This is a genomic window from Acidovorax sp. 107, assembly GCF_003058055.1.
GTDB lineage: Bacteria > Pseudomonadota > Gammaproteobacteria > Burkholderiales > Burkholderiaceae_C > Acidovorax.
Genome location: NZ_QBTZ01000001.1, coordinates 2,728,767 through 2,784,745 on the forward strand (window position 1 = coordinate 2,728,767; position 55,979 = coordinate 2,784,745).

At 65.8% G+C, this 55,979-nt stretch carries 53 protein-coding genes (2 of these 53 cut by a window edge); 26 read left to right on the top strand and 27 right to left on the bottom strand.

The window, feature by feature from the left end:
- The 5 genes from ubiA to recG all read right to left on the bottom strand — a co-directional run.
- Positions 1-478, bottom strand: the 5' portion of a protein-coding gene (ubiA, locus tag C8C99_RS12815; RefSeq protein ID WP_108625944.1) for a 4-hydroxybenzoate octaprenyltransferase. It extends 416 nt beyond the left edge of the window; 478 of the gene's 894 nt are visible here — the first part of the coding sequence; the start codon lies at positions 476-478; its stop codon lies off the left edge, out of view.
- Positions 479-598: 120 nt separating this feature from the next.
- A complete protein-coding gene (locus tag C8C99_RS12820) occupies positions 599-1,117 on the bottom strand; it encodes a Dps family protein (protein WP_056647935.1) in 519 nt (172 codons plus the stop codon).
- Between the two features lie 184 nt (positions 1,118-1,301).
- A complete protein-coding gene (locus tag C8C99_RS12825; RefSeq protein WP_108625945.1) occupies positions 1,302-3,041 on the bottom strand; it encodes a dipeptidase in 1,740 nt (579 codons plus the stop codon).
- Positions 3,042-3,197: 156 nt separating this feature from the next.
- The gene (locus C8C99_RS12830; protein ID WP_108625946.1) at positions 3,198-4,163 is read right to left on the bottom strand and encodes a LysR substrate-binding domain-containing protein; all 966 of its coding nucleotides are present in this window, start codon (positions 4,161-4,163) and stop codon (positions 3,198-3,200) included.
- Positions 4,164-4,201: 38 nt separating this feature from the next.
- Positions 4,202-6,361 (bottom strand): ATP-dependent DNA helicase RecG, encoded by a 2,160-nt coding sequence (gene recG, locus C8C99_RS12835; RefSeq protein WP_056647926.1) that lies wholly within the window; start codon positions 6,359-6,361, stop codon positions 4,202-4,204.
- 111 nt (positions 6,362-6,472) lie between these two features.
- Between recG and C8C99_RS12840 the strand changes: the two genes are divergently transcribed.
- The 4 genes from C8C99_RS12840 to C8C99_RS12855 all read left to right on the top strand — a co-directional run bounded on the left by C8C99_RS12840 (position 6,473) and on the right by C8C99_RS12855 (position 10,879).
- Positions 6,473-7,753 carry an HD-GYP domain-containing protein gene (locus tag C8C99_RS12840; RefSeq protein WP_056647923.1) on the top strand — a complete coding sequence of 427 codons (1,281 nt, stop codon included), beginning with the start codon at positions 6,473-6,475 and terminating at the stop codon, positions 7,751-7,753.
- A 3-nt stretch (positions 7,754-7,756) separates the two neighbouring features.
- Positions 7,757-8,719 carry a 1-phosphofructokinase family hexose kinase gene (locus tag C8C99_RS12845; RefSeq protein WP_108625947.1) on the top strand — a complete coding sequence of 321 codons (963 nt, stop codon included), beginning with the start codon at positions 7,757-7,759 and terminating at the stop codon, positions 8,717-8,719.
- Positions 8,720-8,813: 94 nt separating this feature from the next.
- Positions 8,814-9,977: a tRNA preQ1(34) S-adenosylmethionine ribosyltransferase-isomerase QueA gene (gene queA, locus C8C99_RS12850; protein ID WP_108625948.1), complete on the top strand. Its 1,164-nt coding sequence runs from the start codon at positions 8,814-8,816 to the stop codon at positions 9,975-9,977.
- Positions 9,974-10,879 carry a DMT family transporter gene (locus C8C99_RS12855; RefSeq protein ID WP_233247216.1) on the top strand — a complete coding sequence of 302 codons (906 nt, stop codon included), beginning with the start codon at positions 9,974-9,976 and terminating at the stop codon, positions 10,877-10,879. Before queA ends, C8C99_RS12855 begins: the two co-directional genes overlap by 4 nt.
- 84 nt (positions 10,880-10,963) lie before the next feature.
- Here C8C99_RS12855 and C8C99_RS12860 read toward each other — a convergent pair whose 3' ends face one another.
- Complete coding sequence (locus C8C99_RS12860) at positions 10,964-12,565, bottom strand: gamma-glutamyltransferase family protein (protein ID WP_108625949.1); 1,602 nt, start codon at positions 12,563-12,565, stop codon at positions 10,964-10,966.
- Positions 12,566-12,703: 138 nt separating this feature from the next.
- On the bottom strand, positions 12,704-13,687 hold the full coding sequence (locus C8C99_RS12865) for a tripartite tricarboxylate transporter substrate binding protein (protein ID WP_108625950.1): 984 nt from the start codon (positions 13,685-13,687) through the stop codon (positions 12,704-12,706).
- A gap of 150 nt (positions 13,688-13,837) precedes the next feature.
- On the opposite strand from C8C99_RS12865, the gene C8C99_RS12870 reads away from it, so the two are divergent.
- Entirely contained in the window at positions 13,838-14,749 is a 912-nt protein-coding gene (locus tag C8C99_RS12870; RefSeq protein WP_108625951.1) for a LysR substrate-binding domain-containing protein, read from the top strand.
- A 16-nt stretch (positions 14,750-14,765) separates the two neighbouring features.
- Here C8C99_RS12870 and C8C99_RS12875 read toward each other — a convergent pair whose 3' ends face one another.
- From C8C99_RS12875 to trpE, 8 genes are all read right to left on the bottom strand, one after another.
- Positions 14,766-15,482 carry a uracil-DNA glycosylase gene (locus tag C8C99_RS12875; RefSeq protein WP_108625952.1) on the bottom strand — a complete coding sequence of 239 codons (717 nt, stop codon included), beginning with the start codon at positions 15,480-15,482 and terminating at the stop codon, positions 14,766-14,768.
- 70 nt (positions 15,483-15,552) lie between these two features.
- Positions 15,553-16,356, bottom strand: coding sequence for an indole-3-glycerol phosphate synthase TrpC (gene trpC, locus C8C99_RS12880; RefSeq protein WP_108625953.1), 804 nt, complete (start codon positions 16,354-16,356; stop codon positions 15,553-15,555).
- On the bottom strand, positions 16,346-16,498 hold the full coding sequence (locus tag C8C99_RS24040; RefSeq protein WP_015016050.1) for a hypothetical protein: 153 nt from the start codon (positions 16,496-16,498) through the stop codon (positions 16,346-16,348). The genes trpC and C8C99_RS24040 overlap by 11 nt, the downstream gene beginning before the upstream one ends.
- A 20-nt stretch (positions 16,499-16,518) precedes the next feature.
- A complete protein-coding gene (gene trpD / locus C8C99_RS12885; protein ID WP_108625954.1) occupies positions 16,519-17,556 on the bottom strand; it encodes an anthranilate phosphoribosyltransferase in 1,038 nt (345 codons plus the stop codon).
- A gap of 17 nt (positions 17,557-17,573) precedes the next feature.
- Entirely contained in the window at positions 17,574-18,245 is a 672-nt protein-coding gene (locus tag C8C99_RS12890) for a LysE family translocator (protein WP_108625955.1), read from the bottom strand.
- Complete coding sequence (locus tag C8C99_RS12895) at positions 18,242-18,829, bottom strand: aminodeoxychorismate/anthranilate synthase component II (protein ID WP_108625956.1); 588 nt, start codon at positions 18,827-18,829, stop codon at positions 18,242-18,244. Before C8C99_RS12895 ends, C8C99_RS12890 begins: the two co-directional genes overlap by 4 nt.
- Positions 18,826-19,161 (bottom strand): chorismate mutase, encoded by a 336-nt coding sequence (locus C8C99_RS12900; protein WP_108625957.1) that lies wholly within the window; start codon positions 19,159-19,161, stop codon positions 18,826-18,828. The genes C8C99_RS12895 and C8C99_RS12900 overlap by 4 nt, the downstream gene beginning before the upstream one ends.
- Positions 19,158-20,657 carry an anthranilate synthase component I gene (trpE, locus tag C8C99_RS12905; RefSeq protein WP_108625958.1) on the bottom strand — a complete coding sequence of 500 codons (1,500 nt, stop codon included), beginning with the start codon at positions 20,655-20,657 and terminating at the stop codon, positions 19,158-19,160. The genes C8C99_RS12900 and trpE overlap by 4 nt, the downstream gene beginning before the upstream one ends.
- A 362-nt stretch (positions 20,658-21,019) precedes the next feature.
- Between trpE and C8C99_RS12910 the strand changes: the two genes are divergently transcribed.
- Together C8C99_RS12910 and C8C99_RS12915 are read left to right on the top strand one after the other, a co-directional pair.
- Entirely contained in the window at positions 21,020-21,607 is a 588-nt protein-coding gene (locus tag C8C99_RS12910) for a chalcone isomerase family protein (protein WP_108625959.1), read from the top strand.
- Between the two features lie 288 nt (positions 21,608-21,895).
- Positions 21,896-23,545: a methyl-accepting chemotaxis protein gene (locus C8C99_RS12915; protein WP_108625960.1), complete on the top strand. Its 1,650-nt coding sequence runs from the start codon at positions 21,896-21,898 to the stop codon at positions 23,543-23,545.
- A gap of 46 nt (positions 23,546-23,591) precedes the next feature.
- Here the strand turns inward: C8C99_RS12915 and C8C99_RS12920 are convergent, their stop codons facing one another.
- The 3 genes from C8C99_RS12920 to C8C99_RS12930 form a co-directional block, all read right to left on the bottom strand.
- Positions 23,592-24,302 (bottom strand): phosphoglycolate phosphatase, encoded by a 711-nt coding sequence (locus tag C8C99_RS12920; RefSeq protein ID WP_056647881.1) that lies wholly within the window; start codon positions 24,300-24,302, stop codon positions 23,592-23,594.
- 78 nt (positions 24,303-24,380) lie between these two features.
- Positions 24,381-25,901: a hypothetical protein gene (locus C8C99_RS12925; RefSeq protein WP_056647880.1), complete on the bottom strand. Its 1,521-nt coding sequence runs from the start codon at positions 25,899-25,901 to the stop codon at positions 24,381-24,383.
- Positions 25,902-25,903: 2 nt separating this feature from the next.
- Complete coding sequence (locus tag C8C99_RS12930; protein WP_108625961.1) at positions 25,904-27,250, bottom strand: SPFH domain-containing protein; 1,347 nt, start codon at positions 27,248-27,250, stop codon at positions 25,904-25,906.
- Positions 27,251-27,478: 228 nt separating this feature from the next.
- Here C8C99_RS12930 and C8C99_RS12935 point away from each other — a divergent pair, with 228 nt between their 5' ends.
- Both C8C99_RS12935 and C8C99_RS12940 read left to right on the top strand, forming a co-directional pair.
- Positions 27,479-28,177, top strand: a complete 699-nt coding sequence (locus C8C99_RS12935) for a response regulator transcription factor (protein ID WP_056647878.1) — start codon at positions 27,479-27,481, stop codon at positions 28,175-28,177.
- Positions 28,174-30,372: a HAMP domain-containing sensor histidine kinase gene (locus C8C99_RS12940; protein WP_056647876.1), complete on the top strand. Its 2,199-nt coding sequence runs from the start codon at positions 28,174-28,176 to the stop codon at positions 30,370-30,372. Before C8C99_RS12935 ends, C8C99_RS12940 begins: the two co-directional genes overlap by 4 nt.
- 260 nt (positions 30,373-30,632) lie before the next feature.
- Here the strand turns inward: C8C99_RS12940 and C8C99_RS23915 are convergent, their stop codons facing one another.
- The 3 genes from C8C99_RS23915 to C8C99_RS12950 all read right to left on the bottom strand — a co-directional run bounded on the left by C8C99_RS23915 (position 30,633) and on the right by C8C99_RS12950 (position 33,097).
- A complete protein-coding gene (locus C8C99_RS23915) occupies positions 30,633-31,700 on the bottom strand; it encodes a DUF5666 domain-containing protein (protein WP_156391498.1) in 1,068 nt (355 codons plus the stop codon).
- Positions 31,697-32,035 (bottom strand): hypothetical protein, encoded by a 339-nt coding sequence (locus C8C99_RS12945; RefSeq protein ID WP_158274167.1) that lies wholly within the window; start codon positions 32,033-32,035, stop codon positions 31,697-31,699. The genes C8C99_RS23915 and C8C99_RS12945 overlap by 4 nt, the downstream gene beginning before the upstream one ends.
- A gap of 186 nt (positions 32,036-32,221) precedes the next feature.
- Positions 32,222-33,097, bottom strand: a complete 876-nt coding sequence (locus tag C8C99_RS12950; protein WP_056647868.1) for a DUF6502 family protein — start codon at positions 33,095-33,097, stop codon at positions 32,222-32,224.
- Positions 33,098-33,335: 238 nt separating this feature from the next.
- On the opposite strand from C8C99_RS12950, the gene C8C99_RS12955 reads away from it, so the two are divergent.
- The 6 genes from C8C99_RS12955 to C8C99_RS12980 are packed head-to-tail and all read left to right on the top strand — an operon-like array spanning position 33,336 to position 39,443.
- On the top strand, positions 33,336-33,743 hold the full coding sequence (locus C8C99_RS12955; RefSeq protein ID WP_056647866.1) for a type IV pilin protein: 408 nt from the start codon (positions 33,336-33,338) through the stop codon (positions 33,741-33,743).
- A 9-nt stretch (positions 33,744-33,752) separates the two neighbouring features.
- Positions 33,753-34,244 (top strand): GspH/FimT family pseudopilin, encoded by a 492-nt coding sequence (locus C8C99_RS12960; protein ID WP_056647863.1) that lies wholly within the window; start codon positions 33,753-33,755, stop codon positions 34,242-34,244.
- Positions 34,241-34,783 (top strand): type IV pilus modification protein PilV, encoded by a 543-nt coding sequence (gene pilV, locus C8C99_RS12965; protein WP_056647861.1) that lies wholly within the window; start codon positions 34,241-34,243, stop codon positions 34,781-34,783. The genes C8C99_RS12960 and pilV overlap by 4 nt, the downstream gene beginning before the upstream one ends.
- Positions 34,780-35,874: a PilW family protein gene (locus C8C99_RS12970; protein ID WP_233247217.1), complete on the top strand. Its 1,095-nt coding sequence runs from the start codon at positions 34,780-34,782 to the stop codon at positions 35,872-35,874. Before pilV ends, C8C99_RS12970 begins: the two co-directional genes overlap by 4 nt.
- A 6-nt stretch (positions 35,875-35,880) precedes the next feature.
- A complete protein-coding gene (locus C8C99_RS12975; RefSeq protein ID WP_082576976.1) occupies positions 35,881-36,402 on the top strand; it encodes a PilX N-terminal domain-containing pilus assembly protein in 522 nt (173 codons plus the stop codon).
- Between the two features lie 20 nt (positions 36,403-36,422).
- Positions 36,423-39,443, top strand: a complete 3,021-nt coding sequence (locus tag C8C99_RS12980; RefSeq protein WP_158274168.1) for a pilus assembly protein — start codon at positions 36,423-36,425, stop codon at positions 39,441-39,443.
- Positions 39,444-39,514: 71 nt separating this feature from the next.
- Here the strand turns inward: C8C99_RS12980 and rpe are convergent, their stop codons facing one another.
- Positions 39,515-40,198, bottom strand: a complete 684-nt coding sequence (gene rpe, locus C8C99_RS12985; protein ID WP_108625962.1) for a ribulose-phosphate 3-epimerase — start codon at positions 40,196-40,198, stop codon at positions 39,515-39,517.
- 89 nt (positions 40,199-40,287) lie between these two features.
- Here rpe and apaG point away from each other — a divergent pair, with 89 nt between their 5' ends.
- The 4 genes from apaG to C8C99_RS13005 all read left to right on the top strand — a co-directional run bounded on the left by apaG (position 40,288) and on the right by C8C99_RS13005 (position 45,329).
- Positions 40,288-40,695: a Co2+/Mg2+ efflux protein ApaG gene (gene apaG, locus C8C99_RS12990; protein WP_108627148.1), complete on the top strand. Its 408-nt coding sequence runs from the start codon at positions 40,288-40,290 to the stop codon at positions 40,693-40,695.
- 82 nt (positions 40,696-40,777) lie between these two features.
- Complete coding sequence (locus C8C99_RS12995) at positions 40,778-42,796, top strand: site-specific recombinase (protein ID WP_108625963.1); 2,019 nt, start codon at positions 40,778-40,780, stop codon at positions 42,794-42,796.
- Positions 42,797-42,955: 159 nt separating this feature from the next.
- Positions 42,956-44,215: a cation:proton antiporter gene (locus tag C8C99_RS13000; protein WP_108625964.1), complete on the top strand. Its 1,260-nt coding sequence runs from the start codon at positions 42,956-42,958 to the stop codon at positions 44,213-44,215.
- Positions 44,205-45,329, top strand: coding sequence for a YbdK family carboxylate-amine ligase (locus C8C99_RS13005; RefSeq protein WP_056647842.1), 1,125 nt, complete (start codon positions 44,205-44,207; stop codon positions 45,327-45,329). Before C8C99_RS13000 ends, C8C99_RS13005 begins: the two co-directional genes overlap by 11 nt.
- Positions 45,330-45,369: 40 nt before the next feature.
- Here the strand turns inward: C8C99_RS13005 and C8C99_RS23920 are convergent, their stop codons facing one another.
- Positions 45,370-45,768, bottom strand: a complete 399-nt coding sequence (locus C8C99_RS23920) for a tautomerase family protein (RefSeq protein WP_056647838.1) — start codon at positions 45,766-45,768, stop codon at positions 45,370-45,372.
- Positions 45,750-45,971, bottom strand: a complete 222-nt coding sequence (locus C8C99_RS23925) for a hypothetical protein (RefSeq protein WP_158274169.1) — start codon at positions 45,969-45,971, stop codon at positions 45,750-45,752. Before C8C99_RS23925 ends, C8C99_RS23920 begins: the two co-directional genes overlap by 19 nt.
- A gap of 112 nt (positions 45,972-46,083) precedes the next feature.
- Here C8C99_RS23925 and C8C99_RS13015 point away from each other — a divergent pair, with 112 nt between their 5' ends.
- The 4 genes from C8C99_RS13015 (at position 46,084) to C8C99_RS13030 (ending at position 48,897) form a co-directional block, all read left to right on the top strand.
- Complete coding sequence (locus C8C99_RS13015; protein WP_056647835.1) at positions 46,084-47,001, top strand: LysR family transcriptional regulator; 918 nt, start codon at positions 46,084-46,086, stop codon at positions 46,999-47,001.
- 36 nt (positions 47,002-47,037) lie between these two features.
- A complete protein-coding gene (gene thiL / locus C8C99_RS13020) occupies positions 47,038-48,012 on the top strand; it encodes a thiamine-phosphate kinase (RefSeq protein WP_056647832.1) in 975 nt (324 codons plus the stop codon).
- 119 nt (positions 48,013-48,131) lie between these two features.
- Complete coding sequence (locus C8C99_RS13025; protein WP_056648342.1) at positions 48,132-48,335, top strand: DUF2892 domain-containing protein; 204 nt, start codon at positions 48,132-48,134, stop codon at positions 48,333-48,335.
- Positions 48,336-48,345: 10 nt separating this feature from the next.
- Positions 48,346-48,897, top strand: coding sequence for an RNA polymerase sigma factor (locus tag C8C99_RS13030; RefSeq protein WP_056647829.1), 552 nt, complete (start codon positions 48,346-48,348; stop codon positions 48,895-48,897).
- Between the two features lie 28 nt (positions 48,898-48,925).
- On the opposite strand, the gene C8C99_RS13035 is transcribed toward C8C99_RS13030, so the two are convergent.
- The 3 genes from C8C99_RS13035 to C8C99_RS13045 form a co-directional block, all read right to left on the bottom strand.
- The gene (locus tag C8C99_RS13035; RefSeq protein WP_233247218.1) at positions 48,926-50,242 is read right to left on the bottom strand and encodes a ferric reductase-like transmembrane domain-containing protein; all 1,317 of its coding nucleotides are present in this window, start codon (positions 50,240-50,242) and stop codon (positions 48,926-48,928) included.
- Between the two features lie 171 nt (positions 50,243-50,413).
- Entirely contained in the window at positions 50,414-51,595 is a 1,182-nt protein-coding gene (locus C8C99_RS13040; RefSeq protein ID WP_108627150.1) for a twin-arginine translocation pathway signal protein, read from the bottom strand.
- A gap of 32 nt (positions 51,596-51,627) precedes the next feature.
- Complete coding sequence (locus C8C99_RS13045; protein WP_108625965.1) at positions 51,628-52,668, bottom strand: NAD-dependent epimerase/dehydratase family protein; 1,041 nt, start codon at positions 52,666-52,668, stop codon at positions 51,628-51,630.
- 143 nt (positions 52,669-52,811) lie between these two features.
- Here C8C99_RS13045 and C8C99_RS13050 point away from each other — a divergent pair, with 143 nt between their 5' ends.
- The 3 genes from C8C99_RS13050 to C8C99_RS13060 all read left to right on the top strand — a co-directional run.
- Positions 52,812-53,696: a LysR family transcriptional regulator gene (locus C8C99_RS13050; protein WP_108625966.1), complete on the top strand. Its 885-nt coding sequence runs from the start codon at positions 52,812-52,814 to the stop codon at positions 53,694-53,696.
- Positions 53,697-53,860: 164 nt separating this feature from the next.
- Positions 53,861-55,474, top strand: a complete 1,614-nt coding sequence (locus C8C99_RS13055) for a DUF4139 domain-containing protein (protein WP_108627151.1) — start codon at positions 53,861-53,863, stop codon at positions 55,472-55,474.
- Between the two features lie 105 nt (positions 55,475-55,579).
- Positions 55,580-55,979 carry the 5' portion of a universal stress protein gene (locus C8C99_RS13060; RefSeq protein ID WP_056647816.1) on the top strand. It continues 80 nt past the right edge of the window, so only the first 400 of its 480 coding nucleotides appear in the window; it begins with the start codon at positions 55,580-55,582; the stop codon falls past the right edge of the window.

Here is a 55,979-nt window from a genome sequence, read left to right on the forward strand (position 1 = left end):
ACGCGATGACGATGCCAAAGTTGAACGCAATGCCCAGCACCGCCTGGGGCATGGAAATGAGGCGCTTGGTGAACGGATAGGCAATGGCCACCAGCACGGCGGGCAACGACCACGCGATGGCGGCGGCGCTGGTGGTGAGCACCAGACTAAACGACACCAGCGCCAGCACCGCGCCCAGGCCCAGTGCCTCCTTCACGCTCACAGCACCCGTGGTCACGGGCCGCTGCGCGGTGCGCTTGACGTGCTTGTCAAAGTCGCGGTCGGCCACATCGTTCACGCAGCAGCCCGCGCTGCGCATGAGGATGGTGCCCAACACAAACACCGCCAGCAAATGCCAGCCCGGAAACCCGTCGGCCGCGATCCAGAGCGCGCTCAGCGTGGGCCACAGGCACACCAGCCAGCCGGCAGGGCGGTCCCAGCGGATCAGGTCGAGGTAGAGCGAAAGGCGGCTGCGGGGGGCTGTGGTGGTGGCGGTCATGGCGCGGGATTTTCCCAGATGCCCGGTACCCGGCGCCGGTTGCTCCATGGCACCCCATTGAAAACGCCCGGGAGCTTTGCAGCCACCGGGCGTTCGGTTCACCACGTGGTGACGGTCTTACTACTCTTCCAGCAGAGAGCGCAGCATCCAGGCCGTTTGCTCGTGCACCGTCAGGCGCTGGGTCAGCAGGTCAGCCGTGGGTTCGTCGCTGGCCTTGTCGGCCAGGGGGAACAGACTGCGCGCGGTGCGGGCCACGGCCTCGTGGCCTTCGACCAGCACACGCACCATGTCCAGCGCCTTGGGCGGCTTGGCGGGTGCGTCGGGCACCGTGGCCAGCTTGCCAAACTCGGCATACGAGCCGGGGGCCACATGGCCCAGCGAGCGGATGCGCTCGGCAATCGGGTCCACCGCGTTCCACAGCTCGGTGTACTGCGCCATGAACATGGTGTGCAGGGTGTTGAACATCGGGCCCGTCACGTTCCAGTGGAAGTTGTGGGTGGTGAGGTACAGGGTGTAGGTGTCGGCCAGCAGGCGCGACAGGCCCTGGGCGATGGCCGCGCGATCTTTGTCGCTGATGCCGATGTTGATGCTGGGGGCAGAGGTCTTGCCGGGTGCGGCTTTGCCAGGAGCTTTGGCCATGGAGGTCCTTCCGTGCTGAAAGATGAAACGCCCCGCGCTGGCTGGCCCGTGAGAGCGCTGCGCGCGGAGTCCGCAGCCACTGTAGCGCAAGGCGCCAACATCGCCCGTTCGTCGAGGCTGATGCCTTGCACCTGGGTCAAGAACCCGGGTCAAGAAAACACGCGGGCGGCTACCACCCGCAGGCTCACTGCATCTGCGGCAGGTTGCCGATGCGCACCAGCATCTCGGTGAACATCTGCATGTCCGCATCCAGGTCCACCACTTCCTTGAACTCCTTGGCGTTGTGGGCCGTGTACTTCTTGCCGGGCATGGCGGGGCCAAAGTTGATGGCATTGGGCATCAGCTTGGCAGTAGTGCTGCCGGCCGTTGGCACGGGCTGCGCGGGCAGGCCAGTGGTATCGCCAAAGGTGTTGAGCAGCGTGGCCAGCCAGGCGCCCTTGGGGTCGCGTGCCATCCAGTTGCCCTGGTTGTGGTCCACCTCAACCGCCACACCCGCCCGGGTGCCCCAGGCTTTGATGCGTTCGGTGGTGGCCTTGGCCAGGGCCTCGGGTGTGTTGCCACGGGGCATGCGCACGTTCACCAGCACATCGACCTTGCCGTCCTTCTCGCGGATCAGGTTGGGCGACATGGTCAGCGGACCCATGAAGTCGTCGCTGTAAGCCAGGCCCATGGTGCGGCCCAGGTAGTCCATGCCATACAGGTCGCCGATGTACTTCACAGCCTGGGCATAGCCATTGGCTGCCACGGCCACCCCGGATTGCTGCAGGAACAGTGCCAGGCGCGGCAGCGGGTTCACGCCTTCTTCGGGGCGCGAGCCGTGGGCCGAGACACCTGTGACCTTGACCAGCACGTCTGCGCCTTCACGCGTCACGTCGATGCTGAATTGGCCGCCCTGGCCGGTGTACTTGCCAACAAAGGCGTCCTTGGCAGCGCTGAGCTGGCGGGCCGTGGCCTCAGCGTTGCCGCCACGCAGGCGGGCCGTAGCGGTCTGAGGCACGGCATTGGCCGATGCGGCGCCAGCCATGGCCACGATGGTGGGCTGGCTGCCAGCAGCGGCGCCCAGTGCAAAGGTGGTGCGCAGCGCGCCAGAGCCCTTCTCGGCCACCACGGCGGGGTACTTGCTGTCGAGCACGATGTTGTACTCGGGCAGCGACGTCTTGGCGCGGTAGTACTTCATCGCGTCGCCGCCGGTTTCTTCGGTGGTCTCGATCATGAGGCGGATGGTGCGGGCCAGCGGCAGACCGCTGTCCTTCACGGCCTTCATCGCGAACAGCACGGTGGCGATGGAGCCCTTGTCGTCGATGGAGCCCCGGCCGTACAGGTTGCCAGCCACACGGGTCAGTTGGAAGGGGTCGAGCTTGGTGCCGTCGTCCAGCACCCATTCATCAGCCACCACAGGTACCACATCCGCATGGGTCAGGATGCCGAACTCTTCGGGGCCAGTGCCAGGCAGCTTCACTTCAAAGATGCGGTTGTCCACGTTGCGGTATTGCAGGCCGAACTCTTTGGCCATGCCTTCGACCAGGGTGCCAAAGGCAATGATGTGTTTGTCTTCGTGCGGCGGCACCTTGTCGGATCGCACGGTAGGGATGGCCACCATGCGCGCGGTCGCATCGATCACAGCGGCCTGGTTGCGCAGACGGTTGTGCAGGCCCAGCAGGCGGCCGATGTTGACCAGATCGTCACCGGCCAAGGGCTGCTTCGCCAGGTAGGCCGCCACGGCCGGGTGCAGCACGGGCTGCATCTGGGCCGCCAGCGCCAGAAACTGTCGGAAGTCCGCCGCAGCGGCTGCGGCGGGCGCTGCGGCAATGCGGTCGAGCGCCGGTTTCTTCAGTGTGGCGGCTGTGGGCGCCGTGGTGGGGGAGATGGACGAACATGCCGTCAAGGCGGCAGCCAGGGTGGCGGTGAGCCAAAGCTTCTTCATGGGAACCTTTTGTGTGGAGCGGGGCCGCAGCCGGACGCGGGTCAACGGACGCTGCGGAACATGCATACCCGGCTTGCGCAGGCCGGGTGGGCCAGCACAGGGGCGGCGCGAGTGTAGCGCCGATTCCCTGCAGCCCGTCGATGCCAGGCGGACTGCTCAGGACAGCCGGGTCACTCCCGGTAACTCGCACGCATAGATGGCATTGCGCAGTGCCGCGATGGCCTCGTAGCGCGTGAAGCTGCGGCGCCAGGCCAACACCACGCGGCGCATGGGCGGCGGGCCCCCGTCTTCCTCACGGATGGGCAGGTAGCGGATGTAAGTCTCGTCGCTCTTGCGGCGGCGCGACACCGTGAGCAGCGCGTCGCGCGGCACCGACAGGCGCGGCACCAGCGTCACGCCCATACCGGCGGCCACCATGTGCTTGATGGTCTCCAGCGACGACCCCTCGAACGACTTGCGGATGCCCTCGGCATTGCTCGCAAAGCGCGCGAACTCAGGGCAGACCTCCAGCACATGATCGCGAAAGCAGTGACCAGCGCCCAGCAGCAGCATGGTTTCGTTCTTCAGCTCGGCCGCCGTGACCGACTTCTTGGCCGCCAGCGGGTGCATGCTGGGCACTGCGGCCATGAAGGGCTCGTCGTACAGCGGCGCCATGGCCAGACCGGTGTCGGGGAAAGGCTCGGCCAGGATGGCGCAATCGATCTCGCCCGTGCGCAGCATCTCCAGCAGCTTGACGGTGAAGTTCTCCTGCAGCATCAGCGGCATCTGCGGTGTGCGCGTGATGGACTGGCGCACCAGCTCGGGCAACAGGTAGGGCCCGATGGTGTAGATCACGCCAAGCGTGAGCGGCCCGGCCAGCGGGTCCTTGCCGCGCTTGGCAATTTCCTTGATGGCCGCCGCCTGCTCCAGCACGCTTTGCGCCTGGCGCACGATGTCTTCGCCCAGTGGGGTGATGGTCACCTCGCCCGCGCTGCGCTCGAACAGTTTCACGTCCAGCTCTTCTTCGAGCTTCTTGATCGCCACCGAGAGCGTGGGTTGCGACACATAGCAGGCATCGGCCGCATGGCCAAAGTGCTTTTCGCGGGCCACCGCAACGATGTACTTGAGTTCGGTGAGGGTCATGGTGTGTTCCTGCGGGCCACGTCAGCGTTGTGAACGTCTCACGCCTTGAGATAGTCCGATTTTCCACCCAACCAGCGCGCCACGTGTTTGGCGGCCAAATCCGGGTGGCGGTCCAGCATCTGAGGGGCCAGCTCGCGCGCCCACTCCAGCAGATGGGTGTCGGTCGCCAGGTCGGCAAACCGCAGCAGCGCGTCGCCCGACTGGCGCGCGCCCAGAAACTCGCCGGGGCCACGAATCTCCAGGTCGCGCCGGGCGATCTCGAAGCCGTCGTTGGTCTCGGCCATGGCGCGCAAGCGCTCCTTGGCGGTTTCGCCCACGCGGCCGCTGTCGTTGGTGGCGTACAGCAGCACGCAGGCCGACGCCGCCGCGCCGCGCCCCACCCGGCCGCGCAACTGGTGCAGCTGGGAGAGGCCAAAGCGTTCGGCATGCTCGATGACCATGAGCGAGGCATTGGGCACATCCACCCCCACTTCGATCACGGTGGTGCTGACCAGCACACCCATCTGGCCGCTGGTGAAAAGCGCCATCACGGCCTTCTTCTCGGCGGTGGGCATGCGCGAATGCAGCAGGCCGACCATGCAGCCCGGCAAGGCCTCGCTCAGGTCTGCGTGCGTGGCGGTGGCGTTGGAGAGATCGAGCGCCTCGCTTTCTTCAATCAGCGGGCACACCCAGTACACCTGCCGGCCCGATTCCACCTGCGCGCCGATGCGCTCGATGACTTCGTCCTTGCGGCTGTCGGCAATCAGCTTGGTGACGATGGGCGTGCGGCCAGGGGGTAACTCGTCGATGACGGAGACATCCAGGTCGGCGTAGTAGCTCATTGCCAAGGTGCGCGGGATGGGCGTGGCGCTCATCATGAGCATGTGCGGCTCCATGCCGTGCGCTGCGAGCTTTTGCCGCAGCGCCAGCCGCTGCGCCACGCCAAAGCGGTGCTGCTCGTCGATGATGGCCAGCGCCAGGTTCTTGAACTGCACCTGCTCCTGGATCACCGCGTGGGTGCCCACCACCAGCGCGGCCTCGCCGCTGGCCACCAGCGCCAGCATGGCGGTGCGGTCCTTCTTCTTTTGCCCGCCCACCAGCCAGGCCACCTTGCGGCCGCGCGCGGCCAGCAGCGGCTCCAGCCAGCCGATCATCTTGGCGAAGTGCTGCTCGGCCAGGATTTCGGTGGGTGCCATCAACGCGCATTGCCAGCCCGCATCCATGGCCAGGCAGGCGGCCAGGGCAGACACCACGGTCTTGCCCGAGCCCACATCGCCCTGCAGCAGGCGGTGCATGGGCACCTGGCGGGCCAGATCGGCGGCAATCTCTTCGCCCACGCGGCGCTGGGCGGCGGTCAGATCAAACGGCAGCACGGCCAAGAGCTGTTCGTGCAGGGGCAGCGCGCCCTCCTTGGAGGGCTGCGGGCGCAGCACCGGGGCACGCAGGCGGTCACGCTCGCGGCGGGACTGGTATTGCGAGAGCTGCTGTGCCAGCAGCTCTTCGGCTTTCAGACGCTGCCAGGCGGGGTGGCTGTGGTCTTCGAGCGTGGACAAGGCCACGTCGGGGGTGGGGTGATGCAAAAAAGTGAGCGCCTCGCGCAAGCTGAACCGGCGCTGCAGACCATTGGGGCCATAAATTCTGGCCATCGGTGGCTCGGTGCCGGGGGGCAGGGTGTCCGACAGGTCCACCCGCGTCAACGCACTGACCACGGCGCGGCGCAGATAGGGCTGGGGCAGCCCGGCCGTGGTGGGGTACACCGGTGTCAGCGCTGCGGGCAGCTCGCCCCCGGCCACACGAAACGCCGGGTGCAACATCTGCCGCCCCCAGAACCCCCCTTTGACTTCGCCCCGGATGCGCAGGCGCGCGCCCACGGCCAGTGTCTTCTGGTGCGAAGGATAGAAGCTGAAAAACCGCAGCTCACAGCTGCCCGTGTCGTCCTCCACCTGCACCAGCAGCTGGCGGCGGGGTCGCAGTTGCACCTCGCTGGCGGTGACCGTGGCCTCGATCTGCACCATCTGCCCGTCGCGTGCGTTGGCCAGCGGGGTGATGCGGGTTTCGTCCTCGTAGCGCAGGGGCAGGTGCAGCGCCAGATCGATGTCACGGCGCAAGCCCAGCTTTTGCAGCGCCTTTTGTGCCACCGAGGCTGCACCCGGGCTGCGCGCTGCCGGTGCGGCAGCGGGCGCCCTGGTTTTGGCGAGGACTGGGGGGACGACGGACATGTGGAGCAAATTGCTAGGGAAAACGTGCGGAAATCGCAGCCTGAAAAGGCTACCATGGTTACCATTGCTAACGTCTGATCAGGGCGTGTTTTCGAGTCCCAGGCCATTGCCATGCTCAAGCGCATCCACATCCAACACCTTACCCTGGGCATGTACCTGCACGAGTTCTGCGGCTCGTGGATGGACCACCCCTTCTGGCGGGCCAAGTTCCTGCTCAAGGACCCCAAGGACCTGGCCAGCATCCAGGCCACGGCCATCCAGGAAATATGGATCGATACCGACAAGGGCCTGGATGTGGCCGTGGGCACCGCCTCGATGTCGCGCGAAGAGGTGGACGCACAGATCGAGACCGACTTCAGCCGCCTGGAGGACCTTCCACCCATCAAGGTGAAGCTGCCCTCCCCGCCCCTCCCGCCCAAGCGAGACCGCAAACCGGCGGACATGCACAGCGAACTCAGGATGGCCGCCGCCATCTGCGTGAAATCCAAGGAGGCCGTGGTCTCGATGTTCAACGAGGCCCGCATGGGCCGCGCGGTGGACTCGGCAGGTGCGCAAAGCCTGGTGGAGGAGATTTCGGACTCCGTCACCCGCAATCCGGGCGCGCTCATCAGCCTGGCACGGCTGAAGACGGCCGATGACTACACCTACATGCATTCGGTGGCCGTGTGCGCGCTGATGGTGGCGCTGGCCAAGCAGCTCAAGCTCAAGGAAGACCAGCAACGGCTCGCCGGCATGGCAGGCCTGCTGCACGACCTGGGCAAGGCCGCCATCCCGCTGACCGTGCTCAACAAGCCCGGCAAGCTCACCGACCAGGAGTTCTCCGTGGTGCGCAGCCACCCGGTGGAGGGCTACCACATGCTCAAGGAGGGCGGCAACGTGCCCGACGCAGTGCTGGACGCCTGCCTGCACCACCACGAGAAAGTGGATGGCTCGGGCTACCCGGACAAGCTGCTGGGCGACGGCATCAGCGTGATCGCCCGCATGACGGCCATCTGCGACGTGTACGACGCCATCACCTCCGACCGGCCCTACAAGCGTGGCTGGGACCCGGCCGAGTCGCTGCGGCGCATGGCCGAGTGGACCAAGGACCATTTCGACGCGCGCATCTTCCAGGCGTTTGTCAAAAGCATTGGCATCTACCCCGTGGGCTCGCTGGTGCGGCTGACCTCGGGCCGCATCGGGATCGTGACGGAACAATCGCCCACCGCGCTCACCACCCCCATCGTCAAGGTGTTCTTCTCGACCAAGTCCGACCTGCGCATCCCACCCGAGGTGGTGAACCTGGCCGCCCCGGACTGCTCCGAAAAGATCGTGGCACGCGAAGACCCCGAGAAGTGGCGCTTTCCCGACCTGGACGAGCTGTGGTCCGGCTTCTCCGACAAGGTCTGGTAGCCCATGCCCGCACTGATCACCCTGACACTCAATCCCGCCCTCGACCTGGCGACCACCACCGACCACGTGGCCCCCACGCACAAGCTGCGCTGCGGCCCGGTGCGGCGGTTTGCGGGCGGCGGCGGCATCAACGTGGCGCGGGTGCTGCACCGCCTGGGCGCGGATGTGTGCGCCTGGGCCCTGGCGGGCGGCGCGGCGGGCACGCAGGTGCAGCAGCTGCTGGCCGACGAGGGCGTGCCCACGCAGCTGCAGCGCATTGCGGGCGACACGCGCGAGAACTTTTCGGTGGTCGAAACCTTCACGGGCCAGGAGTTTCGGTTTGTACTGCCCGGCCCCACGCTGCAGGCCGGCGAGTGGCAGGCCTGCCTGGATGCGCTGGCAACCCACGCCCCACCACCCCGCTGGCTCATTGCCAGCGGCAGCCTGCCGCCCGGCACGCCCGACGACTTCTATGCCCAGCTGGTACGCGCTGTGTCCGCTGTATCTGGCCAAGGCGTGCGGGTGGCCGTTGACACCTCGGGCCCGCCGCTGGCGGCGGCATTGAAAGCCGGAGTGGCGCTGGTCAAACCCAGCCTGCGTGAGCTGCGCGACCTGTTGCAACAGCCGCTGGAGCACGCCACCGACTGGTGCACGGCTGCCCAGTCGCTGGTGCGCAGCGGCGCGGCCGACACCGTGGCCCTGTCGGTGGGCGAGCAAGGCGCCGTGCTGGCCACGCGGGAGGGGGTATGGCAGGCCCCCGCCCTCGACGTGCCCGCCACCACCGGCACCACGGGCGCGGGCGACTGCTTTTTGGCCGCGCTGGTCTGGGCGCTGGACCGGGGTGATGCGCCTGCCGAGGCGCTGCGCTGGGGCGTGGCCGCAGGCGCCGCCGCGCTGCTGCACCCGGGCACCACCCTGTCCCAAGCCAATGACGTGCAGCGGCTGGTGCGCAGCGTGCCCGCACCGGTGGCGTTCACCACCGATTGAAAGCACCGCGCCTGCAGAGCCCTGCAGCCCCGTGGGACAATCGCGCCCTCTGTAATTTTTACCTTGGCACGGGCCCGTTCGGCCCTCAAGCACGATGACTGATCTCTCCAGCGGCGCAGCCAATGCGCCCCTCGCCTCCGGCAGCCCTTCCACACCCCGCGTGTTCACCCTCAGCGACTTCGACTTCTCGCTGCCCCCCGAACTCATTGCCCAGCACCCCGCGCCCGAGCGCAGCGCCTCGCGCCTGCTCGATGGCCGCGCCATGCAGCCGGTGGACCGCATCTTTCGCGAGCTGCCCGGCCTGCTGCGCGAAGGCGACCTGCTGGTCTTCAACGACACGCGCGTGGTCAAGGCGCGCATCTTTGGCGAGAAGGCCAGCGGCGGCAAGCTGGAGCTGCTGATCGAGCGCGTGCTGCCCGCCGAGGCGGGCAACCCGGGCAACGAAGTCGTGGCCCACATGAAGGTCAGCAAGAAGCCCCTGCCCGGCAGCGTGGTGCACATGGCCGGAGGCCGCCAGGCAGGCGGCTTTGACGCGCAGCTGCTGGGCCGCTGGCCCACCGAAGACGGCCCGCTGTTCCGCTTTGCACTGCACGGCCCGGCGGGCGAATCGCCCTGGGAGCTGATGGACCGCCATGGCCACCTGCCGCTGCCTCCCTACATCGAGCGCCACCAGAACAGCGACCACGACCCCGACGAGGCCGAGGACAGCCAGCGCTACCAGACCGTGTTTGCCCGGAACCCTGGCGCCGTGGCAGCCCCCACGGCCGCGCTGCACTTTGACGAAGGCGTGCTGGCCGACCTGGCCGCGCGCGGCATCGAGCGCGCCAGCGTCACGCTGCATGTGGGCGCAGGCACCTTCCAGCCCTGCAAGACCGAGAACCTGGCCGAGCACCAGATGCACAGCGAGTGGTATGAGATACCGCTGGCCACGCTCGCGGCGCTGGAGCGCTGCCGCCAGCGCGGCGGCCGCGTGGTGGCCGTGGGCACCACCACCGTGCGCACGCTGGAGTCGTGGGCCAAGACAGGCCAGGCCACGGGCGACACCAACATCTTCATCACGCCGGGCTTTGCGTTCCAGGTGGTGGATGTGCTGATCACCAACTTCCACCTGCCCAAGAGCACGCTGATGATGCTGGTGAGCGCGTTTGCGGGCTACGCCCACATCATGGGCCTGTACCGGCACGCGATTGCGCAGCAGTACCGCTTCTTCAGCTATGGCGACGCGATGCTGCTGGAACGCGCACGCAGCACGCCGTGAGCCCCCCAGGCCCTGCGTTGTCGACCACCCCTGCGGCCCGCCGGCGTGCGGCGCTGGCAGGCATCGCGCTGGCCGTGGTGGCCTGCGCGTTCTTTGCGCTGCTGGACACCGCCAGCAAGCTGGTCAGCGCGGGCGTGCCCATCGTCATGGCGCTGTGGATGCGCTATGTGTTCCAGTCGCTGCTGACCACGGCCTTTGTGCTGCAGCGCGCGGGGCGCTCTGCGCTGCGCACCACACAACCCCGCTTCCAGGCCCTGCGCGGTGCGCTGTTCGCCATGACCAGCCTGTTCGGCTTCATCAGCCTCACGGCCCTGCCGCTGGCAGAGTTCACGGCCATCGTGGCGACGGTGCCGCTGTGCGTGACGGTGGTGGCTGCCCTGTGGCTGCACCAGCCCGTGAGCCCTTTGCGCTGGCTGCTGGCGGTGGCTGGCCTGGCGGGCACGCTCGCCATCATCCGACCCGGCGGCGAGGCCTTTACCTGGGCGCTGCTGTGGCCGCTGTGCATGCTAGCAGCGGGCACGGGCTACCAGGTACTCAGCAGCAAGATGGCCGGGCACGAGAGCCCCGCCACCACGCAGCTCTACACCAGCTGGATCGCCACCGCGCTGGTGTCGCTGGGCGTGCCGTTCTTCTGGCAGCCGGTGAGCGACCCGTGGATGTGGGCGGGCATGTTCACCATGGGTCTGTCGAGCGCGGTGGGCCACATGCTGCTGCTCAACGCCTATGCGCGCACCACGCCGGTGACGATTGCGCCGTTTCTGTATTCACAGATCGGGTTTGCCATGCTGGCGGGCTGGCTGGTGTACCGCCATGTGCCGGACGCATGGTCGCTGGCGGGCATGGCGGCCATCGTGCTCAGCGGCGCAGCCAGCGCCTGGCTGACCGTGCGCGAGACACGTTAAGCATCAAAACAGCCGATAGCGCTGGTGCAATATGCCTGAGCAGCTATCCATTCAATAGCACCACACTCGCCATCTGAGGATGGATCAGAACGCCACCGCGTGTCCGTCCTTGCGCGGGTCCGAACCTGCGATGTAGCTGTTGCCGTTGCGCAGCACCAGCTGGGCGCCGCCAAAGGCGAACACGCCGTTGCCCTCTTCCACCGTCACCTCGTGCCCACGTGCGCGCAGCGCGGCGACCACAGCAGGGTCAAAGCCCGGCTCCACCGCCACCCCCTTGCCACCCGTCACGCGCCAGCGGGGCGCATCGGCCGCGGCCTGCGGGTTCTGGCCGTAGCGCAGCACGCGCAGCGCCATCTGCGTGTGGCCCTGGCTTTGCATGGGGCCGCCCATCACGCCAAAGGCCATCTGCGGCGTGCCATCGGCATGCATGGCAAAGGCCGGGATGATGGTGTGCGAGGGGCGCTTGCGCGGCGCCACCTGGTTGGCGTGGCCCGGGATCAGGTTGAAGCCGTGGCCCCGGTTCTGCAGGCTGATGCCCGTGCCCGGCACCACCACGCCCGAGCCAAAGCCCATGTAGTTGGACTGGATGAACGAGACCATCATGCCGGACGCATCGGCCGCTGCCAAGTACACCGTGCCACCGGGGCGTGGCGCGCCGTAGCCAGGGTCGCCAGCGCGCGTGGTGTCGATCAGCGCAGCGCGGCTGCGCAGGTAGTCGGGGTGCAGCAGCGCATCGGGCTTGACGTGCATGGCCTCGATGTCGGCGTTGTACTGGTGCAGGTCGGCAAACGCGAGCTTCATGGCCTCGATGCTGGCGTGCACGGTTTCCACGTCGTCCAGCGGATGCTTGCCAATGCCATGTGCGTCGAGCATGCCCAGCGCCATCAGCGCCGCAATGCCCTGCCCGTTGGGCGGAATCTCGTGGATGACCGAGTCACCAAACCGCTGCTGGATGGTGCCCACCCAGTCGGCCTGGTGGGCGGCGAGGTCGGCCATCGTCATGGCGCCGCCGTTGGCTTGCGCATGGGCGGCGATGCGCTCGGCAATCACGCCGCGGTAGAAGGCCTCACCCTCGGTTTCGGCAATCAGCTCCAGCGTGCGGGCGTGGGCCTCGCTGCGGAAGACTTCACCTGCCTTAGGCACCCGACCGTTCGGCATGAAGCACTCGGCAAATCCGGGCTGCGTGCCCAGCTTGGCCGCGCCCAGCGCCCACAGGCGGGCGATGGTGGGCGACACCGGAAAGCCGTTGCGCGCGTAGTCGATGGCGGGCTGCGCCAGTTGCGCAAACGGCAGCTTGCCCAGGCGCTTGGACAGCGCCACCCAGGCCGACACGGCGCCCGGCACGGTCACGGCATTCCAGCCCGTTTCAGGAATGCCGCCCAGCTTCTCGAAGTATTCAGGCGTCCACGCCGCAGGCGAGCGGCCCGAGGCGTTCAGGCCGTGCAGCTCCTTGCCATCCCACACGATGGCAAACCCATCGCTGCCCAGGCCGCAGCCCGTGGGCTCCACCACCGTGAGCGCCATGGCAGCGGCAATGGCGGCATCCACCGCGTTGCCACCCGCCAGCAGCATGCGCAGGCCCGCCTGCGCGGCCAGCGGCTGCGAGGTGGAGACCACGTTGCGGCCCATGACCGCACTGCGGTTTGAGGCGTAGGGAAGGGACCAGTCGAGAGAATTGGAATTCATAAAGCGTGTGTCTCCAGGGCCCATGTCCGGTGAGCCAGACACGGGTAGATCAGGCATGGCGCAGGCGAGAGACGCCGAGGAAGGGCCGCCCCCCGCACCGAGGGCGTCGTCCCCCTTGGGGGAAGGCGACTCAGGGGGTTAATCGATATTTATTTTGTGCTGGCGAATCACCGTCGCCCACCGGTTGCTGTCGGCCTGCACCATCGCCGCGAACTGCGCGGGCGTGCGGGGCGCTGCAGGCTCCACGCCCAGCTTGGCCAGGCTCTCGGCCACTTCGGGCGCCTGCACGGCCTTGGCAAAGGCCTTGTGCACCTTCTCGACCAGCGCGGGCGATGCGCCCGCAGGCAGGTACACACCGAACCAGGTCACCGACGAATAACCGGGCAGACCGGACTCGGCCAGCGTGGGCAGCTCGGGCGCCAGGGTGCTGCGCTTTTCGCTGGTCACGGCCAGCGCGCGCAGGCGGCCGGCCTTGGCGTGGGGCATGCCGGTGGGCAGCGAGTCAAACAGCACATGCGTCTGCCCGGCGATCAGATCAGGGATGGCCAGGGCCGTGCCCTTGTAGGGAATGTGGGTCATCTCCACACCCGCCTGGGCGCTGAAGGCCGCTGTGTTCAGGTGCACGATGGTGCCGTTGCCGCTGGTGGCGTAGTTGAGCTTGCCGGGGTGGGCCTTGGCATACGCAATCAGTTCGCCCACGGTCTTGACGGGCAGCGAGTTGGTGACCAGCAGCACGCTGGGTGCGTCGGCCACATGGGCCACGGGCGTGAAGTCCTTGCGCGGGTCGTAGGCCAGCTTGGGCATGAGGTGGGGCGAGATGGCGTGCGTGCTGCTGGTGGTCAGTAGCAGCGTGTAGCCGTCGGGTGCGGCCTTGGCCGCCTCGGCCGTGCCCAGGGTGCCGCCCGCGCCGGGCTTGTTGTCCACCACCAGTTGCTGGCCCAGGTCGGCCGCCACGCGTTGGGTGACCACGCGCGCCACCAGGTCGGTCGCGCCGCTGGCCGGGAAGGGCACGATCACCCGCACGGGGCGGTCTGGCCAGTTGGCTTGCGCGTGCGCGGCAGATGCCAGCACCAGCAGGCCGGCCAGGCCCCAGACACCACGGCCCCAGGAAAGTAGACGCATACAGAGCACTCCCGCAAAGAAATCGGACACAACAAAGGATGGAACCATCTTAGGAAGCTGCGCCTTGCTTGACCACCAGCATTTCAGCAACCTGCTTTGCCGTCACGGCAAACCGGCGCATACTGCGGGCTTCCCTCTGCCCCTTCCCCCATGCGCCCCCACCTGCTGCAAGACACCACCCTGCGCTACTTTCTTGCAGTGGCGCAGAGCGGCTCGCTGACCGAGGCCTCGGCCCGCCTGCATGTGGCCGCCTCGGCGCTGAGCCGCCAGATCGCCGGGCTGGAGGCCCAATTGGGCACCCCTCTTTTCGAGCGCCACCCGCGCGGCATGGTGCTGACGGCGGCGGGCGAGATCCTGGCGGTGCACGCACGCCGCACCCTGCTGGACGCCGAGCGCGCGCTGGGCGAGATCGGTGCGCTGCAGGGCCTGCGGGCCGGGCAGGTGCGCCTGGCCACGTCCGACGCGTTTGCCAACGAGCTGGTGCCGCGCCTGTGCGTGGAGTTCCAGCGCACGTATACAGGCGTGCAGTTCAGCGTGATCGCCTTACCCACGGCCCAGGTGCCCGACGCCGTGCGCAGCGGTGCGGCCGACATCGGCCTGTGTTTCAGCCGCGCGCCGCACAAGGACATCGACGTGGCCTACCGCCAGAGCGCGCCGGTGCTGGCCCTGCTGCCGCCCGGCCACCCCCTGGCCAGCGCAGGCAGCGTGACCCTGGCGCAGATGGCCGGGTACCCCCTGGCGCTGCCCCCGACGGAGACCACAGTGCGCCAGATGATCGACATCGTCTGCAGCCGCCAGGGCCTGCAACTGGAGGCCGTGCTCATCAGCAACCACGCCAAGACGGTGGTCAACTTTGTGCAGCTGGGCGGCGGGCTGTCGGTAGCCAGCGAGATCGCCGTGCGCCATCTGGTGGCCGAAGGCGCCATCGTGGCCCTGCCCATCAGCGACCCCGGCATGGACCTGCGCGACATCGAAATCCAGACCCTGGCCGGGCGCAGCCTGCCGGTGGCGGCGCAGGCGTTTCTGGAGTTGCTCAAGGAGCGGCTGCCCAGCCCCTGGTGAGGGGAAGCAAGGCCGCTCAGTAGCCGTGCTGCTGGCGGAAATCCCGCGCCTGGCTGAAATGCCCGTTGCCGATGAAAGGCACGGGCGGGCGCAGTGCCGACAGGGGCGAGGGGTGGTTGGATGTGAGCACCAGGTGCCCCCGATCGGTGGGAATCCACGCGCGCTTGGATTGGGCATGCGAGCCCCAGAGCATGAACACCACCGGGCGCGGCCCCTCGGCCACGTGGCGGATGACGGTGTCTGTCAGCTCCTCCCAGCCCTTGCCTGCATGGCTGGCGGCCTGGCCCTCTTCCACCGTGAGGCAGGTGTTGAGCAGCAGCACGCCGTTTTTGGCCCACTTGACCAGACTGCCGCCCGGGTTCGGGAAGGGGGGGAAAGCCACTCCCAGGTCGCGTTGCATCTCTTTGAAGATGTTCTGCAGCGAGGGCGGCAGGCGCACGCCCGGTGCGACGGAAAACGCCAGCCCCTCGGCCTGGCCCCGGCCGTGGTACGGGTCCTGTCCCAGGATGACCACGCGCACCTCCTCGGGCGGCGTCAGCTCCAGCGCGCGCAGCGGCTGGGGCGGAAAAATCGCCGCCCCCGCCTGCAACCGTGCCTGCAAAAACGCGAGCAACGCCTGCCCGCGCGCACCGGCAAAAAACGCATCCACCAAGGACTGCCAGCCAGGGGCCACCGGCCAGTCGGCGGGTTGGGCCGTCTGGAGTTGCGTGGCGGGCATTTCAGAGGGATTCATGGCGAAATGAGCTGGTAGCGCAGGTGAGATATGCGCCAGCAGCTATCAAAAACATAGTGATCGATCACTGTCAAGCAAACAGCTTGGCCAGCGCCAGGCCGGGGTCGTCGGCGCGCATGAAGGCCTCGCCCACCAGGAAGGCGTGAACGCCCGCGTCGCGCATGGTCTTCACGTCGGCAGGCTTCAGGATGCCCGACTCGGTGACCAGCAGGCGGTCTGCGGGCACGTCCTTGAGCATGCCCAAGGTCGTGTCCAGCGTGACTTCGAACGTGCGCAGGTTGCGGTTGTTGATGCCGACCAGCGGGGTCTTGAGCTTCAGCGCGCGCTCCAGCTCGGCGCGGTCATGCACCTCCACCAGCACCGCCATGTCCAGGCTGTGGGCGATGGCCTCGAAGTCGGCCATCTGGGCATCGTCCAGGCAGGCAGCGATCAGCAGGATGGCATCAGCGCCCATGGCGCGCGATTCGTAGATCTGGTACGCGTCCACCATGAAGTCCTTGCGCAGCACGGGCAACAACGTGCTGGCGCGGGCCTGCTTCAGGTAGTCGGGCTGGCCCTGGAAGAACTGCCGGTCGGTCAGCACCGACAGGCAGGCCGCGCTGACCTTGCCATCGCCTTCCATGTAGCTCTGGGCGATATCGGCCGGCTCGAAGTTGGCACGCAGCACGCCCTTGCTGGGGCTGGCCTTCTTGACTTCGGCGATCACGGCGGCCTGGCCCTTGGCGATCTTGGCGCGCAGCGCGCCTTCAAAGTCGCGCGTGAGCACGCGGCTCTCGGCATCGGCGCGCATGGCGTCAAAAGGCAGGCGCTTTTTGGCGGCGGCCACTTCTTCGTGCTTGACGGCCACGATCTTGTTGAGGATGTCACTGCTCATGGTGGGCTGCCTTGTCGGTTTCAGTGGGCTCGGCAGAGCCCTGTTTCAGAATGCGGGTGAACACGCGGTGCATCACGACCCCGGCCACGATGAACAGGGCAGAGACGCCCAGTGCAATCCAGGTGCCAGGGTCGTGCCACATGGCTAGGTCAGGCCGTCGTATCAGACCGTTGTGGCCAGCGCGTGCGTGCGCGTGACCACCTGCTCCAGCTTGGCCAGCGCGGCGCCGGAGGCAATCGCGGCGCGTGCCTTGGCAATGCCAGTCTGGATGGAGTCGGCCACATTGGCGGCGTACAAGGCCACGCCTGCGTTCAGGCAAACAATGTCCTGCGCAGCGCCGGGCTCGCCCTTGAGCACGCCGATCAACATCTCACGCGACTGCTCGGGCGTTTCGACCTTGAGGGCGCGGTTGCTCGCCATCGGCAGGCCAAAGTCCTCGGGGTGGATTTCGTACTCGGTGATCTGGCCGTTTTTCAGTTCGCCCACCAGCGTGGCGGCGCCCAGGCTGACTTCGTCCATGCCGTCACGGCCATACACCACCAACGCATGCTCGGCGCCCAGGCGCTGCAGCGCGCGCACCTGGATACCGACGAGGTCGGGGTGGAACACACCCATCAAGATGTTGGGGGCACCTGCCGGGTTCGTCAGCGGGCCCAGGATGTTGAAGATGGTGCGCACGCCCAACTCCTTGCGCACCGGGGCCACGTTCTTCATGGCGGGGTGGTGGTTGGGCGCGAACATGAAGCCGATGCCGACTTCAGCGATGCACTGGGCGATCTGCTCGGGCTTGAGGTTGATGTGGATGCCCAGGGCTTCCATCACATCGGCGCTGCCGCTCTTGCTCGACACGCCGCGCCCGCCATGTTTGCTGACCTTGGCGCCCGCTGCGGCGGCCACGAACATCGAGCAGGTGGAGATGTTGAAGGTGTTGGCACCGTCACCGCCCGTGCCCACGATGTCCACCATGTGGGTCGCGTCTTGGACGTGCACCTTGGTGCTGAACTCGCGCATCACCTGCGCGGCGGCGGTGATCTCGCCGATGGTCTCCTTCTTCACGCGCAGGCCGGTGATGATGGACGCCGTCATGACGGGCGAGAGCTCGCCGTTCATGATGAGCCGCATCAGGTGCAGCATCTCATCGTGGAAGATTTCGCGGTGCTCGATGGTGCGCTGCAGCGCTTCCTGGGGGGTAATGGGCATGGAATGTCTCCTGGTATTTAAGCAGAGGGCTGGTCTGTGAAGGCCAGCTTGAGCCCGAAGCCGATGAACATGGCGCCCGCCACGCGGTCCAGCCAGTGCATGCCGCGCTGGATCACCCCGGCGCGGCGCGCCATCCACGACGCGGCCAGTGCCCAGCCCACGTTGACGGGGATGGCGTTGACGTTAAACAGCACGCCCAGCAGCACAAAGGCCAGCGCCTTGTTGTCCGCGCCCGGCGCGATGAACTGCGGCACGAAGGCCAGGAAGAAGATGGCGACCTTGGGGTTGAGCACATTGGTCCAGAAGCCGCCGAGGAACACCTTGGAGAGCGGCGTGTGATGCACTGGCGCCGCCTGCGCCGCCATCAGCGCTGCACTGTTGCCCCCATCGGCCCCGGGCTTGGACAGCAGCATGCGCACGCCCATCCACATCAGGTACGCCGCACCGATCCACTTGAGCACGGTGAACGCCGTGGCCGATGCGGCCAGCAGCGCGCCCACGCCCACAGCGGCCGCAAAGATGTGCACGAAGCACCCGGCCGTGATACCCAGCCCCGCCACGATGCCCGCGCGCGTGCCGGACTTGAGTGCGTTGGTCACGATGTAGAGCACATCAGGCCCGGGCGTGAGGTTGAGCAGCCAACCGGCGGCGATGAACATCACTAACTGGTGGGCGTCGATGAAGTTCATGCGCGCTGCTCCAGAAAGTTCTTGAGCATGGCGTGACCATGTTCGGTGAGGATGCTTTCGGGGTGGAACTGCACGCCCTCGATCGCCAACGTCTTGTGGCGCACGCCCATGATCTCGCCGTCATCCGTCCAGGCCGTCACCTCCAGCACATCCGGGCAGGTGGCGCGCTCGATTGCCAGCGAGTGGTAGCGGTTGACCGTGAACTTTTCCGGCAAGCCCGCAAACACGCCCTTTTGCGTGGTGGTGATGACGCTGGTCTTGCCGTGCATCAACTCCTGAGCGCGGACGATGGTGCCGCCGAAGGCTGCGCCAATGGCCTGGTGGCCCAGGCACACGCCCAGGATGGGCAGCTTGCCGGCAAAGTGCTGGATCGCGGCGACCGAGATGCCGGCCTCGGCGGGGGAACAAGGACCGGGCGAAATCACCAGGCGGTCAAGCTGCCCAGCATTCAGTCGCGCCTCGATCTCAGCCACGGTGATTTCGTCGTTGCGGAACACCTCCACATCGGCACCCAGCTCGCCAAAGTACTGGACGATGTTGTAGGTGAAGCTGTCGTAGTTATCGACCATCAAGAGTTTTGTCATGCGGCGCTCCCAGCAAGGGCGGGCTCGCGCAGACGGACGAACTCGCGGTGTTCATAGGCAATGCAGGCTTCCATGAGGCTGCGGTAGATGGCTTCCATCACATCGGCGTCGCCGCCTTCGGCCTGGGCACGTTCGCGCACGCGGGCCACGATGGCTTCGATGCGGGCTTCGTCGCGCACTTGTTCCACGCCTTGCTTGATGCGGGCGGCCTGGGTCATGTAGCCCACGCGCTCCACCAACAGGGGCACCAGCACGTCGTCCAGCGCGTTCACTTCGCGGCGCACGTCCTGCATGGTGGTGCAGGGTTTGACCTTCTCAATCGCGGGGGTCATTCCAGGCCCTCCTCGACGAGTTCTGCCGCGCGCAGCAGCGCGCGGGCCTTGTGCTCGGTTTCTTTCCATTCCAGCTCGGGCACCGAATCGGCCACCACACCCGCGGCAGCCTGCACATAGAGCGTGCCGTTCTTGATGATGCCGGTGCGGATGGCAATGGCCACGTCCATGTCGCCCGCATAGCTCAGGTAGCCACACGCGCCGCCGTACAGGCCGCGCTTGGTGGGCTCTAGCTGGTCAATCAGTTCCATGGCGTGCACCTTGGGCGCGCCGGTCAGCGTGCCTGCGGGGAAGGTGGCCTTGAGCACGTCCATGCTGGTCATGCCGTCGTGCAGGATGCCTTCCACGTTGCTCACGATGTGCATCACATGGCTGTAGCGCTCCACAGCAAAGGCCTCGGTCACCTTCACGGTGCCGGTCTTGGCGATGCGACCGATGTCGTTGCGTGCCAGGTCGATGAGCATCACGTGCTCGGCACGCTCCTTGGGATCGTTGATGAGTTCGACCTCGGTGGCCTTGTCCTTCTCGGGCGTGGCGCCGCGTGGGCGGGTGCCCGCCAGGGGGCGGATGGTGACCTTGGTGCCTTCATCGGTCTTTTCCTGCCGCACCAGGATCTCAGGGCTGGCGCCCACCACGTGGAAGTCGCCAAAGTCGTAGAAGTACATGTACGGCGACGGGTTCAGCGAACGCAGGGCGCGGTACAGCGACAAAGGCGACTCGGTGTAGCGCTTGTGGATGCGCTGGCCGACCTGCACCTGCATGAAGTCACCGGCGGCAATCAGCTCCTTGGCGCGCTCCACGGCGGCTAGGTAGTCGGCCTTGGCAAAGTCGCGCTGGGCGGGGTGGCTTTCGGTGGCCTTGACCACGGGGGCGCTCACCGAATATTTGAGCTGCTCCTTGAGGTCGCGCAGGCGCTTCTTGGCCTTGGCGTAGGCCTCGGGCTGGGCCGGGTCGGCATACACGATGAGGTAAAGCTTGCCCGAGAGGTTGTCGATGACCGCCAGCTCCTCGCACTGCAGCAGCAGGATGTCGGGGCAGCCCAGTGTGTCGGGCGGGCAGGTGGTTTCGAGCTTTTTCTCGATGTAGCGCACCGCGTCGTAGCCAAAGTAGCCCGCCAGACCGCCACAAAAGCGCGGCAAGCCGGGGCGCAGGGCCACCTTGAAGCGCTTTTGGTAGGCCTCGATGAAATCGAGCGGGTTGCCTTGGGCAGTCTCGACCACCTGGCCGTCGGTCACCACCTCGGTCTTGGCCTGGTCGCCAAAGCCGCTGGCGCGCAGCAAGGTGCGTGCGGGCAGGCCGATGAAGCTGTAGCGCCCGAAGCGCTCGCCGCCCACCACCGATTCGAGCAGGAAGCTGTGCTTGCCGCCGTCCTTGGTGTGCGCCAGCTTCAGGTAGAGCGAGAGCGGGGTTTCCAGGTCCGCAAAGGCCTCAGCCATGAGCGGAATGCGGTTGTAGCCTTCGCTGGCCAGGCTTTTGAATTCAAGTTCTGTGATCACGGGGAAAGCTCCCAGCTGTCGCAGCGCGTGTCCCTGTGCATGAAAGCGGGGCGCTGCGGTCCATTCAATCGGCCTCACCGCATCGGGGCGGAGGCCACGGGTGCACGCTGGGGCGGCTGCCCAGGTGCCATCAGGCGTTCAAAGCGACAGGCTGACGCCAGGGCCAGGCTCCCCGGTCGCTGCAACCTGTGATGAACACGTGGTGAATGAACATGGGCCAAAGTGTAGCAAAGCTTTTTTGGCGCCCCGATTTGACGCCCCGCAACGCGAGATCACACAACCACTCGAAAACCCTGTTGCGTGCCCCCAGGAGCACTGCAACAATTTGAAACGAACGACCGTTCTTTTTTTAGGAGTTGCACATGAAGTTTCTCCAGCGATGTGCCGCAGCAGCAGTGGCATGCCTATTGGCGACCAGTGCCATTGCCCAGCCCATCACCGTGGCCGACGTCAAGTATGAAGAGACAGCGAGCCTGAGTGGCAGCAGCCTTCAGCTCAATGGCGCCGGGGTTCGTTACAAAGCCGTGTTCAAGGTGTACACGGCCGGCCTGTACCTCGAAAAGAAAGCCAGCACACCCGCCGAAATCATGGCCCAGAAAGGCCCCAAGCGCCTGACCATCACCATGCTGCGCGAAATCGACTCCACCGAACTGGGCAAACTGTTCTCGCGCGGTATGGAGGACAACATGGACCGCGCGGCGTTCTCCAAACTCATCCCGGGCGTGCTGCGCATGAGCCAGATCTTCTCGGACCACAAGAAGCTGGTGGCGGGAGACCAGTTCCAGATCGACTGGATTCCCGGCACGGGCACCATCATCACCGTCAAGGGCAAGCCGCAGGGAGAGCCCTTCAAGGAGCCCGAGTTCTTCAATGCACTGCTGGGCATCTGGCTGGGCAACGCACCGGCGGACTGGAAGCTCAAGGACGCCTTGCTCGGCAAGCCCGCCTGATTCTGGACACCGGGCAAACCCCGACGCTCACCGGCTCGGCGCTGTCGCACGCCCGACAGACGCCCCTCCTACCGGGGAGTAGCCTTTGCCCGATCCATGGCACCTTTCTGATCGCCCCTTTTTTTCACCCCTTGTTCTCTTGACGTAACAACGGACCTTGCACTGCGCGCCATCCGCGGCACGCGAGGTCACGGCTGAACCGAGCTTCTCGCGCTATCCGCGCACCGCTGCGAGCCGCCTGTCACGCATCCTCCTCCGCCCCAGACACCTTTCGCGCCAGACACCACCATGAAACTCAGCCACCTCTCCGTCGGCCTGCGCCTGGGCGCATCGTTTGGCGCCATCCTGCTCATCACGGCCCTTATCGCCGCCACGGGTATGTGGCGCATTGCCAGCCTGCAAAGCGCCAGCGAGCGCGTCGCCACGCAAGAGATCGAACAGCAGACCCTGGTGGAAGATTGGGCGTCAGACATCCGCCTGAACTGGGTGCGCACCGAGGCCTTCCTCAAGGCCATCGACCGCGACTACATGGACAAGCTCACCACCGACACCCAGGCGACGGCCAAGGGCATGGAAGCCAAGGTCAAGCGCATTGAAGCCCTGGTGCAAGGCGACCGGGCCAAGGGTCTTTTGGCCGCGATTGCCACGGCCCGGCAGGCCTACAACGACAAGCTCAACGAAATCCGGGAACTGCACCGCGGTGGCGAACCCAACGTGCCCGCCCTGGTAGACAAGGACCTGCGCCCGCTGGCCGACAAATACCTGCAGTCGCTGGACGATCTGCGCAAGACCATGGCCGCCCAGCTGGCCGAAAGCCAGGCCGACACCTCCACCCTGGCCAAGGCCAGCCAGGTGCTGCTGGGCGTGGGCACACTGGTGGCCGTGGCGCTCGGCGCATTGATGGGCCTGACGGTCACCCGTTCCATCGTGCGCCCCTTGCAGCAGGGCCAGCACGCCGCCGAAAGCATTGCCGATGGCGACCTGACGCACCCTATCGCCGCCAGCGGCAACGACGAGACCGGCCAGTTGCTGCAGGCGCTGGCCACCATGCAATCACGCCTGGCCACCATCGTGGGCAACGTACGCTACAGCGCCGAAGGCGTGGCCACGGCCAGCGCCGAGATCGCGACAGGCAACAACGACCTGAGTGCCCGCACCGAACAGCAGGCCAGCGCGCTGGAAGAAACGGCCGCATCGATGGAAGAACTGGGTTCCACCGTGCGCCAGAACGCCGACAACGCCCGCACCGCCAACCAGTTGGCCATGAGCGCATCCACCGTCGCCCAGCAAGGCGGCGACGTGGTGGCAGAGGTGGTGGACACCATGAAGGGCATTAACGACAGCAGCCGCAAGATCGCCGACATCATCAGCGTGATCGACGGCATCGCCTTCCAGACCAACATCCTGGCGCTGAACGCTGCCGTCGAGGCTGCGCGCGCGGGCGAACAGGGTCGGGGCTTTGCCGTGGTGGCGGGCGAGGTGCGCAGCCTGGCGCAGCGCAGCGCCGAGGCCGCCAAAGAGATCAAGGGCCTGATTGGCACCAGCGTGGAGCGCGTGGAGCGTGGCACGGCCCTGGTGGACAAGGCCGGCGCCACCATGACCGAGGTGGTCAGCGCCATCCGCCGCGTGACCGACATCATGGGTGAGATCAGCGCCGCCAGCAGCGAACAGAGCCAGGGCGTCTCGCAAGTCGGCGAAGCCATCACGCAGATGGACCAGGCCACGCAGCAAAACGCTGCCTTGGTGGAACAAAGCGCCGCAGCCGCCGACAGCCTCAAAACCCAGGCAGGCCAGCTGGTGGATGCCGTGGCGGTGTTCCGCCTTTCGGACAACGCCACGCGCCACAACAGCTCCGCACCCGCCCCAGTGCGCAGCAGCGCCCCCGCAGCATCGCGTCTGGACTATCGCAACGTGGCGCCGCGCCAGCTGACCGCCTGAACGCCAGCACCCCGCAATCCGCAATCCGCAATCCGACCAGGCAAGCTCAGGTCAGCTGCGCCAGCGAATCCACAAAACCATCGGCATTCACAGCCCGCACGGGCTGGCCGTGGTTGTAGCCGTAGGTGACCAGCACCACCGGACACCCGGCAGCCCGCGCGGCCTGCGCATCATTGCTGGAGTCGCCCACCATGAGCGTGCGCGCGGGGTCTATGCCCAAGGCTTCGCAGGTCTTGAGCAGTGGCAACGGGTCTGGCTTTTTGCGCTCGAACGAGTCGCCACCGAAGACCTTCTCGAAATACCCGTCAAGGCCTTTCAACTGCAGCAGGGGCAGCGCGAAGTCCCGGGGCTTGTTGGTCAGACACGCCAGCCGCAGGCCCCGGCCCTGCAAAGCCTGCAGCCCCGCCTTCACGCCGTCATACACCCCGGCGTACTGACCATTGATGGCGAGATAGTGGCGCTGGTAGCTGGCCCAGGCAGAAGGGTAGAGCGCTTCAATTTCCGTAGCAATGGAGGCATGGTTGACCTGCACCAGCACGTGATGCAGCACTGAGCGCAACAGATGTTCCGACCCTTTGCCCACCATGTGCTCGATCGTCTGGGCCGCAATCGACGGCAGCTCCAGTTCACGCAGCATGCGGTTCAAGGCCTCATTGAAGTCACCCATGGTGTCCACCATGGTTCCGTCCAGGTCGATGATGGCGGCGTCCACACGGGCGAGCAAGGTGGACAGCAAAGGCGTAACGGCAGCGGGCATGAAACAGGCATTCAGTGAAAGAGACGGGGCCAAGTTTACGGACCCCGTCAAATCCTCCCCCTGCCTACCTCGCTTCATTCAACGCAAGCTGAGCGTTTCGCGCTTCCATGCCGGGTCTTGCCAGCGCTGGAACAGGGGCAGCGCGGCCACATCGCCGGTCACGCGCTCGGTGGTCAGGCCCTCCAGCCGCACCACTTCAAAGCTCTTGCGGTAGCGGCCCTGGCCCCGGGCTTCGCGGGCCACCAGCATTTGCTGGCCGCCAGGCACCCAGCCGGCCCATTCGGCCACGCCGGTCTCGGGCGTGGCGGCGGCGGGTGGCAGCACATCGGCCAGCCAACCGCCTTCGGTTTTGCGTAGCACCCACAGCTCGCGCCAGCCTTCCATCGGCTGCGCCGCCAGGGCCACGGCCGTGCCTTCGCGGTTGGTGCTGGCTGATGCGGCCCATACCACGCCGTAGGTGCAGCGGCGCAGCAGCGGGGCCTGGGCGCTGTGCTGCGCGTCCACCAGCAGCACACAGGTTTCGCCAGGGGCGCCGGGTTCGGTCAGCAGTGTGGGGCGGGCACCTACGGCTGCCACAGGGGCCACCGCCGGCACCAAGGCCCAACGCACGGCGCTCACGCGCATGGCGGCGTCGTTGTAAGCGGCCAGGTCTTCGTCGGGCAGCTCGGCCTTGCTCACGCCACTGAGTTCCGTCAGGGCACGCGCAGCGGCAGCGGCCACCGCTGGGTCGGCAGCGTTCTTGCGTGCCTGCTGAAAGGCGGCAGCACCCCACACGCTGGCGCGGCGCATTTGCACGCGGTTGCGCAGGTAGCCGGGCAGATTGGCCACGTCCACGCGCTCCAGCACGTCAGCCTGCCAGGTGGTGACCTTGGCGCGCTCGTGCGCAGGCAGGTCGGGGTTGATGCACTCGGGGCGGGTCAGCGCCAGGGCGGCGCGGGCGCGCTGCTCAGCATCGGCCACGGGCATGGCCAGCAGGCGGCGAAAGGCCTCGCCCTCGTAGCAGACCTGCATGCGGCCTTCGACCTCGTAGGTGGCAAAGCGCACGCCGTAGCCGTTGACCACATCCAGGTGCGCGGACAGCGTGGCGCCTGACGCCTTGCCCGGCGCGGCCACCGAGGCGCGGCGGGCCAGCCGATCGGCAAAAGTGCCCAGCGCATCAAAGGCCTGCGCGCCCTCCACGCCAGCCAAAGCCTTGGCAGGCGCGGCTTGCAGGTAGGCGGCTGTCAGGCCAATGCCCAGCGCCTCGGCGCCCGGCGTGTCCTGCACAAAGCGCATGACGGCCAGCAGCGCGGGGCCTTCGGTCTCGGTCAGGGCCACGCGGCGCACATCGCTGGCGCGGATGAAGCCACCGCGCTCGCGCTTGTGGTCCCACACCTGCAAATAGTCGAGGCGCTCGCCGCGCACTTCGAGCACTTCGCCCTGCCACAGGCTGGCCTGCTGCTGGGCGCCGTCGCGGGGTGCGGCGCGCAGGCTGGCCTGGTCTTGCACCACGATGGCGCTGCCCTGGGCGTTGGAAGATGGCTGTGGGGCGGCCTCAGCCGCCACGGTCACTGCGGCGCTGGCGACGGCTGCCAGCAAGGTGGCGAGGGTGGCGTTCATGTTCACTGCTCCACGGCTTGTGTGGTGGTGGCGTCGTCGGCCACGGCCGCAGCCTGGGCTGCACCGGCCTGGGCATTGCGGTGGCCGCCCAGCAGCGCGGCACCGATGAAGTCGCCGTTGGTGGGCGGGGGCGCGATGATGACCTGGATCTTGTCCGAGAGCTTGTCGGCCAGCGTCTTCTGGATGAGCAGCGGGTGCTTGGTCACCAGCGCGCCTTCGCGGGCCATTTGCTCGGCGTTGACTTTGCCCACGCGGTCCATGCGGTAGGCCTCGGCCTCGGCCAGCTTCTGGCGGGCGTCGGCCTCGCCGTTGGCTTCGATGCGGCGGGCCTGGGCGGCACCTTCGGCGGCTTTGACGCGGGCCACGCGCTCGGCTTCGGCCTCTAGCTGGCGCTGCTCGATCTGGCGCTGCTTGAAGGGCAGCACATGCTTCATGGCCTCTTCCTGCGCCTTGGCGGCAATGACCTGCTCGCGGGCGGCGGCTTCGGCGGCCACTTCGCGGCGCACCTTGTCGGCGTTGGCGTCCAGCTCGGTTTCCTTCACGCGCTTGTCTTTCAGCTCCAGCGTGTAGCGCATTTTTTCGGAGGCCAGCTCTTCGGCCAACAGGCTGTCCATGCCCCGGCGGTACTCGGCGGGCAAATCCACCTTGCCGATCTGGATGCTGCGCAGCGTGACGCCATCGGCCGCCAAGCGAGCGCGCAGCTCGGTTTCGATGATCTGCGCAATCTCGGCACGCTTGGACGAGAAGATTTCACGCACGGTGTAGCGGGCAAACACCTTGTAGACCAGGCCTTGCACAGCGGGCTCGACGATGTCGGCGCCCACGTTGTCGGGCAGGTTGCCAGCCTTCACAGCGGGCGAGTTGGGGTCCAGCGCATAGCGCACGCTCAGATCCAGCCCCAGCGACAGGCCTTCGACCGACTGCAGCGGCGCGCTGCCCGTGGCCTGGCGCATGGCTTCGGGGCGGTAGCTTTGGTCGCGCAGCGAGAACACGCGCACCGTGTGCAGGCCGGGCACCACCCACACGCTGCCATCACGCCACAAGCTCACCGCGCCGGTGAACTGGTTCAGGCGCACACCCAGGTCGCCTTGCGCCAGGTGTTGCACGGGCGGATTGCGGTACACCATCAGGCCCGCTGCAGCCACCACGGCACCAGCGGCCAGCCAGCGCACCGTGCGGGCGGTGGGCAGCAGGTAGGCCCAGTTCAACGGGGCTGCCGACGCGGGAGCCGTCGTGGGGGTGGGGCCTTGCAGATCAGCGTCCAGCACGGGTTCCGTGCCCGCTTCGGGCAAGGGGGTAGAGCGGCGGCCCTTCAGGGTCTGCACGATGCGGTTCCAGGTGGCTTTCATGGTGTTTCTCTCTCAGGTGGTTTCGATGTTGTTGTCGCTTCTGAGCAGTCAAAGTGGCTGACTCATTGAGGACCGATTGTTCGAATTCACCCCGGAAGCAACAATGCAGCGCAGCCCCCAATGCGCTCACACCGCCCGCACGAACCTTCCGGCCCCGGAAGAAAAACTCACACAGCCCGGCGCGGGCCGCCGGGATAATCCGACCACCCCTTACTGCCCGCCCTGCCCATGACTCGCATTGCCGTGATCGAAGACGACCTGCCCACCAGCAACCAGTTGGCCGGGTGGATACGCAGCGCCAAGAGCGGCATCGTCATCGACCAGTGGTTCACCCGCGACGAGGCCGAAGCCGCGCTGGCCCGCGAGCACTACGACGCGGTGGTGCTCGACATCGAACTGGGCCGCGAGCGCCATGCGGGCGTAGCCCTGATCAACGCCATCAACAAGCTGCGCCAGGGCACGCCGGTGCTGGTGGTGTCGGCCATGCCAGCGGCCATTTACCGCAGCATCATGAAGGCGCTGGACGCGTGGGACTACCTGCAGAAAACCACGTTTGAAGAGGCAGACTTCATCGAGACCTTTCTCGACATCCTGCGCACCACACAGGCACAGGCCCCGGCCAGCGCAGCCCCTGCGCCCGTGGGCGACGCCCTGGTGCTGGACCCGCTGTGGCAACGCACCCCCACCTGGCGCGGCGAGCGCATCAACCTGCCGCTCACGGCCCAGCGCATCCTGGCCACGCTGCACCAGCGCAGTGGCGAGGTCGTGTCTTACGACGAACTGTTTGAGGTGGTGAAAAGCGGCCGCAACCGCGACAACGTGCGCAAGCATGTGAGCACCATCCGCGAGGCGCTGCGTGAAGTGGACCCCAGTTTTGAAGGCATTGAAAACGTGCCCATGCGCGGCTTCCGCTGGGTTGGCAAATGAAACGCCTGCTGCGCCCCGCACTCGACATCCCCCGCCTGGGCCTGCCGGCGTTCCGCCTGCGCATTCTGGTGCGCAGTGTGTTTGTGCTGCTGGCCTTGGCCACGGTGGCGCTGAGCGTGGTGGTGCTCAAGGACGAAAAGGAGCGCGCCTGGCAGGCCTACCAGCACGGCTTTGTGCGCAGTCAGGCCGAGGTCATGGCGCGGCTGCGCCATCCCTCGGGCCAGTTGGCGCTGCTCAATGCGAGCCACCTCGGCCAGGGCGTGACGCCGCTGGCGCCGCTGCTGCTGCCCTACGCCGCCATCGACTTTGACGACCCGCAAAAATCGCAGCAGGCGGTGGAGATGGCGGGCTGCTCGGTGCAGTATCCCGACGGGGCCTCGGTGTGCGCGGCGATTGGCAACAACCCGTACGCGGGCGGCTTCATTTACCTGGTGGGCAGCTTTTATGCGGGCGAGCTGACGCCCCGCGAGCGCGGTGCGCTGGTGCCTGCAGAATCACACCGTGCGCGCATCAGCCTGGACATGCGCGGCGCCACCTACCGCTGGATTGCGCCGTACGAGGCCATGCCGCCGCAAGGCAGCGCGGCGGTGCGCGGGCGGCTCACGGGGTTTGTGGACAACGGCGCGCCGCAGCTCGATGCCCATGCACGGCCGGTGCGCGACTTTCGCGGCTGGCTGTGGCAAAACGGCCAGTGCCGCGACCTGCCGCCAAAGCCCACCAACCAAACCTCCACTGGCACCTCTGCTGGCGCCCTCACTGGCGATGCTGCAGCGACAGACTGCGTGCGCCGCACCCACTACTCGATCCGTCTGCCCGTCGAGCTGTTTCGCGAAGCGCTGTTCCGCAAGGACGAACGCCTGGTCTGGCCGCCCGAAGACCTGGGGCAAATGCGTGTGCGCGTGGAGATGCTGGCGCCGGGCGAAGACTCCAGGCCGCTGTTTGACAGCAACGCGCCTGGCGCGCAGTTGGCCGCCTCGCTGAACGACCTCTCGCGCAGCCTGCTGCCGGGCGAGCGTGTGCAGATCCGCAAAATGGGCAGCGACGAGGCCAGCGCCATCACCCTCAAGGGCGTCGAAGTGCAGGCCGAGCCCTCAGCGCCCTGGCTGCTGCGCCTGATCCGCTGGCTGCCGCTGGATGCCGCAGGCGTGGGCCCGGCGGCGGTAACACCCGTAGCGCCCACGGGGCTGGATATTCTGGACACGCCTACCGGCAACTACGTGGTCAACTTCACCGGCCATCTGCGCGGTGTGGAGCAGGGCCTGGCGGCCGTGGCCACGCGCCTGTCGTGGTACCTGGGCGCCATGCTGGGGGCGATTGCACTGGCCTGGCTGGTGGTGGAAGTGGGCCTGATCCGCCGCGTGACGGCCCTCACCCGCCGCGCCGCTGCGGTGTCATACAACGTGCAGCCCGGCCACACCGGCCCCAGGCTGGGCGACCTGGACGTGTCCGACCTGCGCGGATCGGACGAGCTGGGCATTCTGGCGGGCGGCCTGGCCGACCTGCTGCAGCGCGTGAAGGACGACCTGCAACGCGAACAACTGCGTGCCCAGCAAGAGCGCGACATGTGGCACGCCGTGGGGCACGAGATCATGTCGCCCCTGCAGTCGCTGATGGCGCTGAACGGCCCGCAAGACCCCGGCCACCGCTATGTGCAGCGCATGCAGCAGGCCATCCATGTGCTCTATGGAACGGCATCGCCCGCCGAAGCACTGCAGGCCGCCGATGTGCCCGAGGGGCGACTGGACCTGGACGCCTTCTTGCGCAACGTGGCCGATAACGCGCACTTTGCGGGCATCCTGGACGTGGTGTATGCCCCGGGTTCAAGCGACTCAGGCCCGGTCATCGTTCGCGCCGACGAGTTTGCGCTGGAAGACGTGGTGACCCACATCCTGCGCAACGCCGACCGCTACCGCCCCACGGGCAGCCCTATCACGCTGACGCTCACTGCGTCAGAATCCACCGCTAGCGCCACGCTGCACAACCAGGGATCGACGATTGCCGAAGACCTGCTGGAGCGGATTTTTGAACTGGGTGTGTCCGACCCCGGCAGCCCCACCCCGTTGGGCGAGGGCGAACACCGGGGCCAGGGCCTGTTCGTGGCCAAGACCTACATGGCCAAGATGGGCGGCACCATCAACGCCCGCAACACCGAGGGGGGCGTGGCATTCACGCTGACTTTTCAGCGGCTAGGCTGAGACCCCAGGGGTCTTCTGCACGAATCGAGCGCAAAGGATGCGCTGCGGATAGAGACGGGCTGCAAGGCGCAGCAATAGCCATAGCTATTGCGAGTATTTGAAACGTCGCATACCACCCGAGATCGCAGGTGCACACGGCGCGGTAATTCGTGCGGAGGGTCCCGAGAACCCGCAGCAGCGCTATCGCAGCCCAGGATTTGCACAGCACTCGTCATTAGCCCCTGGGGCGCTGCGATGGACGGCGATTGTGCTGCAGCGCTCTACTCGAACTGGACCGTTGTCGCCTGGAGCACGCCCGAAACCACTTGGCTGCCACTCACCGATACGCGTGCACCATTGCGCAAATCTTTCGCGGTACCGTTGGTGAACACAACCGAACTGTTCGATGCATCCACCGGCTGCCCATTGACGCGAAAGTCCGCTACGGATCGGTACTGCCCCACCGTGCCGATGAGCTGGAAACTTGCAGGGCCACCAACCCCGGGCGCGTATCGGATGCGCGCCCGCTTGGCCACCAACACGCCACCCACCATGGTGCCCGCAACTTCGAGCCGGACGCCGTTCCCGATGCTCGATGCAGGCCCTCCTGTGACCAGGGCAGAAGCGATATTCACGCGCTGACCGTACAACAGGAAATCCGAATTCAGCCCCCCGAAGCTAGAAACGATACCCAGCAAATTCGCGGCGAAACTCCCCGTGGTTGGCAGGGTGTGTCCTCGCCGAATCTGTTGTGCGTTGAGAACCCCATTGACAGGCAAGGCCGTTGCTCGCACGTACACCACCATCCCGTTAGCCAATGAGCTGCCAACCAACGTTCCGCTGAACGACGCGGCGCCATAGTTGACCAACAATCCTCCCAGGCTGAAGGTCTTGGAAGCTGTATCGAGTTGCCCCACCGCCCCGGACAAGATGAGAGGCAAGCTGGAACTCTTGCTCTCGATCCGGCTGGCGCGCCAACTGCCATCGCCAATGGGCAACGCATACACCTGCACAGTGGTGCCCACTTTGATGGACGACAAAGACGTGACGCCGTCGTAAATGGTGGCCTCATCTACCAAAACGCGGGTTCCTGACACCTCCAGCGCGCCTGCAGCAGCATCTACCGCTGTGGCAGCACCCCGGAATTCGGGGACCGAGAGCACTGTCGTTGCAGTACCCGTCAGAAGGTCTGGCTGAATGGAGCCGCCGACCAAAACGGTCATCCCGAGACGCAATGCATCTGAATCTTCTGTGGTGATCTGGGCCGAATCCGTAGCGAAACGTACCCCGTTCACGATCACACTGCCAAAGCCGTCTGCGACGCCGACACCCACCGCGGAAGCAGTCACCCCCGTGCCACCAGAGCCCACTCCGCCGCCATCGCCGGGACCTGCTGCCACGCCATCTCCAGAACCATCGCCTGTACCTGTACCTGTACCTGTACCTGTACCTGTACCTGTACCTGTACCTGTACCTGTGCCTGTGCCTGTGCCTGTGCCTGTGCCTGTGCCTGTGCCTGTGCCTGTGCCTGTGCCTGTGCCTGTGCCTGTGCCTGTGCCTGTGCCTGTGCCTGTGCCTGTGCCTGTGCCTGTGCCTGTGCCTGTGCCTGTGCCTGTGCCTGTGCCTGTGCCTGTGCCTGTGCCTGTGCCTGTGCCTGTGCCTGTGCCTGTGCCTGTGCCAGCATCCGAGCCAGTACCAGTACCAATGCCAGTACCTACCCCAGTGCCAGGGGATGTACCCGTTCCAGGTCCAGCGGTATCGCTACCTCCACCCGACACAGATGAATCTGCAGAGCCACCGCAAGCGGCCAATGTGACCCACACCGTCAGCAAGACGGATCGGATCAATACGTGAATGGGGCTTTTCATCGCTAATCTTTCACAGGACGAGATGCATCCAACTCGTCGACATTTCGTTGCGCAGGTTCTGCAGGAACGTCAACGCCTTCCGACGTATCACGCTCCTTTTCGTAGTAAGCGTAGATGCCGACACGCATGCGTCCGGCACCTTGACCGTCGCTCTGCTCCACGGCATCCGTCATCTCACGCACAAGAAGATGGTGAACCTTCTCCCATTGCTGACGCGAAAGCTGCTGAATGCGCTCACAGTCTTCCAGGGACAAGCCTGAGGCAAAAACTGCGCGCTCCAGCATGCGAGGCTGTTGGCCCAGGGTGTTGGACACGGCCGCTTGAAGATGATCACGCACGTTATCTCCCAGAAAGGCCAGCATGTCCCGCACGCTCGCGGTGGGAGTAAAGCTGTCTCCGAGCAAGTGGACCTCTCCGTCCGAGAGCGTAACCAAGTTGAGCCGTTGCAGCTCCTCCAATACGGTGCGATGGTGCACATTTCCTCGGGTCGCAAACCGGGACAGCAACTCAAAGGAATGACCGTCCCCTGAATCCGCCAACGGCAGCGTGCGCTGCGACGTATCTTCAGCAACGACCTGAAGCCAAGCGGTATACGCCTTGGCTGCCGCTGAACTTTCGGTGGCAGGCAGAACAGTTCGGGTGTCGCGCACTCGGGCTGTCACGTCCTTGCGATTGAGCCCGGTGGTAGTCGCAAGCTGACTCAGATTGGGCTTGGAGCCGTCTTTTTTGTTCCAGAGATTTCGCGCTTCATCCACCAGGAGATCACGCAGCACTTCTTCAAGCTGCGGATGTTTCAGCCCCATGGCCAACGCCAGACGCACCGCTGGCCGCAGGATGCGTGCCAAAGCAGCTTGGGTCCAGGAGAGTCGATCTTGCATGGGTATGGATGGGTAACCGGCGATTTTCCGCGAGTTTCAGCACATTGACGCGTGTCGGCCACGTTTGGCGCGCAAAGCGTGTTGCCAATCCAACGGCAAGGAGCAACCTCAAAAGCTGCCGCTCATCGGCAATGCAATACCGCTCATCTCCAGCGCCTCCACGAAACAACTTGCAATAATTGAAATGTGATAATTTCACATACACAAACAACACCGAGCCCCGCAAAGGAGAAACAGCATGGAGCGCAGCAAGGGTTTCTCCTTGATTGAACTGATGATCACGGTGGCCGTGATTGGCATTCTGGCGGCGGTGGCCTACCCCTCCTATCAGGATCAGGTACGCAAATCGCGCCGTGCGGAGGCGCAGTCCGCGCTCATGGACATTGGCACCCGCCAGCAACAGAGGCTGCTGGATACACGCACCTATGCCGCGACCACCGCGGCATTGAACGTCACCGTTCCTCCCCAGGTCACCACTTACTACGCCATTAGCGTGTCTGCACCAGCCAGCACCCCTCCATCATTCACGGCGACAGCCACCCCTCAGGGTGACCAGGCAAAGGACAAGTGCGGAACGCTAGCGATTGATAGCACCGGCACAAAGACCGCAGTCAAAAGCGGAAGCGCCCAAACGGGCTGCTGGTAGGGAAGCATCATGCGCATCGCAATACGCACGCCGGCCCGCGGCTTCACGCTGATAGAGCTCATGGTCACTGTGGCTTTGCTGGCGGTGGTGGTGTCATTGGCGGCCCCATCGTTCCGCGCTCTGTTGGAAACGCAGCGGATGCGGGCAGCAGCCTTTGACCTGATGGCAGATCTGACGCTAGCCCGTAACGAGGCCGTCAAGCGCGGTGTGCTTGCGTCTCCCGTCACCCTCAGCCCAACGTCGGGCAACCAAGACCATTGGGAGTCGGGCTGGAGCGTGATGGTAGGCACCGAAGTCGTGAGCCGCAAAAGTGCCGTCGGTGGTGGCGTAACGTTCACCGGCCCCGCAACCGTCACCTTCGACGCCAGTGGTCGTGTGTCCAACACCACCTCGGTAGCGAGATTTGCACTGGCCAATAGCAACGCCAGTCGCAGCCGCTGCATCTCCCTGGACCCCTCCGGTCGCCCCAAGAGCTCCACCACCAATTGTCCGTCCCCATGAAAGCCAGATCTCACCAACAAGGCGTCCTGCTGATCGAGGCCCTGATCGCCATGCTAATCGTGGCCTTCGGGGTGCTGGGCTTCGCGGGCCTGCAAGCCAAGACCACTCTGGCCAATCTCGAGGGCTATCAACGCTCCCAGGCGCTCATCCTGGTCAGCGACATGGCCGAGCGAATCAACCTCAACCGTGCCAGTGCCGCCGACTACGTAGCCAACAACATCGGCCTGACCGATCCTGGTGATTGCACCCAGCCCTCCCTGACCATCGCCCAAAAAGATGTTTGCGAGTGGTCCAAAGCCATCCAGGGCGCCGGTGAGACGCAAGGCACCACCAAGGTGGGGGCCATGATCAATGCGCGAGGCTGCATCACATCCCCCGCTGCCAACCAGTACCTCATCGCGCTAGCCTGGCAAGGGCTGCAGGCCACCGGCGCGCCCGCCAATACCTGCGGCCAAAACGCCTACAGCAGCGAAGACATGCGCCGCGTTGCGTCGGTCGTCATCCAAATCGGCACCCTGGCCAACACTCCCGCACCATGAGCTCATCCCCCATCTTACGTGCCCGCAGCTGGCACCGCGGTGCCCAGTTGCAACGAGGTTTTTCGCTGATGGAGCTGATGGTCGGCCTGACCATTGGCATGGTGCTAGTCGCCGGATTAGCCGTGCTGTTTGCCAATACAAGTCGTTCTGGCAACGAACTCGAAAAAAGCATTCGCCAGATCGAAAACGGTCGGTACGCGATCGAGCTGCTACATGACGAACTTACCCTGGCCGGCTTTTATGGCGAGGTGCCCGGGGATCTTTCCAACTATTCCAGCCCTGACGTCTGCGCCACTGCGCTGGCAGACCTGGGATGGGATAAAACCACACCCTCGACTCCCCGCTTGCCGCAACCGGTGCGTGGTCTGTCGACCACGGAAGCCGCAGCGCTGCCAACCACCTGCATCCCCAACTACAAACCCGGTACGGTGGCCTTTGCTGTACACCGGCTCGGTACGGAAGCCGTGGCGCCAGCCACTGTGAGTACCACCGATGTACCCTATGCGCAAACCTCGCGCTGCAACAGCGACCCAGTAGCCGACCCCTTCATCCTGTCCGGGGTCGCCAGTAACCTGAATCTCAAAACTTTCAGTTGCGGAAGCACGAGCTTCAATACCGTGCGGCCCTACCTGTCGCGCGTTTACTACATCGCCAGCTGCAACGAGTGCGGTAGCGGCGGGGACGCCACCCCCACCCTCAAGATGGCTGAGCTGCGCGGCACGGCCATGATCACCGTCCCCTTGGCAGAGGGCATTGAGAGCATGGTGCTCGAATACGGGTTTGACACCACCGACCCGGCGTCCGCGACCGCATCCGCGGCCGACAAAGGGCGGCCCGATGTGTTCCGCACCGGCCTGAGCGGTACGGCAGGCGCAAGAGATAACGACTGGAGCAACGTGGTGGCCGTGCGCTTGCATCTGCTGTCCCGCACCGTGGAGCCCAGCTCCGGCTACAACGACTCGGGCAAAACCTACACCTTGGGCCCTACCTCGGTTAGTGGTGACACCACCGGCTTCAAACGCCGGGTGTACACCACCACCGCCCGCCTGATCAACGTGGCCGGCCCCCGGGAAGTTCCTTCCACACCCTGACACTCCATGAAAACCCCTTCCTCCCAACGCGGCGCGACACTGGTGGTGGCCCTGATCTTTCTGGTCCTGATGAGCCTGTTCGCCCTCAGCGCCTTCAACAGCTCCAGCAGCAACCTGCGCATAGTGGGAAATACCCAGGCTCGCCAGGAGAGCCTGGCAACGGCCCAGGTGGCGGTGGAGGCAACGATCAGTTCCGCAGACTTTGCCACCAATCCAGCCAAGGTGGCGGCATCACCCCTGCAAGTCGATGTGGATGGAAATGGCACTACGGACTACACAGCCACATTGACTCCACCACCTGAATGCACACGCGTTCGCCCTCTCACGGACATACCGGACCCAGTACCAGGCGAACCCGACCCCCTTGCAGCCTGCCGGTCAAGTACCACCCTCATTCCGGGTTGCCTTACCACTGAGTGGAATATCCGGGCCGCAGTCGCTGACTCGCGCAGCAATGCCCAGCTAGCCGTTAATCAAGGTGTCAGTGTCCGTGTTCCCGCATTGCTCTTGCCTGAATCGTGCAAATGAAATATCGGAGAAATATCAATATGTCCTATTCGATCACACAGAACCTGTATCGCTGGGCCATCACCGCCACGGCAGCACTAGTTGCACTTCCTGCCCTGGCGCAATACAGCAGCGATATTGACATTTACTCGGGCACCGGCTCCGGGTCAACGTCCAACGTACTTTTTGTTTTGGATAGTTCTGCCAACTGGAACGCCAGTCTAAAGCACACGTGCGTCTACAGCGACGGCACTGGCGCTCCCAGCAAAGGTCAAACTAAAGGGGGGATGGAGCAATGCGCCATATATAACGCCATTGAGGGGTTACAACCGAATGCCGATGGTTCTGCACCGTTCAATATTGGCTTCATGATTTTTAATGAAACCAATGTGGATACGGGTGCCCGAGTCATTAAGGCGCTCACCCCTCTAACCTCCGCAGGGAAAACTGAATTAAAAAACTTCCTCAAGACGTTGGATCAGAATCAGTCTCCCTCGCCCACATCGTATGCCTTGGCTATGCACGAGGCATATCTCTATTTTTCGCAAAAAACCCCATTCTCGGGTCAACGGGCTGGCACACTTCCCTACGACCCCAATGCATTCAGCGGTGGAAAATATGTGCTGCCCGCTGGTTCTGATTGCGGCAGAAATTACCTCATAATTATCGCGAACGGACCGCCGCAGGGCGATCAGATGTCCAATGACGTCATGAAGGCGATGCTGGCCACAGCGGGGGGCAGCGTTGCACCCATCACCTACGCGGCAGGCACGGTAGACCCCAAAGATGCGGCCAACTGGACCGATGAATATGCGCGATTCGTCAATGGCGTGGATCGCACCGCAGTGGCCGACGGAGCTTATGCAACCACCCACACCATCGCGGTCACGGGTGCTCCCAGTGACAAGGCCACCTATCCAGAAATCTTCAGAGGCATTGCCAAGGTCGGTGGTGGAGACTTCTACACGGCCTCAAACTCAACGGCGCTCTCCATCGCTCTGGGCGAGGTGTTCAGCCAGTTGCAGGCGGCAAACAGCGTATTTTCTTCCGCCAGCTTGCCTGTTAGCGCGAATGCACGTGGCAGCTACTTGAATCAGATCTTTATGGGCATGTTCCGCCCAGATGGTGATGCCAAGCCGCGTTGGAGAGGCAATCTCAAACAGTACAAATTCACCTACGACCCCACAACGGACAGTATTGCCTTGGCCGACGCAAACGGAGACGGCGCGATCAGCAGTGCCACTGGCTTTATCAAACCCTCGGCCGTGTCATATTGGACCGCCCCCAGCAGCTTCTGGGTTAATCAGCCACTCGGTACGCCACCCAATGTGGCAGACAAAACGTCCGACTCGCCTGATGGGGACATTGTGGAGAAAGGCGGCATTGCGCAGCAAATTCGTACCACTTATGCCACTAGCCAGTCTGCACGCAAGTTGTATACCTGCATCGGCTGCAGCACCAATACCAATTTGGCCACAAATACATCCACCCAGTTCACCACAGCCAACAGCAGCAGCATGGCGGGCATTTCGACCGATAGTACGCAGCGTGATTTGATCATCAACTGGGTGCGTGGTACCGACAATGCCGGCGATGAAAAAGGCCCTGGAGGCACCACCACCATTCGCCCCAGCGCTCATGGCGATGTGCTGCACTCCCGCCCTGCCGTGGTGAACTACGGTACCGACGCATCTCCGAATATTGTGGTGTTTTATGGATCCAATGACGGCACGCTTCGCGCAGTCAATGGCAATCAATCCGGCACCGGGGCTGGTCAGGAATTGTGGGGATTCATCCCGCAGGAGCATTTCGGAAAACTCCAGCGGTTGAGAAACAACAGCCCGGAAGTACGCCTCTCTACCACAACGGTACTTTCCTCGGCAACCAATCCGCCCACTACTCGTGATTACTTTGTGGATGGCCCCATTTCTGTATATCAAACCAGCTCCAAAGTCTATTTGTACTTTGCCATGCGACGTGGAGGACGTTTTCTGTACGCGCTGGATGTCACGGACCCGGCACAGCCTAAATTCCTCTGGAAAAAAGCCAACACCGATACAGGATTTGGCAGTCTTGGCCAAACATGGTCGGAGCCCCGCATTGCCAAAATCAAAGGATCGACCGACCCCGTTATCGTAATGGGCGCTGGCTATGATGCCAGTGCAGAAGATGTGACGCCGGTGGGCACTACCAGCATGGGGAATGCGATTTTGGTGTTGAACGCACTTACGGGTGACAAGATTGCGCAGTTCAATACGGACCGCAGCGTACCAGCCGATGTCACCCTGGTAGATTCAGACTCAGACGGTTATATAGATCGGGCCTATGCCGTGGATCTGGGTGGGAACATCTACCGGATTGACTTCGAAACCAGTACATCCACAGCAATCAGCGAATGGGGCATCTACAAGCTGGCAGCTCTCAAGGGCTCGGGCACCCGCAAGTTCTTCTATGCACCCGATGTCGTAATGTACAAAGCCTTTGCAGCAGTGCAGGCAGGCTCGGGCGACCGCGAGAAGCCCCTGGATAAAACCTCATCTGATGCGTTCTTCACTGTGCTTGACAAAAACCCAACCAAGGGAACCTTGAGCGGCTTCACCCCGGTGGTGCCGTCAAACCTGGGGCTGGTGGGAACTACTGACAGCAAAGTCAATGGCTGCTTTATCAACATGAGCACAGCGGGCGAAAAAATCGTCAATGCCCCACTCACCTTCCTTGGCACCACCTATTTCGGAACCAACATGCCCGCGCCACCCAAAAGCGGCATCTGCAGTGCAAATCTTGGCGAAGCAAAGTCCTACTCTGTCCCGCTGTTATGCCAGACCCCCACCGTTAATAAGTTCATTGGTGGAGGATTGCCGCCCAGCCCTATTGCTGGGTTTACGACCGTGACCTATAGCAAGCCCAATGGAGATGGAACCAGCACAGAGGTGAAGGTCCAGACACCATTCATCTCTGGGACGGCAAAGAATAAGCCTGCCGCTATCGAGTTCGACAATCCAAAACTTAACCTTAATATGCCCCGCAAGCGCACGTACTGGTACCAGGAGAAGGCACGCTGATCCAGCGAGCACCAACGAAAAAAGGGCCGACGCATGCGTCGGCCCTTTTTCATAGAAGTCGGAAAAGCCTTTCAGCCGTCCAACTGCCCACGCATCGCTTGGATGACAGCGCGGTAATCCGGCTTGCCAAAAATGGCACTGCCCGCCACAAACGTATCGGCCCCCGCATCGGCCACGCGGCGGATGTTGTCGGTCTTGATGCCGCCATCGACTTCCAGACGAATGTCCTTGCCGGACGCGTCGATGCGCTTGCGCACGGCTTCGATCTTGCGCAAGGCGGAGTCGATGAAGCTCTGGCCGCCAAAGCCGGGGTTCACGCTCATGATGAGGATGAGGTCGATGTCGTCGATGACCCAGTCCAACACATCCAGCGGCTCAGCGGGATTGAACACGAGCCCGGGCTTGACGCCCTTCGACCGGATGGCCTGGATGCTGCGGTGTACATGGCCCGAGGCATCGGGGTGAAAGCTGATGTAGTCCGCACCCGCATCGGCAAAAGCGGCGGCCAGGGCGTCCACGGGCTGGATCATCAGGTGCACGTCAATCGGCACGGCCACGCCCGCAGGCGTTTTTGCGTGGGGTTTCAAGGCCTGGCAGACCATGGGGCCAAAGGTCAGGTTGGGCACGTAATGGTTGTCCATCACATCAAAATGGATCCAGTCGGCGCCAGCGGCAATGACGTTGCGCACTTCTTCGCCCAGGCGGGCAAAGTCGGCAGAAAGGATGGAGGGGGCGATTTGGAATGTGCGGCTCATCCCCCGATTGTCGCAAAGCGCAGAGTCGCTGGGGTTTTTGACGCCGGGGAGTTGTCCACGCACCAGTCGGCACGGTTACCATGCGGCCCATGCCAAAGCACCAGTTTGACGTGGAAGTGCAGCCCGAATACCTGCCCGAGCAGTCTGCCCCGGACACGGGGGTGTTCAGCTTCGCTTACACCATCACCATCACCAACGCAGGTGATACACCTGCGCAGCTGATCTCCCGACACTGGATCATCAGCGACGCGCGCGGCCACACCGAAGAAGTCAAGGGGCTGGGCGTGGTGGGGCAGCAGCCGCTGCTCAAGCCCGGCGAGTCGTTCCAGTACACCAGCGGCTGCCGGCTGCGGACCTCCAGCGGCACCATGCACGGCACCTTCCACTGCGTGGCCGAAGACGGCGAACCTTTCAACACGCCAGTGCCCCTGTTTGTGCTGGAGGCGATCAGCCACGGCCCGTCGGGCGAACCCTTGAGCGGCCGGGTCCTGCATTGAAGATCCATCGCCCCCCCTCTCCCCGCTCCGTGCGGTTGCTGCCCCCCGAAGGGGCCGCTGTTCATCTCGGGGGCCCCCGGCGATGAAAAAGACCGCCGAGCCCAAAGATCTGGCCAGCCTGCTGGCCGCACTGGACCCTGCCGCCGACCTGGCCCATCGCCATCTGTGGCTGATCCACCTACTGGATTGGGTGCGCGGCAAGCGAGATTCCGTCCCTGCCTCCGTGGGACGGGTGCAGCTCTTCATGGAGGCCGTCGCGGCGCGGCCCGACATCCGGCAGCGGCTAAAGGACTGGTGGGCCACGCTGGTGGACCAGGTGGACATCACCACCTTGCTCGCAGACTTTGGCTTTGCCCCCCGCACGGCACTGGTCAGCGAGGTCGCAGAGCGCCTGCGCACCAAGCTTTTACCCGGCAGCCCCGAGACCATTGACGCGTCAGAACTCTTCATGCTGGCCCTGCCCAGCGCCTTTGACGCCCAATGGCTGGCAGCGCTGGACGAGAGCACCCTGAACCAGCTGGTAACACTGCTGGCCCAGAACGACACGAACGAAAGCCCTGGGGGCGCCACGCGCTGGCACAAGGCTTTGCTGGACGCCATCACTTATTGCGCAGGGCAAATCCTCTCGACCGGTTTCGCACCCGAACTGCGGCTGCGCATGAGCGAATCTGCACGGGAGGCACAACCCTTCCACGCCCTCATCCGCGACGTGGAAAGCCTGCGGGTCGAGGTGCTGCACGCGCTGCGCACCCCCGACCGGCTCAACGAGACCGCCCAACGCCTGCGCGAGCGGCTGGAGTCTTGCCGCGCGGCGGCGGCCACGGTGTATACCCATTTCGAAGACAACGGCATCTCGGTAGGGCTGGTGTTCCGCTTGCGCCAGTTGCGCGAGCGCATCTTGCGTGTGCGGGCGCTGCTCGACTGCCTGCTGTCCGCGCAGCCCGCCGTCACTGCGGCGCAGCTCATGGCACAGCTGGTGATGGTGGGGCAGGAGCGGCGCAGCCTGCGCGCGCTGCTGGCTTCCAACTCCTCGCTGCTGGCGGCCAAGGTGGCCGAGCGCAGCGCCGAGACGGGCGAGCACTACATCACCCGCACCAGCGCCGAATACCGCTCCATGCTGCGCAAGGCGGCGGGGGGCGGGGCGCTGATGGCCTTCACGACCCTGATCAAGTTTGGCCTGTATGCGCTCGCGCTCTCGGCCTTCTGGGGCGGCTTCATGGCGGGCATCAACTATGCCGTGAGCTTTGTGCTGATCCAGTTGCTGCACTTCACAGTGGCCACCAAACAACCGGCCATGACCGCGCCCGCCATGGCGGCCAAGCTCAAGGAGCTGGGCACCGGCGACGCCATCGAGTCATTCGTGGACGAGATCACGCACCTGGTGCGCTCGCAGGTGGCCGCTGTGCTGGGCAACGTGCTGGTGGTGTTCCCGGCGGTACTTGCATTGGCCGCGCTGATTGCGCTGGCTACGGGCCACCCGGCCATCAGCGACAAGCAAGCGGAGCATGTGTTCGAGTCCCTGCACCTGCTGGGGCCGTCGCTGTTCTTTGCCGCTTTCACGGGCGTGCTGCTGTTTGCCTCCAGCATCATCGCGGGCTGGACGGAGAACTGGTTTGTGCTGCACCGCATGGACTCGGCCCTGCACTACAACCCACGCATCACCAGGCTGCTGGGCGCCGAGCGCGCCGCGCGCTGGGCGCGCTTCCTGCGCGAGAACCTGTCGGGCTTCGCGGCCAACATCTCGCTGGGCTTCATGCTCGGCCTGGTGCCGGCGTTTGCGGCGTTTTTCGGGCTGGGGCTGGACGTACGGCATGTCACTCTCTCCACCGGCCAGATGGCCGCCGCCAGCGCTACGCTGGGTCTGCAGGTGCTGCAGCTGCCCGCGTTCTGGTGGGCCATGGCGTCACTGCCCTTCCTGGGAGCGTTGAACGTGTCGGTCAGCTTTTACCTGGCCTTCAGCCTGGCACTGCGCGCGCAGAACGTGAGCGGCGTGGACCGCGCACGCATTTATGCGGCCATCCGCGCCCGCCTGCGCACTGCGCCCCTGAGTTTTTTTGTGCCCGAACGGCACCGCCCGGTGCGCACGCCGGCGCAGGGGTGAAGCGGCAACCGCCGCCTCTGTCCTACACCGGTGGAGTGTTTCCGCCTGTAAATTCGGTGCACCTATGCTCTGACCCGCCCCGTCCCGCCTGCGGACGGCCCGTGTGCCGGAGTCTCCCTACCGACGGGCACCGCCCGTCTGACGCAGAGGTTTGATGACATGAATGAAATCCTGAGCTTTTGGGCGCAGTGGCTGCGCCCCTCGGCCGGGCTGCCCACGGTGCAATGGTCACTGCTGCTGGCGGTGGCGGCCATGGCGGGCTATCTGACCCAGCGCCACACAGGCCTTCCCAAGGTGGTGGGCTATTCGCTGGTGGGCACGGCGGCCGGCCTGGCAGGCTTCAGTGGCGCGGTCTGGCCTCTGCAGGGCATTGGCCTGTTCCTGCTGGAGCTGGGCGTGGCCATTGTGCTGTTTGAATGTGGCGGGCGCATTCCGCTGCGCTGGTTCCGCCACAACCCCATGGTGCTGGTGCAAAGCATTGCCGAATCGGTGCTGACCTACTTTGCCGTGTACTGGGTCCTGGTGTGGCTGCACTTGCCCGTGCAGGCAGCGGGCCCGCTCGCTCTGGTGGCACTGGCGGCCTCTCCTGCGGTGCTGACCCGCGTGGTGGCCGATACCCGCGCCGCAGGCCCGGTGACCGAGCGCGCCATTGTGCTCACCACGCTGTCCACGTTGTACGCGCTGACGCTGGGCAGCGCCAAGGCAGAACTCATCAACCGCCAGAGCCTCACGCTGCTCGAAACCATCTCGCCCGTGGTGGTGGTGCTGGGCGTGTCGATTGTGGTGGCCGCTGTACTGGCCCTGGTGCTGCGCATGGCGCTGCGCTTCATGAGCCCCACCAGCGAAAACACCTCCATGCTGTTCCTGGCCCTGGTGGCCGCTGGCACAGCGGTGGCCGCGCACATGGGCGGGTCGGCGCCTCTGGCTGCGCTGTTGGGCGGCATGCTGCTCAAGCAGCTCAACCCCCGCCCCTGGGCCTGGCCGCGCCAGCTGGGCAACGCGTCATCCTTGCTCACCATGTTGATGTTCGTACTGGTGTCCACCGTGGCTGCGCAGGCCGACTGGAGCGCCCCTGTGGCCGGCGTGGTGCTGGCCCTGATCGCCGTGCGCCTGCTGGCCAAGGCACTCGGCGTGGCACTGGGCAATGTGGGCAGCGGCGCCAGCTGGAAGCAGGCCCTGTGGGTGGGCTGCGCGATGACACCCATGTCGTCCATCGCCCTGCTGATTGCCTCGCAGTTCGTGCTCGCATCGCCGTCCACCGGCCATGTGATTGCCGGCGTGGCGCTGCCTGCCATCTTGTTGATGGAGGTGTTCGGCGCCGTCATTGCCACCGTGGCCATTTACCGTGCGGGCGAAAGCTCCAAACCCTGGGCGCCCCTGACGCGCAGCAACAACGGAGAAAACCACCGTGAGTCTTGAAGCCTTCAACCATTCCGAGCCGCTGACGCTGGGCGTCGAGCTGGAGCTGCAGCTCGTCAACACCAACGACTACGACCTCGCGCCCTACGCGGAGGACATGCTGCGCCTCATGCAGAAAACCCCGCTGCCCGGCAGCGTGGTGCCGGAGATGACGAACAGCATGATCGAAATTTCCACCGGCATCTGCCACTCGGCCAGCGAGGTGCTGGGCCAGCTCACGCCGATCCGCGATGCGCTGGTCAAAAGCGCCGACAAGCTCAACATTGCCGTGGTGGGCGGCGGTACGCACCCGTTCCAGCAATGGCACGAGCGCCGCATCTATGACAAGCCACGCTTTCGCGAGCTGTCCGAGCTGTATGGCTATCTGTCCAAGCAGTTCACCATCTTCGGCCAGCACGTGCACATTGGCTGCCCGGATGCCGATGCCGCGCTGCTGATGCTGCACCGCATGTCGCGCTACATCCCGCACTTCATTGCGCTGTCGGCGTCGAGCCCCTATGTGCAAGGGCAGGACACGGCGTTTGATTCGGCCCGACTCAACTCGGTGTTTGCGTTCCCCTTGTCGGGCCGCGCCCCCATGGCGCTGACCTGGGACGACTTCACCACCTACTTCAACAAGATGACCCGTACGGGCGTGGTCAAGAGCATGAAGGACTTCTACTGGGACATTCGCCCCAAGCCCGAGTTCGGCACCATCGAGATCCGCGTGTTCGACACGCCGCTGACCATCGAGCGCGCTGCGGCCCTCGCGGGTTACGTGCAATCGCTGGGCGCATGGTTCCTCGCCGACCAGCCCTTCATGCCCGAAGAGGACGATTACTTGGTCTACACCTACAACCGCTTTCAGGCCTGCCGCTTTGGCATGGACGCGGTGTATGTGGACCCGGCCACGGGCGACCACATGCCGCTGCGCGAGCACATCCTGCGCACCATGGACAAGATCGCCGGCCACGCGGCCGTGCAGGGCGCATCGAGCGCCATGCACATGCTGCGCACCGAGGTCGAGGCGGGGCAGAACGATGCCCGCTGGCTGCGCCAGCGCCAGAGCGAAGAGCAGCTGCTGGCCGAGGTGAGCCGCCAGGCGGCACAGCGCTTTCGCGGCGCGGCGGCCTGATCCGCACTCTCGAAGCCGGCCACATCACGCGCTGGCTATCTCATGCAGCCAGCGCCAATCTGCGCGCTTGCTGCGTACGCCCGCCATAGCCCCAGTCGCTGGCGGGCAGCTCCCGCACCACCACGTAGCTGGCCGCCGCCAATGCGCCATCACCCGCCAGCCGGCGCTGCAGCTCGGCAAACGCAGCGGTGATGAAGGCGGCCTTCTCCTCTTCGGTGTTCGTGCCTTGGGTGATGCTGATCTCCAGCAAGGCCGTGGGCTGCGCCACAGGCGCACCGCCGATATGCCAGCGCGCGGCGGGCAAGTCGTCAATGACCACGGCCGTGACCTCGCGGCGCTTGCCCAATAGCTGAACCGTGAGGTCGGTCAGCGCGCTGGCCAGCGCCTGGTAGCGCTCGGGGTTGTGCAGCGGGGTCAGTTTCAGGACAAGGGTGGGCATGGTGTCGTGGCTTCCAGTGTGGATGGGTGGGAGGGTGCGGACTGGGTCTGCATCGCATGAAGAACCCGTCGGTAAAGGCGCACAAGCCCCCGCGCTACCCAGGCATGGGCATCGCGGATCGCCTCCTGGCGCAACTGCAGCGCGTGGCGCTTGGCGGCATCGCGCAGGCGCTGGTAGTCGTCGGGGTGCAGGTGGGGGTTCATGGCATTCCTTTCGGGGTGGAGCCACTGTAGGCAGCACAGGGCGCGGCGGAAACGGCGGGTTGTGCAAGACGGCTTTGCGCCTGCTGCAAAGCCCCCCCGTTACCATTGCCCGATGCGCGACATCCGCTTTGAAGACATGCACCTGTTTGCCCGCGTGGCCGATCTGGGCTCGCTGTCGGCCGTGGCGCGCGAGCGCGATGCGCCGGTAAGCCAGGTCTCGCGCGCGCTGGCGCGCATAGAGCAATCCTGCGACGCGCGGCTGGTCCATCGGAGCACGCACGGGCTCACGCTCACGGCCGAGGGGCAGACCTTTCTGGACTACTGCCGCCGCATCACCGGCGCACTCGACGAGCTCGAAGGCGAGTTCGCCCAGCAAAGCAGCCAGCCCAGCGGCTGGGTGCGCGTGGCCTCCAGCTCGGTGGTGGCCGAATACCTGCTCATCCCCAGCTTTGAGAGCCTGCAGCAACAGCACCCGCAGCTGCGTGTGGAGCTGGTGGTGGACGACCGCATGGCCGATATGGCGCGCGACGGCATCGACATCGCCATCCGCACCGGCCCGCCGCTGACCGACACCGTGGTGGCGCGCCCGCTGGGCACGCTGGCCCGCGCGCTGTATGCCACACCCGGCTACCTGCAAGCCCACGGTGTGCCGCAGCGGCCGGGCGACCTGCGCCAGCACCGACTCATCACCAACAGCGCGGTGGCCTTTCTGAACCACTGGCCCTTTCTGATCGATGGCGTGCACGAGGTACTGGTGGCCGAGGGTCACTGGCGCTCGGGCAGCACAGCCATCACCGCGCGCCTGGCGTTGCAGGGCCTGGGCATCGCGCGCCTGGCCACCGTGGTGGCCGATCCCCTGGTACGCCAGGGCCTGCTCGCGCCCGTGCTGGCCCACTGCGTGGACCTGCAGCCCACGCCCATCCACGCCATCACCCTCACTCGCAGACACCGGCTGCCCAAGATCCAGGCCTGTATCGACCACTGGGCGACGTGGTTCTCTAAGCAAGCCAGCGGTGCTGGACACCCATGACGCCTTTTGACCTTTTCTGGATTACCAACCACTGCCATGGGTGAATTCGACCTAATTGCGCGTTATTTCACCCGCCCCGTGCGCAAGGCGGCCCTGGGTGTGGGCGACGACTGCGCACTGCTGGCGCCCGCACCCGGCACGCAACTGGCCATCTCCAGCGACATGCTGGTGGAGGGTCGCCACTTCTTTGCCGACGTGGACCCCGAAGCCCTGGGCCACAAGGCGCTGGCCGTCAACCTTTCGGACCTGGCGGCCTGCGGCGCCAAGCCGCTCGCTTTCACCCTGGCCCTGTCGCTGCCCCGGGTGGATGAAACTTGGCTTGCAGGCTTCTCGCGCGGGCTGCTGGCGCTGGCCGATGCGCATGGCTGCGAGCTGGTGGGCGGCGATACCACGCAAGGCCCGCTCAACATTTGCATCACCGTGTTTGGCGAGGTTCCCACCGGCCAGGCCCTGCTGCGCAGCGGTGCGCGGCCGGGCGACGACCTCTATGTGAGCGGCACGCTGGGCGATGCCAGGCTGGCGCTGGAGGCGCTGCTGGGCCACATTGCCCTGCCCGCCGAGGTGCTGACCCGCGCTCGCCAGCGGCTGGAGCGCCCCACCCCGCGCGTGGCCCTGGGCCTGGCGCTGCGCGGTGTGGCCAGCAGTGCCATGGATGTGAGCGATGGCCTGCTGGGCGACCTGTCGCACATCCTGAAAGCCTCTGGCGTGGGGGCCCGAATCGACACCTCATTAACTACTGATTTGATAGCAGAAAAGGCATATTCGACCAGCGCATCCGGCGTATTCGACGCTAAACTGCTCCACCAATGCACGTTGGCAGGCGGTGACGACTACGAACTGGCCTTCACCGCCCCACCCGCGCAGCGCGATGCCGTGGCTGCCGCGTCGCAAGCCAGCGGCACGCCCGTCACCCGCATTGGCACGGTGCTGGCCGAGCCCGGCCTGCAGTTGGTGGATGCACTGGGGCAGGTGGTGGAGAACCGCTATGCCTCGTTCGACCATTTCGGGTGATGGGTGGTGGACGGCAAAAATTTTTTCAACCCATGAATCCTTTTGCGCAAACAGCGGCTCTTGGTGGTGAAGGCGCCCTGTGCTGGCACCTTCGTCACCACACCAAGGAGCTTTTCACCATGCTGTACCGCAAGAACATCACCCGCCCCGAAAGCCTGCTGCGCGCTGTCGGTGGGGTCGCCCTCATCGCCGCGGGGCTCTGGTGGCTGTCCGCCTCGCCCCTAGGCTTGGTCCTGGCCGCCTCGGGCGTCGGCAGCATTCTGAGCGGCGCTTTCGGCTACTGTCCCGCCTGCGCCATGGTGGGTCGCAAACCCGTCGAGTGAGCGGCGCCCCATGACAGCAACGTCCCCGTCCCTCACCGTGGCCCAGCTGCTGCCCGCCGCGCGCAGCGGCGATGCCGTGGCGATGGAGCAGCTGCTGCGCCTCACCCGTCCTGACATCCGCCGCTATGCGCTGCGCCACTGCGCAGCCACCACAGCCACCGATGACGTGGTTCAGGAAGCGCTGATCATCGTCTACCGCCGCGTGGGCGCACTGCGCGAGGTGGCGGCGTTTGGCGGCTGGGTGGTGCGCATCGTGCAGCGGCTGTGCATGCGGCCCATGCTGGCCTGGCTCAAGGGCGAGCCGCTGGCGCAGGTAGAGGACAGCCTCGCCTGGTCGCACCGTCCCGACCACGAACTGCGCCACGACCTGGCCCTGGCCATCGACTCGCTGCCGCCCCTTTACCGCGAAGCCCTGCTGCTGCGCGACTTCGAGGAGCTGACTATCGAAGAAATGGCGCAGCGGCTGGGCGTGACACGTGAGGCCGCCAAAAGCCGCCTGCACCGCGCGCGGGCCCTGGTGCGCGAATACCTGGTGCCCACGGACCAGCACCCGACAAGCTAGGCCACGGAGAGACGCAGGGCCCCTGCCCTCAACGCATCTGGAACAACTCCTGGTGAAAGCGCGCAGGCGAACGCCCCAGCTGCTGCATGCCCTGCCGCACCGCCTCGGCAAAACCCTGCGGCCCGCAGAACCACACACTTGCCGCGTTGCTGGTGCCTGCCAGCAGCGTGGCCGGTGTCACGGGCCCGGCATCGTCGCTGTAGTGGATCTCCAGCGTCACGCTGGGCAGACGCGCGCACAGCGCAGCCATGCGTTCGGCAAACACCGCCTCGCCCGCATGGCGCACGCAGTAGTGCAGGTGCACCCGGGGTGCCAGCGCGGGCGTGGACTGCAAGGATTCAAGCCAAGCCATGAACGGCGTGGCGCCGATGCCTGCAGCCACCCACACCTGCTCGGGCGCGCTGTCGCTGCGAAAGTCAAAACAGCCATACGGCCCCTCGATGTCCACCCGCTGGCCCGGCTGCACTTGCAAAGGCAACTGCGCCGTGTGATCGCCCAACGCCTTGATCGCAAAACGCAGCGTGCCGTCACCCTGGTCTGCATTGAGCACGGTGAACGGGTGCGCGCCTTCGGCTTTGCCAAACGTGACAAACGCAAACTGCCCGGCCGTGTGCCGCCAGGCGCTGGCGGGGCTAACCTGGCAGGTCACCTCCAGCACGCCAGCGGCTTGCTGCGACACGCTGACCACGCGGGCCGCGTGGCGGCGGCCGCGCCCGATGGCCCCGGCCAGCGAGCGCACAGCGCACAACACGCCCGCCAGCGTGCAAAGGCCCACCAGCACGCCCGCAGGCTGCGCCCACCAGGCGGGCGGCGTCAGCACCACCGCATGAAACGCCAGCACCAGGTACACCCCAGCCAGCAGCTTGTGCAGGTAGCGCCACACGTGGTACGGGAACCGCTGCCACAGCGTGATGACCAGCATGGCCGCGAGGAACCACACCGCCCACTCCCCCATCTCTTCGGCCAGGTGGCGGAAGGTGTTGAGCCACCAGTCTGCGCGCGGCGTGCGCACTGGGCGGCCCACCCAGGCGGCCAGCAGGCTGCGCGACAGCTGCAACCCATAGTGCAACAGCCCCAGCACGATGGCTCCGATGCCCGCCCACTTGTGCAGGCGGTAGCTCTTGTCCAGGCCGTCCAAGGACTTCTCAAGCCACGCGGGGCGCACGGCCAGCACCATGATCAGCGACATCAGCGCCCACGCCGCCACCCCGGTAAGCAGGATCAGCTGGTTGCGCCACCACCAGACATCACCCCACGCGGGTGGCGCTGGCTGGGGCCCCCACAACGCCAGCAGCCACGCCCCCATGGCCACTGCCAGAGAGCCACCCAAGACCTTCTTCCACATCACACGCCTCTGTCCATTTATTGCAATGCAACAAATATAGAAAGCCGCGATGAACGCCACCTGAACCGCATGTGAAGAATCTGCAAAGCGCGGCAGCTTGTGGCCCGGGGTTGACCTGCATCAGCCCTGCGCACGGGGTGCGGCGCTCAGAGGGCGCTCACGCCCTCGTCCTCATGTATGCATAAAACGCGCCAGCGGCCGCCGTGGCGTGGCGGGCACCTCGCCCTGCGGGTAGCCAATGCGGCAGAACATCTGCACCGTGGGATCTTGCGGTGTGCGCGGAGCGGGCCGCCCCAGCACCAGCTGGTGCACGCGCTCGTAGTGCGGGGCCATCTCGGCAAACTCCTGCACGGCCTGGCTCATGGGGTGCATGCCCACGCCCAGGGCCGTGGCCTGCAGTTGCTGGCGTACGTAGGCACGCCCAGCCCGTACCTGGTCGCTGCGGGTGTTGGGGCCGGAGATCCACACAAAACCCATGGCCGTGCTGCTGTGGCCTTCGAATCGGCCCATGGCATTTTTGTAGGCCGCGCTGCCTTCAGCGGGCGGCGCGCTGCGGTCGAACATCCCCAGCGCCGACACCGCGCGCACGAAGGGTGAATTGATCGAGATGCCATCCCGGTGCTGCAGGATCTCCGCCGGGCCCACGCGCGTGAGGTGGATGCTTTCCATCATCGTGCGCGGCGTGAGCAGTTCGACTCTGGCCGACTCCCAGCACAGCGTGCGCAACGCGGGCAGCTGGTCTGCGTTGACGGTGCCCCCGCAACGCAGCGGGGTGTTGGCTGGCGCGCTGTTCAGCAACTGGGCGAGCAGTGCGGGCGCCACGGCGCGGGTGGTGTCGAAATCTGTCTTGGGTGTGTAGCGCAGCAGCACCTGCGCAAACAGCGGGTCGGGCTGGCCACCGGGTTGCAGCGTGATGCGCGCCACGGGGCGGTCGTCCCAGTCCTTCAGCGCCGCAGGCATCTCGCCCTGCGGCCACAGCAAGACCTGGCTGGCCACACCCTGCTCGGCCAGCGCCATCCCCAGTAGCTCCAGAAAGGCGCCATGGCCGATCAGGATCTGCCGGCCCAACGGATCCGTCTGTGGCAGCACCCGCCCGGGGTCGGTGCGCAGTGTGATGACACCGTCCTCGCGCAAATCCACCAGCCAGGGCTGCAGGTTGTGCGAATTGGGCGCGGTGATGGCGTAGGCCACGGCGCGGCGGCGCACCTCGGTCTCGCCCACGGGGCCCTGCCAGGCCTCGACCGCCTCGGCGGGATAGTGCGAGTCCAGGACGCCACAGGCGGCCAGCGTGCCCGCTGCGGCGGCGGCGATGGCGCCACCACCGGCCAGCCGGATGAAATTGCGACGGTTCATGAGCATGCTCCGGTGATTCAAGGGTCGTGACGTCAGGCCAGCGCGGCGCGGCTGGACTGCATGGCCACCAGTCCCAGGTCCATCAGCGCCTGGCGCACGGCCTGATCGAACGGGGTATGGGGCTCGTCGCAGATCAGGGCACGCAGGCGGGCGTTGTCCAGGCGGTGGGGGGTACGCCACAGGTAGCGCATGGCCGCCAGCGCAGCAAACGTGGGCGCCACCACTCCCGCCACACGCAGCAAGGGCCATGGCAACTGGCCTACCCGCAGCGCACCCGCATCCGGCAACCAGCCCTGCTCTGCCGCAATGGCCGTGAAGCTGTGCAGCCACCGCTTTGCAGTGACGTGATGCCCCCCGAAATGCAGGCATTCAAACGCGGCCAGCCGCTCGCGCTCTTGGGCCACGCGCACGAAAGTGCGGGCCAGGTCGGGCAGATAGGCCCAGGGCGTGGCCACGTCGAGCGGACCGGGCCAGGTGACGCGGCCCCGGGGCAGGTCCTTGGCGATGGCCTGGTCGATCCAGCTGCCGGTGCCGCTGCCAAAGAAGTCCCCAGCGCGCAGCACCACGGCGCGCATCTCGCCCCCTTGCGTGGCAGCCTGCAGGCGCTGCTCCAGCTGCACCCGCATGCGGCCCTTGAAACCGGTGGCGGCCTGGGGCGTATCTTCGCGCAGCACGGGCGGCATGCCTTCGCCAAAGTTGTAGACATTGCCCGGCAGCATCAGGGTGGCGTGCAGCTGGCGGGCGACGGCAATCGCCGCCTCCATGAGTGCGGGGACCTGCTCGCGCCATGCCTTGTGGGTGTAGGCGGGGTTGAGCGCATGCACCACCACCTGCGCGCCTTGTGCCTGGGCGGCCAGCGCAGCGGTGTCATCGACCGCTACGGGCAGCCACCACACACCTGCGATGGCGGGCAGTGCCGCCCCCTGGGCGCCTGGCCGCACCTGGGCCAGCACCTGCCACCCGGCCTGTGCAAACGCACGGGCGGCCGCCAGGCCGAGCCGGCCCCGAGCGCCCAGAATCAACACGGTGGAGGGGTTGTCCGTGCAGGGTCGAGAAAGAGGATGGGGGGTCATGTCAGGGCTCCATTCACAAGGGATGGAGCGATTGTGAAATCGTGGTCACCACTACACAATTGGCTAATCATTCATAACAGCAATGCAAATATGAATATCTCCACCCGCCACCGCTGCCGCCCCATCGCGGGCACGCTATCAACATGAATCAAACCTTTGACTGGAGCCTGGTGCAGTCTTTCCTGGCTGCTCTCGACCAGGGCAGCCTGCTGGGCGCCGCACGCGCGCTCAATGCCAGCCAGCCCACCATCGGCCGCCACATTGCCGAGCTGGAATCGCAGCTGGGCGTGGTGCTGTTCGAGCGCACGGGCCGTGGCCTGCTGCCAACGGCCACGGCACTGCGGCTGGCCGAATCGGCCCGCGCCATGGAAGCCGGCGCCCACCAGCTGGCGCGCAGCGTGTCGGGCGCGGAGGACGGCGTGAGCGGCACCGTGCGCATCACCGCCAGCCAGCCTGTGGCCTGCGTGCTGCTGCCTCCGGTCCTGGTGCGCATGCGCCAGGCCCTGCCCGAGGTGCAGGTGGAGCTGGTGGCCAGCAACCAGGTCACCAACCTGCTGCGGCGCGAGGCCGACATTGCGCTGCGCATGGTGCGCCCCGACCAGGCCAGCCTGGTGGCCAAGCGCATCGGCGCGGTGACGCTGGGCGCCTATGCCCACCGCGACTACCTGCGCCGCAAGGGCACGCCCCGGCAGCCGCCCGACCTGCTGCAGCACGAGCTGGTGGGCAACGACCGGCACGAAGACATCCTGCAAGGTTTTGCTGCCATGGGCTACCCGGTGGAACGCCAGCACTTCGCGTTCCGCACCGACGACCTCATGGCCTACTGGGAGGCCGTGCGCGCAGGGCTGGGCATCGGCTTTGTGGGCAACTACATGGCCCGCACCGACCCGAACGTGGTGGCCGTGCTGCCCCGGTTGCCGCTGCCGGATCTTCCCATCTGGCTGACAGTGCACCGCGAGATACGCACCAGCCGCAAGATCCGGGCGGTGTATGACTTTCTGGCGGCGGAGGTGCCTCTGGTGCTTTGAGAGCATGTTGACGTTCTCCGCGCCCGTTCCAGGCCACGGCGGCTGCTAGCATCCCATTCCCTTTGTCCACCGCGCCAAGGAGCCCCGTGATCCATTCCTCCCTTGCCTCGCGCTTGCACTCCCCACGCCCGCTGCGCCCCCTGTGCCCCCTGTGCCTGGTCAGCATGGCCCTGCTCTGCAACGCGGCCTCGCCGGCCCTCGCCCAGGACACCTCCCGCATCGCCCGCGTCACCGTCTACCCCGGCAGCGCCACGGTGGAGCGCGTAGCCAGGGTGGCCGCTGGCGCGCGCAGCCTCACGCTGGCCTGCCTACCCGCGTCGCTGGATGTGCAAAGCCTGCAGATCAACGCCGACCCCGCCGTGCGCGTGGGCGAATTCAATGTGCTCACCGAGGACCGCGATGTGGCGGCAGGCTGCTCCAGTCCGCTGGACGGCCGCATCCGCGAACTGGAGGACCAGATCGCCGGGGTGAAGGCCGAGGCCTCGGCCCTGCAGCTGGTGGATGGCTATCTGCGCAGCGTGGCGCAAACCGGCGCGGGCACTGAGGGGACAGCGCCTGCCGCCACCGCTCCCCGTGCGGCCACCCCCACGCCCGCTCAGATCACCGCCACCGCAGAGGTACTGCGCAAGTCCGGGCAGGACAGCGCTGCGCGCGCGCACCAGCTTCAGCGCAAGCAGGAGGCGCTGGAGCTGGCCCTCAAGCCCTTGGTGGCAGAACGCGACCGCGTGGCCAGCCAGCGCGCGAGGGTGGTGTCGGTCACCATCAATCTGGCCACCGAGCGCGAGGCCGAGCTGCGCCTGTCCTACCAGGTGCGCGGCCCCGGCTGGCAGCCCATCTACCGGGCGACGCTCGATGCCACCAAATCCACGGTGCTGATCGAGCGCCAGGCGCTGGTGGCGCAGAACAGTGGTGAAGACTGGGGCAACGTGCAGCTGACTTTGTCGACGGGCCAGCCCGGGCGCGCCACACAAGGGCAACTGCCGCGCCCCTGGTGGCTGAACGTGGCGCCACCGCCCCAAGGCTCGCCTGCACCCGCGATGGCGATGGCACCAGCGCCCGCACCGACCGTTGCGTCACTGTCCCGGTCCCGCAATGCCGCCGAAGAGGCCATGCCCACGTTCGACGTGAACGCCCTCGACAAAGGATTTGCCACCGAGTTCGCCGTGCCCCAGCGCATCGCCGTGCCCTCCAGCGGCCAGCGCGTGACGCTTGCGCTGGGCAGCCACAGCGCCCCCGCCACGCTGATCACCCGCACGGCACCCGCCGTGGAAGAAGCGGCCTACCTGGTCGCGCAGATTGCGCAGCCGCCCGGTGTATGGCCCGCAGGTGCAGCGGGCCTGTACCGCGACGGCGCCTTTGTAGGCAACGGCCGCATCGACTTTGGCGCGCCCAGCGCGGGTGCCCCGGCCGGCAGCACCAGCCTGTCGTTTGGCCGCGATGAACTGGTCACCGTGCGGGCGGAGCCCGCGCAGGATCTGACCGGCAGCAGTGGCTTCACCAGCTCGCGCGTGGAGCGCAAGACGCGCCGGGCCTACAGCGTGGAGAACCGCCACAAGACGGTCATCACGCTGCAGGTGCTGCATGCCGCACCAGTCTCGCGCAATGAAAAGATCGAGGTCGAATCGCGCTACCAGCCCCAACCGGCGGACACGGCCTGGAACCGCACGCCCGGCACCGTGGCCTGGCAGCAGCCTGTGGCTGCAGGGGCTACCGCGCAGTTCAGTGCCGAGCACACCATCCGCTACCCCAAGGATGTGGAGTTGCTCGAACGCCAATGACCCAGAGACCCTGCAGCCGACCGCCCGCCGCACACAACAACGGGTCGGTCACAATCCGTCACAGCGCCCGCCAAGGCGCGACCGAGCCCCCAGGAGCCCGCCGCCATGAGTTACCAACACCTCCTCGTTGCCGTTGACGGCAGCCCCACCTCCGACCACGCGCTGACCGAAGCCACGGGCTTGGCCAAGGCCTCGGGCGGCCGCATCCGCCTGCTGAACGTGATGGACCCCGTGGCCCACATCAGCGGCTTTGAGCGGCCCGAGGTCTACAGCCAGGAAGTGCTACCCCGCCTGCGCAACGCGGGCGAAGCCCTGCTGCAGCAGGCACGCCAGCGCGTGGAACAGCAGGGCGTTCCCGTGGACACGGTGCTGATCGAAAACCTGGATGCCCGGGTGGCTGACCTGTTGGTGGAACACGCTCGGGCCTGGGGCGCCGACCTGATAGTGCTGGGCACCCATGGGCGCCGTGGCCTGGCCCGCGTGCTGATGGGCAGCGATGCCGAGC

Coding starts and splice junctions, on each gene's coding strand:
- C8C99_RS12820 (WP_056647935.1), bottom strand. CDS start 1,117: ATGGCCAAAGCTCCTGGCAAAGCCGCACCCGGCAAGACCTCTGCCCCC.
- C8C99_RS12825 (WP_108625945.1), bottom strand. CDS start 3,041: ATGAAGAAGCTTTGGCTCACCGCCACCCTGGCTGCCGCCTTGACGGCA.
- C8C99_RS12830 (WP_108625946.1), bottom strand. CDS start 4,163: ATGACCCTCACCGAACTCAAGTACATCGTTGCGGTGGCCCGCGAAAAG.
- recG (WP_056647926.1), bottom strand. CDS start 6,361: ATGTCCGTCGTCCCCCCAGTCCTCGCCAAAACCAGGGCGCCCGCTGCC.
- C8C99_RS12840 (WP_056647923.1), top strand. CDS start 6,473: ATGCTCAAGCGCATCCACATCCAACACCTTACCCTGGGCATGTACCTG.
- C8C99_RS12845 (WP_108625947.1), top strand. CDS start 7,757: ATGCCCGCACTGATCACCCTGACACTCAATCCCGCCCTCGACCTGGCG.
- queA (WP_108625948.1), top strand. CDS start 8,814: ATGACTGATCTCTCCAGCGGCGCAGCCAATGCGCCCCTCGCCTCCGGC.
- C8C99_RS12860 (WP_108625949.1), bottom strand. CDS start 12,565: ATGAATTCCAATTCTCTCGACTGGTCCCTTCCCTACGCCTCAAACCGC.
- C8C99_RS12865 (WP_108625950.1), bottom strand. CDS start 13,687: ATGCGTCTACTTTCCTGGGGCCGTGGTGTCTGGGGCCTGGCCGGCCTG.
- C8C99_RS12870 (WP_108625951.1), top strand. CDS start 13,838: ATGCGCCCCCACCTGCTGCAAGACACCACCCTGCGCTACTTTCTTGCA.
- C8C99_RS12875 (WP_108625952.1), bottom strand. CDS start 15,482: ATGAATCCCTCTGAAATGCCCGCCACGCAACTCCAGACGGCCCAACCC.
- trpC (WP_108625953.1), bottom strand. CDS start 16,356: ATGAGCAGTGACATCCTCAACAAGATCGTGGCCGTCAAGCACGAAGAA.
- C8C99_RS24040 (WP_015016050.1), bottom strand. CDS start 16,498: ATGTGGCACGACCCTGGCACCTGGATTGCACTGGGCGTCTCTGCCCTG.
- trpD (WP_108625954.1), bottom strand. CDS start 17,556: ATGCCCATTACCCCCCAGGAAGCGCTGCAGCGCACCATCGAGCACCGC.
- C8C99_RS12890 (WP_108625955.1), bottom strand. CDS start 18,245: ATGAACTTCATCGACGCCCACCAGTTAGTGATGTTCATCGCCGCCGGT.
- C8C99_RS12895 (WP_108625956.1), bottom strand. CDS start 18,829: ATGACAAAACTCTTGATGGTCGATAACTACGACAGCTTCACCTACAAC.
- C8C99_RS12900 (WP_108625957.1), bottom strand. CDS start 19,161: ATGACCCCCGCGATTGAGAAGGTCAAACCCTGCACCACCATGCAGGAC.
- C8C99_RS12910 (WP_108625959.1), top strand. CDS start 21,020: ATGAAGTTTCTCCAGCGATGTGCCGCAGCAGCAGTGGCATGCCTATTG.
- C8C99_RS12915 (WP_108625960.1), top strand. CDS start 21,896: ATGAAACTCAGCCACCTCTCCGTCGGCCTGCGCCTGGGCGCATCGTTT.
- C8C99_RS12920 (WP_056647881.1), bottom strand. CDS start 24,302: ATGCCCGCTGCCGTTACGCCTTTGCTGTCCACCTTGCTCGCCCGTGTG.
- C8C99_RS12925 (WP_056647880.1), bottom strand. CDS start 25,901: ATGAACGCCACCCTCGCCACCTTGCTGGCAGCCGTCGCCAGCGCCGCA.
- C8C99_RS12930 (WP_108625961.1), bottom strand. CDS start 27,250: ATGAAAGCCACCTGGAACCGCATCGTGCAGACCCTGAAGGGCCGCCGC.
- C8C99_RS12935 (WP_056647878.1), top strand. CDS start 27,479: ATGACTCGCATTGCCGTGATCGAAGACGACCTGCCCACCAGCAACCAG.
- C8C99_RS12940 (WP_056647876.1), top strand. CDS start 28,174: ATGAAACGCCTGCTGCGCCCCGCACTCGACATCCCCCGCCTGGGCCTG.
- C8C99_RS12945 (WP_158274167.1), bottom strand. CDS start 32,035: ATGCTGGCACAGGCACAGGCACAGGCACAGGCACAGGCACAGGCACAG.
- C8C99_RS12950 (WP_056647868.1), bottom strand. CDS start 33,097: ATGCAAGATCGACTCTCCTGGACCCAAGCTGCTTTGGCACGCATCCTG.
- C8C99_RS12955 (WP_056647866.1), top strand. CDS start 33,336: ATGGAGCGCAGCAAGGGTTTCTCCTTGATTGAACTGATGATCACGGTG.
- C8C99_RS12960 (WP_056647863.1), top strand. CDS start 33,753: ATGCGCATCGCAATACGCACGCCGGCCCGCGGCTTCACGCTGATAGAG.
- pilV (WP_056647861.1), top strand. CDS start 34,241: ATGAAAGCCAGATCTCACCAACAAGGCGTCCTGCTGATCGAGGCCCTG.
- C8C99_RS12970 (WP_233247217.1), top strand. CDS start 34,780: ATGAGCTCATCCCCCATCTTACGTGCCCGCAGCTGGCACCGCGGTGCC.
- C8C99_RS12975 (WP_082576976.1), top strand. CDS start 35,881: ATGAAAACCCCTTCCTCCCAACGCGGCGCGACACTGGTGGTGGCCCTG.
- C8C99_RS12980 (WP_158274168.1), top strand. CDS start 36,423: ATGTCCTATTCGATCACACAGAACCTGTATCGCTGGGCCATCACCGCC.
- rpe (WP_108625962.1), bottom strand. CDS start 40,198: ATGAGCCGCACATTCCAAATCGCCCCCTCCATCCTTTCTGCCGACTTT.
- apaG (WP_108627148.1), top strand. CDS start 40,288: ATGCCAAAGCACCAGTTTGACGTGGAAGTGCAGCCCGAATACCTGCCC.
- C8C99_RS12995 (WP_108625963.1), top strand. CDS start 40,778: ATGAAAAAGACCGCCGAGCCCAAAGATCTGGCCAGCCTGCTGGCCGCA.
- C8C99_RS13000 (WP_108625964.1), top strand. CDS start 42,956: ATGAATGAAATCCTGAGCTTTTGGGCGCAGTGGCTGCGCCCCTCGGCC.
- C8C99_RS23920 (WP_056647838.1), bottom strand. CDS start 45,768: ATGCCCACCCTTGTCCTGAAACTGACCCCGCTGCACAACCCCGAGCGC.
- C8C99_RS23925 (WP_158274169.1), bottom strand. CDS start 45,971: ATGAACCCCCACCTGCACCCCGACGACTACCAGCGCCTGCGCGATGCC.
- C8C99_RS13015 (WP_056647835.1), top strand. CDS start 46,084: ATGCGCGACATCCGCTTTGAAGACATGCACCTGTTTGCCCGCGTGGCC.
- thiL (WP_056647832.1), top strand. CDS start 47,038: ATGGGTGAATTCGACCTAATTGCGCGTTATTTCACCCGCCCCGTGCGC.
- C8C99_RS13025 (WP_056648342.1), top strand. CDS start 48,132: ATGCTGTACCGCAAGAACATCACCCGCCCCGAAAGCCTGCTGCGCGCT.
- C8C99_RS13030 (WP_056647829.1), top strand. CDS start 48,346: ATGACAGCAACGTCCCCGTCCCTCACCGTGGCCCAGCTGCTGCCCGCC.
- C8C99_RS13035 (WP_233247218.1), bottom strand. CDS start 50,242: ATGTGGAAGAAGGTCTTGGGTGGCTCTCTGGCAGTGGCCATGGGGGCG.
- C8C99_RS13040 (WP_108627150.1), bottom strand. CDS start 51,595: ATGAACCGTCGCAATTTCATCCGGCTGGCCGGTGGTGGCGCCATCGCC.
- C8C99_RS13045 (WP_108625965.1), bottom strand. CDS start 52,668: ATGACCCCCCATCCTCTTTCTCGACCCTGCACGGACAACCCCTCCACC.
- C8C99_RS13050 (WP_108625966.1), top strand. CDS start 52,812: ATGAATCAAACCTTTGACTGGAGCCTGGTGCAGTCTTTCCTGGCTGCT.
- C8C99_RS13055 (WP_108627151.1), top strand. CDS start 53,861: ATGGCCCTGCTCTGCAACGCGGCCTCGCCGGCCCTCGCCCAGGACACC.